We start from the raw sequence: 41,037 nt of genomic DNA, 5'->3' as shown, positions 1-41,037 counted from the left end.
GCCGGTAGATCATCGCGACCGGCACGACGGGCACCCCGGTCTCCAGCGTCATCCGGGCCACGCCGGCCTTGCCGCGGTAGAGCCGGCCGTCGGGCGAGCAGGCGGTCGCGGACGTCGATGAGCAGGGCCAGCAGCTCGTCGCGGGACGTCGTCGGCTCGCGGACCCACTGGTGCACGAGCGTCTCGGTGAACGCGAACCAGGCGCGCACCAGCTGCCGGCGCGAGGCGTCGTCGGGCAGGCCCAGCGCCTCGACCACGACGTCCGCCAGGGCCTCGCGGGTCTCCTCGTAGACCTCCGCGACCCAGGCGTCCCCACCGACGGCCCCGCTGACGAAGGCGATGTGGCTCTCCCGGTAGGTCTCCACCCAGCCGACGTAGCGGTCGAGCATCCCCGCGGCCTGCTCCTCCGGCGTGCTGTCGGCCCGCGGCGCGAGGTGGGCCAGCAGGACGTCGGCCGCGGCGCGGGTGACGGCGGTGTAGTAGTCGCGCTTGCTCGGGAAGTAGTGGAACAGCAGGCTGCGGCTGATCCCGGCGCGGCGGGCCACCTCGTCGATGGTCAGCTCCTGCACCGGCGTGGTGGGCAGCAGCTCCAGCCCGATCGCCACCAGCTGCGCGCGCCGGTCCCCGGCCGAGCGGCGGGTGCGCGGCGAGGCCGGCACGCTCAGGCCGCGGCCCGGTCGCCGGCGGCCGCGGCGACCAGCCGCTCCAGTGCCGCCGTCACCGGCCCGGGCCGCTCCTGGGGCAGCATGTGCCCGGTCCGCGGGACGACGACGAGGGGGGCGTGGGGCAGGGCCTGCGCCAGCTGCCGGCTGTGCCGCACCGGCGTGAGCCGGTCGCTGTCGCCGACGAGCACCTCCACCGGCACCCGGATGAGCGCGGCCAGCTCGCTGCGCTTGTCGTGGTCGCCGAGCGCGGGGAGGAACGCGGTGAAGGCCCGCACGGTGGACGCGTGCATGATCTCCGCCCCGGCGCGGACCATCTCCTCGGTGGCGTCGACGCCGTAGAGCAGGTCGCGCACGACCGCCCGGTGCCGCGGGTGCTCCGGCGGCACCAGCTGCCGCAGGCGCTCGACGACCCGGGCACCGGCCAGCGCGGCGGTGAGCGCCGCCGGGGTGAGCCGCCGGCGGACGCGCTCGGCGCGGGTCCGGGGCGCGCGCTGCAGGTCGCCGGCGGAGGTGGACACCAGGGCCACGCCGCGCACCCGGTCCCCGAAGAGCTCCGGCCGGGCGGCGGCCAGGCACATGATCGTCATGCCACCCATCGAGTGGCCGCCGAGCACGACCGGGCCGCGGGGCGCCAGCGCGTCCAGCACGGCGGCCAGGTCGGTCCCGAGCCGGTCGACGGAGACCGGCTCCGCGCTGCCCCAGCTCGACCGTCCGTGCCCCCGCTGGTCGTAGCGCACCAGCCGCACCTCCCCGGCGGCGACCCGCGGCCGGAGCAGCCGGGCGGGGTCGTCCCACGCGGCCTGGGAGAGCGTCCAGCCGTGGGCGAGGACCACGGTCACCGCGGCGTCGTCCGCACCGTCCACCGTGGCGTGCAGCAGGGCGCCGTCCGGCGTGCGGACGGCGGCGGTGCGGTGGAGCACCAGGTCGGTCATGCCGCCACCTCCTCGCGCGCCTGGCGGCCGGCGGGCGTGCCGACGTAGTTCTCCCGGTCCAGCCGGCGGGTGAGCCGACGGAACCGGAAGGTGAAGTCGGGCCAGAGCGTCGTGTTGTGCCCGCGGGCGTCGAGGTACCAGCTCGAGCAGCCGCCCGACAGCCACACCGTGTCCCGCGACCTCGCGGCGATCAGATCGCGGTAGGCCCGCTGGGCTCCCGCCGTCGTCTCCAGCACCTCCAGGCCCTCCTCGGCCATGGTGCGCAGCGCGTCGTCGACGTAGGCCAGCTGCGACTCGATCATGTAGACCATCGACGTGTGCCCGACGCCGACGTTGGGTCCGACCAGCAGGAACAGGTTCGGGAAGCCGGCCACGGTGGTGCTGCGGTTGCTCACCATCCCGTCGGCCCAGACCTCGGCGAGGGTGCGCCCGTCCCGCCCGGCGATGCGCTCGGCGATCGGGAGGTCGGTGACGTGGAAGCCGGTGGCCAGCACGATCGTGTCGGTGGGCCGCTCGACGCCGTCCCGGGTGACGATCGAGTGCGGCCGGACCTCGGCGATGCCGGCGGTGACCAGCTCGGCGTTGGGGGCGCTGACCGCCGGGTAGTAGTCGTTGCTGATCAGGATGCGCTTGCAGCCGATGGTGTAGTCCGGCGTGAGGGCCGCCCGCAGCCTCGGGTCCCGGACCTGGCAGTGCAGGTGTGCGCGGGCCAGCCGGGCGGCCGGGCGCAGGAAGCGGCGGTCCTTGGCCATCCCGACGACCAGGAGCTCGCGGACGCCGTAGAGCGCGCCCCGGACGGCCTTCTGCAGGGCGGGGACCCGCCGGTAGAGCCGCCGCCGCCAGGCGGGCACCGGCGCGTCGGTGCGCGGCACGATCCACGGCGCGGTGCGCTGGTAGACCGCCACGCCGGCGACCTGCGGCTGGATGGCCGGCACGATCTGGATCGCCGAGGCGCCGGTGCCGATGACCGCGACCTGCTCGCCGGTGAGGTCGTGGCCGGCGTCCCAGCGGGCCGAGTGCACGACGGTGCCGGCGAAGGAGTCCAGGCCGGGGATGTCGGGCAGCCTCGGGTCGGCCAGCGCACCGGCGGCCGAGACCAGCACGCGGGCGCGGTAGTCGCCGGCGGTCGTGCTGACCAGCCAGCGGCGGGCGTCGTCGTCCCACCGGGCGGCGGTGACCTCGGCGCCGAAGACGCAGTGCTCCCGGACGCCGAACCGGTCGGCGACCGACCGCAGGTAGCTCTGGATCTCCGGCTGCTCGGAGTAGGTGCGCGGCCAGTCGGGGTTGGGCGCGAAGGAGAACGAGTAGAGGTTCGACTGCACGTCGCAGGCCGCACCGGGATAGGCGTTGTCCCGCCAGGTGCCGCCGACGTCCCCGGCCCGCTCCAGCAGCACGAAGTCGGTGTCGCCGCGCCGCTTCAGGGTGATCGCCATGCCCAGGCCGGCGAAGCCGGTCCCGATGACGGCCACCCCGACCTCGCGGACGGCGCCGGCCGCGGTCGTGGCCGGGTTCTCGAGCGTGCTGGTCACCGGTCGGCCTCCCGTGTGTTTGCTGAGCGGTGCTCAACACGCTACAACCGCCGTTGAGCACGCTCGACACGACGCCGAGGAGACGCCATGACCCGCCGTTCCCGCACCCCGCTCACCGGACGGTCGGTGCTCGTCACCGGTGCGGCCCGGGGGATCGGCGCCGAGCTGGCCCGCCGCGCCGCGGCCCGGGGCGCCCGCGTGGCCCTCGCCGGCCTGGAACCGCAGCTGCTGGCCCAGGTGGCCGACGGGTTGGGCCCCGAGCACCTGTGGGTCGAGTGCGACGTGACCGACCCGGCGGCGCTGCAGACCGCCGTCCGCCGGACCGTGGAGACCTTCGGCGGCCTGGACGTCGTCGTCGCCAATGCCGGCATCGCGCCGCTGACCACGGTGATGACCAGCTCGGCGCACGCGCTGGCGCGCACCATCGAGGTGAACCTGACCGGGGCGATGCTGACCGTGCACGCGGCGCTGCCGGAGCTCGCGGTGCGGCGCGGGCACGTGCTGCTGGTCAGCTCGGCAGCGGCGTTCACCGTGCTGCCCGGCATGAGCGCCTACTGCGCGGCGAAGGCCGGGCTCGAGCGCTTCGGCGACGCGCTGCGGCTGGAGGTCGCCCACCGCGGGGTCACCGTGGCCAGCGCGCACCCGACGTGGATCGACACCGACCTGGTCCGCGACATCGAGACGGCGCTGCCGACGTTCGCCGCGACCCGGCGGCAGCTGCCCGGTCCGCTGGGCGCCTGGACCTCGGTGGAGGCCTGCGCGGAGGCGCTGGTGGAGAACCTGGAGACCCGGCGCCGCCGGGTCTTCGTGCCCCGCTCGGTGGGCGTGGTGGCGGCGCTGCGGCAGGCCGTCACCGGCGCGCTGGCCGAGCGGGTGGTGATGCGGGTCGCGGCGACGCGGGTGCCGCAGCTCGAGCGCGACATCGCCGCGCTGAAGGGGCAGGAGTTCGGCCGCAACTCACGGGGTCAGGGGCGCCAGTCCTCGCGGTAGTGCGGGTGGTCGGCGTAGGTCTGGCCGATCAGCCGCAGCGCCCGCTCCATGGTGGCGCCGCGCGGCCCTGCCGTTCCAGGTCGCGGGAGTAGCGCACCAGGTCGCGCTTGGCCCGGACGTCGCGCAGCACGTGCGCCACCAGTGAGGCGTTGGAGCGGGAGGCGCTGAGCGCGACGAACTGCGCGGCCTCCTCGTCCTCGTCGAAGCGGGTGAGCAGGAAGTCGACCAGGTCCTCGTTGCGGATGCTGGTCGGCAGGTCCGGGTGCGGCGGGCTCACCGGGGCACGCCAGCCCGGCGTCCCCCGCCCGGCACCGCGATGCGGGAGGTGCCGGCGGCGGCCACCTACCGTGAGGGCGTGCGGCGCTTCTTCTACGACACCGAGTTCATCGAGGACGGCACCACCATCGACCTCGTCTCCATCGGCGTCGTGGACGAGACCGGCCGGGAGTTCTACGCCGTCAGCACCGAGTTCGACGAGCGCCCGGCGATCCCGTGGGTGCGGCGCAACGTGCTCGACCAGCTGCCGCCGCCGGCCGACCGGGCCTGGCGCAGCCGCCAGCGGATCCGCGACGACCTGCTTGCCTTCCTCACCGGCCCGGGCGAGGAGATCGAGCTGTGGGCCTGGTACGCCGCCTACGACCACGTGGCGCTGTGCCAGCTGTGGGGGGCGATGCCGGCGCTGCCACGGCCGATCCCGCGGTTCACCCGCGAGCTGCGCCAGCGCTGGGACGACCTCGGGCAGCCGCCGCTGCCGCCCCGTCCGAGCGGCACCCACGACGCCCTGGTCGACGCCCGCTACAACCTGGCCCGCTGGCAGGCGATGGAGGGCTCCCGCCGCTGAGACGCCGACGGCCCCTGCCGGCGCCCGTGGAGGAGGGCGTCGGCAGGGGCCGTCGACGGTGGTCCCCTGCAGGGTCCCGCCGGCCCCGTCCCGGGTCCCGCCCTGAGCCTGCGGAGGGCGGGGAGGACGGGGTCCTTCTACGAGGGGCAGGGGGTCCTCTTTCAGATGGTGAAGGCCCCCAGCAGGCGGGTCAGCTCGTGCGAGAGCCGGTCGAGCTCCCGGGCCGCGGTGCGCGCGCTGTCCACGTCCTCGGCACTGCGCTCGGCGTCCTCGCTGACCGCGGTGAGCGTGGTGGTGAACGCGGTCGCCCCGTCGGCGGCGGCGCCGACGCTGCGGGTGAGCTCGTTGGTGACCGCCGTCTGCTCCTCGACCGCGCTGGCGATCGTGGTCTGGTGGTCGTTCATGTCGCGCACGACCTCGGCGATCCGTCCGATGGAGCCCACCGCCGCGGACGTGTCGGCCTGGATGCCCTGCACCCGCTGGGCGATCTCCTCGCTGGCCCGCGAGGCCTCCTGCGCCAGCTCCTTGACCTCGTTGGCGACGACGGCGAAGCCCTTGCCCGCCTCGCCGGCCCGCGCGGCCTCGATGGTCGCGTTGAGCGCGAGCAGGTTGGTCTGCTCGGCCACCGCGGCGATCACCTTGACGACGTCACCGATCTCGGCCGAGCTCGCGCCCAGGGTGGCCACCGTGGTCTCGGTCTGCCGGGCGAGGTCGGCGGCGCTGCGGCCCACCCGGGCGGCCTCGGTGGCGCTGCGGGCGATCTCGGCGATGGAGGCGCCCATCTGCTCGGCGCCGGCCGCCGCCGAGGTCACGCCCGCGCTGATCTCGCCGGCGGCCTCATGGGCGGTGCGGGCCTGGTCGCGGCTGCGGGCGGCCCGGTCACCGAGGCCCTCGGCCACCGTGGCGACCGTGCCGGCCGAGGCGGCCAGCGTGCGGGCGCACTCGCCGATGTCGCGGATGGTGCCGGCGACCTTCTCGACGAAGCGGTTGAACGCCCGGGACAGGTCGCCGACCTCGTCGCGGCCGGACTCGTCCATCCGCTGGGTCAGGTCGCCCTCGCCGTCGGCGATCTCCGCCATCCGCGCCCGCAGCCGCTCCAGCGGGGCGGTCAGCCGGCGGCCGACCAGCCAGGCCACGGCACCTCCGGCCGCGGCGACCAGCAGGACGGCGACGACGACGCCGGTGAGCATCGAGGCGCGGCCGGCGTCGAGGCGCTCGACCGGGGTGGCGAAGTCGCTGTCCCGGGCGATCGTCGCGATCACCCAGTTCCACGGCTGGTAGTAGGAGACGCGCACCGTGTGCGATCCGGTCTCGGCGTCGACGTACCGGACGGTGGCCTGCTCACCCGGCTGCAGCTCGACGGCGGCGTCGACCACCTGCTCCACCCACCGGGTGCCCGCGGCGTCCGTGGTGTCCAGCAGCGACTCCCCGTCGCGGACCCCGCCCTGGCTGACCACGACCTGGCCGCGCAGGTCGCCGGTGCCGCCGAAGACCTCGACCCGGCCGTTCTCGCCGACGGTGGTCTCCTCCAGGCTCTCCCGCAGCGCGGGCAGGTTCTGCTGCTTCTGGCCGACGTAGACCATGCCGATCACCTGGCCGGCGCCGTCGAACAGCGGCGCGTAGGCCGAGACGTACCAGGAGTCGACGACGAAGGCGTTGCCGCGGTAGGTCTGACCGGCCAGGACGGCGGCGAGCACCGGGTTGGCCGCGCCGTCGGGGTTGGTCGCCGGGATGTAGGTGCCGATCGCCCGCGCGCCCGTCGTCCCCACGACGTTGGTGGCCACGCGCAGCATGTCGCCGGCGGCGTTCGTCCGCTGGAAGACCGTCGCGGTGCCGCCGACCAGCGCCTGCACCTGGTCGACCACCGGGGTGGGGCTTCCCGGGTCGGTGTTCTGGCCGAACCACGTGCCGCCGGCGGAGGCGCGCGGCAGCTCGACCGGCGTCACCTCGCCGCTGTACTGGTTCTTGGCCTGCCAGGTCACCGTGCCGCGGTCGAGCCGGAAGCCGCCGGCCTGGGCCAGCACGTGCTGGGCGACGGCGAGGTCGGAGTCCACCTTGGCCGCGGTCGACGCGCCCTGGGTGGCCACCACGTCGTAGACGCCGCTGGCGGTCTGCGTGAGGTCCTGGGCGACGAGGGTCTCGACGTCGGCACGGGCGTCGTCGGCGAACGCGCTGCTCTGCCAGGCGCTCACCCCGCCGACCGTGATGCCGGTGGCGGCGACGCACGCGGTCGCCAGCGCCACCACCTTGGTCCTGATGTCCCAGCGCACGGGTCTGCTCCTGTTCGTCCTGACGGCCCGGTCGCAGCCGTTGCGACGCACATCGGCAGGAAACGCCCTGTTGTCAACCGGAACGGGACAATGGCAGTTCCGGACCCCACGGTCCGCGTCGCCGCAGGTCTCCGGGGACTCAGGGACGCAGGTGTGCCCAGTCCTCCGGGTGGCTGCGCAGGTGCTCGGCGACCGTGCGCGCCGGGTGCCCGGTCAGCGTGGGGACGACGTCGGTGACGCGGGCCATCTCGCCCGCCGCGATCGCCCGGTAGCTGGTGACCCAGCCCTCGACCTCCCAGTCCGGGTGCCCGGACGGGCGCCGGGTGGCCCACGCCTCCTCCACCGTCTGGCGGCGGTAGACGGCGGGCCGGCCGGTCACCTCGGCCAGGACGGCGGCCGCGTCGTCCAGCGAGAGCGCCTCGGGGCCGGTCACGTCGAGCACGGCGCCGTCCAGGGCGGGGGAGTCGTCGGCCAGGACGGCGGCGGCGACGTCGGCGAGGTCGTCGCGGGACACGAAGGAGGCCCGCCCGTCGTCGGCGGGCGCCGCGATCACCGCCTGCCCGTCCTCCAGGACGGCGAAGAACGGCACGAAGTCGGCGTACATCGCGTGCCGCAGCACCGTGGTGCGCACGCCGGTCGCGGCGAGGGCCTCCTCGGTGGCCGCGTGCTGGCGGGCGAGGGTGAAGACGGCGTCCGGCGCGGCGCCGAGGAAGGAGGTGTAGACGACGCGCTGCACCCCGGCCGCGGCCGCCGCGGAGACGGCGGTCAGGTGCTGCTGCAGCCGGTCCTCGGCCTCCGCGGCGGACACCAGGTAGAGGGTGCGCACCCCGGCGAGCGCCGAGGTCAGGCCCGACCCGTCGGCGTAGCCCGCCGGGACGGCGGCAACCTCGGCGCCGGGCACCCGCGGGGCGCGGGCGGCGTCGCGCACCACCAGGCGCAGGCCGACGTCCGGCCGCCCGGCGAGCCGCTCGACGACACGTCGGCCCAGCGCGCCCGTCGCCCCTGTGACAGCGATCACGCCGGGCATACGATCCGGCCCCTCACCTGCAGCACCACGACACCGCCAACGACCGTCCGCGCGCGGACCTTCCCGGAGGACGACCCCATGCGCATCGGAATCCTGACCGGCGGCGGCGACTGCCCGGGTCTCAACGCGGTCATCCGCGCCATCGTCCGCAAGAGCGTGCAGTGCGGCGACGAGGTGGTCGGCTTCCGCGACGGCTGGCGCGGTGCCCTCGAGGGCGACACCGTGCCGATGGACCTCGCCGCCGTCCGCGGCATCCTGCCCCGCGGCGGCACCGTCCTGGGCACGTCCCGCACCAACCCCTACGCGCTGGAGGGCGGCGCCGACCGGGTGCTCGCCACGCTCGAGCGGCTCCGCGTCGACGCGCTGATCCCGATCGGCGGCGAGGACACCCTCGGCGTGGCCACCCGGATCGCCGAGGCCGGCGTGCGGGTGGTCGGCGTCCCCAAGACCATCGACAACGACCTCGACGCCACCGACTACACCTTCGGCTTCGACACCGCCCTCGGCGTGGCCACCGAGGCGATCGACCGGCTGCACACCACCGGTGACAGCCACCACCGCACGCTCGTCGTCGAGGTGATGGGCCGGCACGCCGGGTGGATCGCCCTGCACGCGGGGATGGCCGGCGGCGCCACCGTCGTCCTCATCCCCGAGCAGCCCTTCGACGTCGACGCCGTCGTCGCGCACTGCCAGCGCCGCTTCGACTCCGGCTACTCACCGATCGTGGTGGTCTCCGAGGGAGCCAAGCCCCTGGACGGCGACCTGGTGCTGGCGACGGGGGAGCGCGACGCGTTCGGCCACGTCCGCCTCGGCGGCATCGGCACGGCGCTGGCCTCGCTGATCGAGCAGCGCACCGGCCGGGAGGCGCGGGCCGTCGTCCTCGGGCACATCCAGCGCGGCGGCACCCCCTCGCCGTTCGACCGGGTGCTGGCCACCCGCTTCGGGCTGGCCGCCCTCGAGGCGGTGCACGCCGGCGAGACCGGCGTGATGGTGGCGCTGCGCGGCACCGACATCGTGCGCGTGCCGCTGGCCGAGGCCACCGCCCAGTTGAAGCTGGTGCCCGTCGAGCGCTACGCGGAGGTCGAGGTCTTCTTCGGCTGACGGGGCCGGTCCGGGCCGCCGGTACCCTCTGATGGCGTGACCCTCCCCGACCCGGCTGCCCTGCTGCCCGACCTGGACCGGTGGCGGGAGCTGCCCGCCGCCCAGCAGCCGGAGTGGCCCGACCGCGCCGTGCTGGACCGCGTCCTGTCCACCCTCTCCTCCGTGCCGCCGATCGTGGCGCCCAGCGAGGTCGACGAGCTGCGCACGCGGCTGGCGGAGGTGGCGCAGGGCCGGGCGTTCCTGCTCCAGGGCGGCGACTGCGCGGAGACCTTCGACCTCAACACCGACGCGCACCTGCAGAGCACCACGCGCACGCTGCTGCAGATGGCCGTCGTCCTGACCTACGGCGCCAGCGTGCCGGTGGTCAAGGTGGGCCGGGTGGCCGGGCAGTACGCCAAGCCGCGCTCGTCGAACACCGACGCCCTCGGCCTGCCGTCCTACCGCGGCGACATGGTCAACTCCCTCGAGCCGGTGCTCGAGGAGCGCATCCCCGACCCGAACCGGCTGGTGCGCGCCTACGCCAACTCGGCGGCCGCGATGAACATGATCCGCGCCTACGCCCACGGCGGCCTGGCCGACCTGCACGCCGTCCACGACTGGAACAAGGACTTCGTGGCCAGCTCCCCGGCGGGCGTGCGCTACGAGGTGATCGCCCGCGAGATCGACCGGGCGCTGGCGTTCATGAAGGCCTGCGGGGTCGACGACGCCGCGCTGCGCGGCGTGGAGCTCTACAACAGCCACGAGGCGCTGATCCTGGACTACGAGCGGGCGCTGCTGCGGGTGCACGAGGGCCGGCCCTACGCCGCCTCGGCGCACTTCGTCTGGATCGGCGAGCGCACCCGCCAGCTCGACGGCGCGCACGTGGAGTTCATGTCCCGGATCGCCAACCCGATCGGCGTCAAGATCGGCCCGACGACCACGCCCGAGCAGGCCGTCGAGCTCGTCGAGCGGCTCGACCCCGAGGGCGTGCCCGGCCGGCTCACCCTGATCAGCCGGATGGGCAACGGGAAGATCCGCGACGTCCTGCCGCCGATCGTCGAGAAGGTCACCGCCAGCGGCCACCAGGTGGTGTGGCAGTGCGACCCGATGCACGGCAACACCCACGAGTCCTCCACCGGCTACAAGACCCGGCACTTCGACCGGGTCGTCGACGAGGTGCTCGGCTTCTTCGACGTCCACCGGGCCCTGGGCACCTGGCCCGGCGGCATCCACGTCGAGCTCACCGGTGAGGACGTCACCGAGTGCCTCGGCGGGGCCATGGAGATCAGCGACGAGGACCTCAACAGCCGCTACGAGACCGCCTGCGACCCGCGGCTGAACACCGGGCAGTCGCTGGAGCTGGCCTTCCTCGTCGCGGAGATGCTGCGCGGCTGATGGGCACCGCCGAGCTGGTCGACCTGCGGTCGGACACGGTCACGAAGCCCTCGCCCGGCATGCGCCAGGCGATGGCCGAGGCCGAGGTGGGGGACGACGTCTACGGCGAGGACCCGACCGTCAACGCGCTCGAGGAGCGGGTCGCGGGCCTCTTCGGCCACGAGGCGGGGCTGTTCGTACCCTCCGGGACGATGGGCAACCAGATCGGCCTGCGGCTGGTCTGCGAGCCGGGCCAGGAGGTGCTCTGCGACTCCGAGGCGCACATCGTCACCTACGAGATGGGTGCGGCCGCGGTGCTGTTCGGCATCTCCACCCGCACCGTGGTCTCGGACGGCGGCCGGCTCGACGCGGCGCAGCTGGTCGACCAGGTGCGCCCGCACGGCAACTGGCACCTCACCGCGACCGCCGCCGTCGCCGTGGAGAACACGCACAACCGCGGCGGTGGGCTGGTGCAGCCGCTGAACCAGCTGCAGGCGCTGTGGGACTGGTCGCGGCAGGCCGGCGTCAACGTGCACCTCGACGGCGCGCGGATCTGGAACGCCTCCGTGGCCACCGGCGTGGACCTGGCCACCTACGGCGGGCTGGCCGACACCGCCTCGGTCTGCCTGTCCAAGGGGCTGGGCGCGCCGGTCGGCTCGGTGCTCGTCGCCTCCGCCGAGCGGATCGCCGCCGCCCGGCTGTGGCGCAAGCGGCTCGGCGGCGGGATGCGGCAGGCCGGGGTGCTGGCCGCGGCCGGGCGGTACGCGCTCGACACCCAGCTCGACCGGCTGGCCGAGGACCACGAGCACGCGCAGCTGCTGGCCAAGCGGCTCGGGGTCGACCCGGCCACGGTGCAGACCAACATCGTGCGGCTGGACGACGTCCCCGCGCCGGTCGTGGCCGAGGCCGCCAAGGCGCAGGGCGTCCTCGTCTCCCAGGTCAGTGACCGCCGGCTGCGGCTGGTGACCAACCTCGGCGTCGACCGCGCCGGCGTCGAGCGCGCCGCCGACGTCCTGGCGGAGCTGCTCGACCGTTGACGAAGGACCTCCCTGCCCCCGCCACTCGCGAGCTCGCGGCGGGACCCTGCAGGGAGGCCGACGGTGTGCGCTGATGCGCAGTTCTCGGTCCGCGGCCTGCGCATCCGTGCACAGCGTCGGCGGCTGTCCACACGTCTCGCGAACCGCGGTCGTGGAGGTTCGACCTCGGCGAGGCTGAGGCGGTGGCGCGAGACCCCAGGCAACTCGTGGGCGAGGCCGGTTGGGTCCCTGCTCCCGAGCTCCTCAGGGAGGTCAGCCGGAGCACCCTCCGCAGTTGGGTGGCGGCGGGCAGACTGGTCCGGCTCGAGCCCGGGGTCCTCGCCCTGCCGGTCGCCGCGGGGGACTGGCGCGTCAGGGTGGCGGCGGCACTACACGGGAGGGAGGCCGTCGCGAGTCACGCAACCGCCCTCGCCCTGTGGGAGCTGACCGACCACCCGCCTGGTCCGGTGCACGTCACGGTCGACCTCGGCAAGAGCGGTCGCGGCTCGCCGGGGGTGGTGGTGCACCGGGCGGCGGACGCCTACGCCGACCGGCGCCGGGTCGACGGGCTGGCGATCAGCGCCGTGGAGCGTGCCGTCGTCGACACCTGGGGCCGTCCGGCTCTCCTCCCGCGGGTGCAGGTCAGGGCTGCGGCGATCACCGCCGTTCGTCAACGGCTGTGTTCGCCCCGCGAGCTGCGGTACGAGCTCGCGCGCAACACGCGGCTGCCCGGCCGCGCGGAGCTGGCAGAGCTGGTCGGCCTGCTCGCCGACGGCTGCCGGAGCGAGCTGGAGATCTGGGGGTGCCTGCAGGTGCTGCGGGCACCGGACATGCCCGCCTTCGTCCAGCAGCGGCCGGTGACGGTGGGTGGCGAGACCTTCCTGCTCGATGCCGCTTGCGAGGAGTCGATGCTCGCCGTCGAGATGGACGGTGCGGCCTGGCACGGGTCGCGGGCCCAGCGCGAGTCCGACATCCGGCGCGACGCCCTGGTCGCGACGGTCGGCTGGCAGACCCTGCGGTTCAGCTACCGCCGCATGACCGGCTCGCCCGAGGCCTGCCGGCAGGACGTCCGCGCCGTGCACGCCGGCCGGTTGCGGCTGCTGCGCGGCGACGGTGTGCGCTGATGCGTGGCTCCCGCGGGGAGAACTGCGCGCCGGCGCACACCGTCGCCGGCCGGGGTCAGAAGGAGCTGAACAGCAGCCGGTTCGGGGTGCCGGCCCGGGTGGCCGTCCTCGACAGCGTGACCCTGCCCGTCGAAGCGGCGGCGGTGACCGTCGAGGCGACCGTGGCCGGCGAGGCGGACGGCGTGGTCGACAGCACGAGCGCGGCGACGCCCGCGACGTGCGGCGTGGCCATCGACGTCCCGCTGATCGTGGTGGTCGCGGTGCTGGCCGTGTGCCAGGCGCTGGTGATCCCGACGCCCGGGGCGAGCAGGTCGACGCAGGAGCCGTAGTTGCTGAACGACGCCGCCGTGTCGGTGCGGTCGGTCGCGCCCACGGTGAGCGCGCCGGTGACGCGCGCGGGGGAGGAGGCGCAGGCGTCCTGGGCGACACCGGAGGAGTTGCCGTTGCCCGCCGCCACCGCGTAGCTGACGCCGTCGACGATGGAGTTGCGCACCGCGGTGTCGATCGCCGTGCTGGCCCCGCCCCCGAGGCTCATGTTGGCCACCGCAGGCTCGCCGGGCTGGTGGTCCGCGGTCACCCAGTCGATGCCGGCGATGACGCCGGAGGTGGTGCCGCTGCCGTCGCAGCCGAGCACGCGGACGCCGACCAGCCGCACGCCCTTCGCGATGCCGTACGTCGTCCCGCCGAGGGTGCCGGCGACGTGGGTGCCGTGGCCGTTGCAGTCGTCGGGCGCACCGCCGTCGACCGCGTCGAAGCCGGCGTCCACGCGGCCGCTGAACTCGGTGTGGCCGGCGGCGATGCCGGTGTCGACCACGTACGCGGTGACCCCTGCCCCGGTCGTCTTCCAGCTGTAGGACCCGTTGAGCGGCCGGTCGCGCTGGTCGGTGCGGTCCAGGCCCCACGTCGCGCCGGGCTGGGAGTCGTCGGTGGCGACCACCTGGTCGCGCTCGACGGCGACGACGCCGGGGATGGCCGACAGCCGGCTCGCGGCGGCCTCGGGCAGCGTGACGGCGAACCCGGTCAGCGCCGCGGTGTAGACGTGGTCGACCCGGCCACCGAGGCCGCGGGCGCGCTCGGCCGCCTGCGCGGGGAACGTCGAACGGTCGAGGGTGACGACGTAGGTGGCGCGCGGACCGTCGGACGGCGCGGCTGCGGCCGGGGCGGCGGTGGCGCCGAGGCCGGCGGCGGTGAGGGCGGCGACGACGCCGACGGCCAGGGTGCGACGAGTGGGCAAAGGACGGCTCCTCGGACGGGCTCCCCGCGGCCCGGCGACCGCGGTGCCTGCAGCCAACGTCCTGACGGGGCTCACCGCAAGTGAGCACGCGAGTCCACAGCGTCATATCCGCGTGTCACGCCGACACGCCGAGGGTTGGACGGCGGATCAGGCGGCGGTGGCCTCGGCGTCCGTCGTGCCGTCGCGCAGCGAGCACAGCAGCGCGATGTCCTTGGCGTGCCCGTCGTCCTTGCTGGGGGTCTCCACGACGACCGGGACGCCGGCCATCGACGGGTGGGCCAGCAGCTCGGCGAACGGCGCCACCCCGATCGAGCCGGCGCCGATGGTGGTGTGCCGGTCGCGCTTGGAGCCGCACCCGTCGAGCGAGTCGTTGGCGTGCACCAGGCCCAGCCGGCCGGGGCCGACGGTGGCCTCCAGCACGTCCAGGGTCGCGGCCATGCCGCCGGGCGCGGTGAGCTCGTGGCCGGCCGCCCAGGCGTGGCAGGTGTCGAAGCAGACGCCGAGCAGCGGGTGGTGCTCGAGCGCGGCGAAGTACGGGCCGAGGTCCTCGACGGTGGCGGCGAGGGACTTCCCGCCACCGGCCGTCGGCTCGACCAGCAGCCGCGGGCCGTCGTCCGGTGCCGCCTCGAGCACAGGCAGCAGCCGCTCGTGCAGCTGGCGCAGCGCGTCCTCGTAGCGGTCCTCGCCGACGGCGGACCCGGCGTGCACGACGACGCCCTGGCAGCCCAGCTGGGCACCGCGGGCCAGGTTGTGCGCGATGGTCGCGATCGACTGCTCGACGGTGGCCTCGGTGGGGGAGCCGACGTTGACCAGGAACGGCGTGTGGATGAACGAGGGCACCCCGCGCTCGGCGCAGCCCGCGGTGAACCGCGCGTCCTGCCTCGGGTCGCCGGCGGTCAGCCGCCAGCCGCGGGGGTTGCCGACGAAGACCTGCACGGCCCGCGCGGCGACGGCGTCGGTGTAGGCCAGACCGCCCGTGGCCAGCCCGCCCTTGATCTGGATGTGCGCCCCGATCGGCGGCACGCCTGCAGCAGTACGCAGTGTCCTCAGTCCTGTCCGAACGTCACCAGGATCGTCACCGGGGTGCCGATGTCGACCGTCTGCCCGGCGGCCGGGCTCTGCCGGAACACCCGGTCGCCGAAGAACTGGCTCACCTGCACCTTCAGCCCGGCCTGCTCGAGCAGCGCGGTCGCCTCCGGCTGGCTGCGGCCGACCACGTCGGGCACCTGCACCTGCGGCAGCCCCACAGACACCTGCAGGGTCACCGTGCTCTGGTACGGCGCCTGCGCGCCGGTGGCCGGGGTGACCGCCATGACCTCGCCGGGGTCGACGTCGGCGGTGCGGCCCTCGGTGCGCTCCACGGTGAAGCCCAGCGCCGACAGGTTGGCCGTCGCCTCCTCCGGCGAGAGCCCGACGACGGCCGGCACGGTCACCGGCTCGTGCCCGCGGCTGACGTAGATCACCAGCTCCTGGCCGCGCTTGAGCTCGGTGCCGGCCTTCGGCTCGAAGCCGGTCACGTGGCCGACCGGCACGTCGTTGTCGTAGTCCTGCACCTCGCGGGTGACCACCGGGACGTCCTGCAGCTCGGTGCGGACCTCCTCCAGCGGGAGGCCGACCAGGGTCGGCTCGGCCTCGAAGCGCTCCGGGCCCTTGGAGACCACCAGCCGGACGTCGGAGCCGCGGATGGCCTCACCGCCGTCGGGCTCCGCGGCGATGACCACGCCCTCGGGGACGTCCTCGCTGAACTGCTCCTCGCAGCAGTCGGGGGTCAGCCCGGCCTCCTGCAGCAGGTCGATCGCGGCTGCCTGCTCCGTGCCGGCCAGCTGCGGCACCGTCGTCCACCGCCCGGACCCCAGCCACCAGCCCACCGCGCCGATGGTGATCGCGGTGAGCAGCACGAGGGCGACGGCGAGCCGGGCGCGACGGCGGCGGATGCGCGCCGGCACGCCGGGGCGGATGCGCTCCGGCACGGGCCGCCGGGCACCCGGGTCGGTGCCGGACACGGTGCCGGGCAGCATCGAGGTGCGGCTGCTGCCGCGGCCGGGCCGGGTGCCGCCGGGGCCGAGCACCTCCGTGCGCGGGGCGGCCGGGTCGCCGGTGTGCCGGGTCGGGCGGCTGGGCCGGTTGGTCGGCCGCAGCGTCTCGGCGGTGGCCGTGCTGCGGCCGGTGGGCACCGGCACGCGCTCGATGCCCACGTCGTTGCGCACGTCCTCGAGGTCGGCGAGGAACGCGCCGGCGTCCAGCGGGCGGACGGCGGGCTCGCGGCGGGTGGTGCGCGCGACCAGCTCGTCGACCTCCCACGGCAGGCCGGCCACCTCCTCCGACGGCCGCGGCATGTCGTGGTGCACGTGCTGGTAGGCCACGGCCAGCGGGGTGTCCCCGCCGTAGGGCGGGTGGCCGGTGAGCATCTCGTAGAGCACGACCCCGGCGGCGTAGACGTCGCTGCGGGCGTCGGCCTTGCCGCGCTCGAGCTGCTCGGGGGAGAGGTAGGCGACCGTGCCGATGAGCACCCCGCCGGTGTGGCTGGTCTGGCCGGTGCCGGTCAGCGCGCGGGCCAGGCCGAAGTCGGCGACCTTCACCACGCCGTCGGCGCCGATGAGCACGTTCTCGGGCTTGATGTCGCGGTGCACGATCCCGGCGCGGTGCGCGGCGGTCAGCCCGGAGAGCACCGGCTCCAGGACGGCGAAGGCCTCGGCGACGGTGAGCCGGCCGCGGGCCTGCAGCAGGTCGCGCAGCGTGCGGCCGCGGACCAGCTCCATCACCAGGAACACCAGGCCCTGGTCGCTGCCCTGGTCGCTGACCGAGACGACGTTGGGGTGGCTGAGCATGGCCGCGGCCCGCGCCTCGCGGGTGAACCGGTCGACGAACGTCGGGTCGTGCGCCAGGTGCTCGGCCATCACCTTGACCGCGACGGTGCGGTGCAGCCGCAGGTCGGTGGCGGCGTAGACGGTGGACATCCCACCCCGGGCGAGGCGCTCCTCGAGCAGGTATCGCCCCTCGAGGACGAGGCCGACCACGGGGTCGGTCACTGCGGTGTCCACCCGGCCGAGTGTAGGAGCGGGTCCGTGCTGCGCCGTCCGTACACGCGGAGCGCCGGCCGGTGTGACGGGTTCACCCGTCACACCGGCCACGCGGTGCAGCTCCTCACACGAGATCGGCGATCTCGTGGCCATCAGCGGTTGATCGCCACGAGACCGCCGATCTCCCGTGAGGACGGGGGCTCAGGAGAGTTCGAGGCCCGGGTAGAGGGGGTGGCGGTCCAGCAGCTCGGCCGCCGCGGCGCGGGTCCGGTCGGCCAGGCCGTCGGCGGTGGCGTACCTCGCCTTGGACGGCGACCCGTCGCGGGTGGCGGTCGGGGTGGTGTTCGACAGCACGTCGACGATCAGCTCGGCGGTGCGGTCGAACTCGTCCGCCCCGAACCCCCGGGTGGTCAGCGCGGGGGTGCCCAGCCGGACGCCCGAGGTGTACCAGGCGCCGTTCGGGTCGGCCGGGACGGCGTTGCGGTTGGTCACGATGCCGGCATCCAGCAGCGCGGACTCCGCCTGCCGGCCGGTCAGCCCGAAGCCGGAGACGTCGACGAGCACCAGGTGGTTGTCGGTGCCGCCGGTGACCAGCGTCGCGCCTCGACGGGTGAGCCCGTCGGCGAGGGCGACGGCGTTGTCCACGACGCGCTGCGCGTACCCGGCGAAGGCCGGCTGACGGGCCTCGGCGAAGGCGACGGCCTTGGCGGCCATGACCTGCGGCAGCGGGCCACCGAGCACCATCGGGCAGCCGCGGTCGACGGCGTCGGCGTACTCCGGCTGGGCCAGCACCATGCCGCCGCGCGGGCCGCGCAGCGACTTGTGCGTGGTCGTGGTGACGACGTGCGCATGCGGCACCGGGTCGAAGTCGCCGGTGAACACCTTCCCTGCGACCAGGCCGGCGAAGTGGGCCATGTCGACCACCAGCGTGGCGCCGACCTCGTCGGCGATCTCCCGCATCCGGGCGAAGTCGACCCGCCGCGGGTAGGCGGAGTAGCCGGCCATGAGGATCAGCGGGCGGAACTCGCGGGCCCGCGCGCGGACGGCGTCGTAGTCCAGCAGCCCGGTAGCCGGGTCGGTGCCGTAGGAGGACTGCTCGAACATCTTGCCGCTGATGTTCGGGCGGAAGCCGTGGGTGAGGTGGCCGCCGGCGTCCAGGGACATGCCGAGCATCCGCTGGTCGCCGAGCTGGCGCCGCAGCGCCGACCAGTCGCCGTCGGTGAGCTCGTTGACGTGCCGGACGCCGGCCTTCTCCAGCGCGGGGGCCTCGACGCGGGAGGCGAGCACCGCCCAGAACGCGACCAGGTTGGCGTCGATGCCCGAGTGTGGCTGCACGTAGGCGTGCGAGGCGCCGAAGAGCTCGCGGGCGTGCTCGGCGGCCAGCGCCTCGACGGTGTCGACGTTCTGGCAGCCGGCGTAGAAGCGGTGCCCGACGGTGCCCTCGGCGTACTTGTCCGACAGCCAGTTGCCCATGGTGAGCAGCACGGCGGGGCTGGCGTAGTTCTCGCTGGCGATCAGCTTCAGCGAGGCCCGCTGGTCGGCGAGCTCGGCGCCGATCGCCTCGGCCACCCGGGGTTCGACCGCCCCGATGACCTGCAGCGCGCTGCGGTAGGCGGCGGAGGCGACGTCGGCGTGGGGCATGGCCGCGTCGGAGGAGGCGGTGGCGTCGGTCGTGGCAGCGTCGGTCATGGTGGGGGCTCCAGCGCGAGGGGACGACGGGTGGGTGCCCAGGCGCCCGGCGGGGTGGTGCGGGCCGCTCCCCGGTGGTGGTCCACCTCAGCAGCGCCAGTCACGGCCCCGGCCCATCGTATCGGGGCAGCTGGGCGACGGGTCGGCGTCCCGGGCACGGCCGACCGCGGGGGTCATAGGCTCGGACGTCATGGAGACGCTCACCCCCGCGGAGGTCGCCGGCGTACTGGGGGTCTCGCCGAACCGGGTCCGCCAGCTGCTGCGCGAGCACAAGCTCATGGCCGTCCCCGGCAGCGGCAACAGCCGGATCCCGGCCGACTTCCTCCAGGACGGCGCCGTCCTCAAGCACCTGCCCGGCCTGATCACCGTCCTCAAGGACGGCGGGTACAGCGACGAGGAGGTGTTCGAGTGGCTGTTCCGTGTCGACGAGACGCTGCCGGGCACCCCGGTCGAGGCCCTGCGCGGGGACCGGCACACCGAGGTCACCCGGCGCGCCCAGGCCCTGGCGTTCTGAGCCCGGGCGGGTGGAGGGAGCGGGTGGCGTGGGGCAGCTGACCTACCTCGCGCTGCTGGCCGGCTGCCTGGTCGTCACCGCGCCGCTCGAGCTCCTGCTGCGGGTGCGGGTGTACCCCCGCTGGCGGCGGCTGCTCATCGCGGTCGCACCGGAGTTCGCCGTCTTCCTGGTCTGGGTGCTGTACGCGATCGCGCAGGGCCACTGGGACTACTCCGGCGAGCTCACCCTCGGCGTCCGGCTGCCCGGGGGCATCCCGGTCGAGGAGGTGCTGTTCTTCCTCGTCGTCCCGCTGTGCTCGGTGCTGGCCCTGGAGGCGGTGCGCAAGGTCACGGGGTGGGACGCCGGCTACCCCGTCGAGGAAGCCCTGCCGGCGAGAGAGCGGGCCGGCCGGTGAGCTACAGCGCCCTCGCGGTCACCGCCGTCGTCGCCGTCCTCGTGCTGGACCTGGCCGTCTACCGCACCCGGATGGTCACCCGCCCGGTGTTCTGGGTGGCCTACGCGATCATCGTGACGTTCCAGCTGCTGATGAACGGCGTGCTGACCGGGCTGGCGGTCGTCACCTACGACCCGGACACGATCTGGGGCCCGCGGATCGCCTACGCGCCGGTCGAGGACCTGCTGTTCGGCTTCGCCATGGTCACCCTGACCCTGGCCAGCTGGGCGGCGGTCAACCGGCGGGCGAACACCGCCAGGCGCCGCGGCCTGGCCACCCGCACGCGGCGGTCGAGCACCCGGTAGTCCGCCCGCTCGATCTCGGTGAGGATGCCGCCGTAGAGATCGGTGGCCGCGCGCACGCAGTTGCGGGACTCCGGCGCGAGCATCGGCGTCCCCGGGGCGGCGTCGTCGTAGCGGCGGCGGACGATGGCCACCATCTCGCGCATCAGCGCGGCGAACCGGGAGTCGTGCCGCTTCTCGGCCAGCTGCTCGCGGGTGACGCCGTGGGCGGCCATGAGGTCGGCGGGCAGGTAGACCCGGCCGCGGTCGACGTCCTCGGCGACGTCGCGCAGGAAGTTGGTCAGCTGGAAGGCCTCGCCCAGCGCGATGGCGTGCGGGGCGGCCTCCTCGCGGGCCACGCCGGGCGCGGTGCCGAGAACGGGGAGCACCTGCAGGCCGATCACCGACGCCGAGCCCCACATGTAGCGGTCGAGGGCGTCCATGTCGGCGTACCCGGTGACGTCGAGGTCGCTGGTCATCGCGGCGAGGAAGTCGACCAGGTGCTCGACGGCGATGCCGTGGCGGCGGTAGGTGTGCACCAGGGCCAGCCGCACCGGGTCGTCGGACCAGCCCGCCTCCAGCTCGGCGAGCACCGCGCGGGACCACTCGGCGAGGTCGCCGGCCGGGTCGGCGCCGGGGTGGTCGACGAGGTCGTCGGCGGTGCGGGCGGCGGCGTAGAGCGCGTGGACCGCCGGGCGCCGGTCGGGGGTCAGCAGCCGGGTGGCCAGGTGGTAGCTCTTGCCGTGCTCGGCGTTGATCGCCGCGCAGTGCCGGTAGGCGGCGTCCAGCAGGGCCTGCCGCTCGGCCTGCGTGCGGAGTGGCTCCACGAGGGTCATCGGGTCACCGTCCCGGGGTGGTCCGGCGTTTTCCGCGGAAATCGCCGGTGATCCGCTCGGCGGCGAGCCGGCCGCTGATGACGACCATCGGCACACCGACGCCGGGCTGCACCGAGGAGCCGGCGAGCACGACGTTCTCCGGGCCGCGCCGGGGCAGTGTCGGCGTCCGGAACGGGCCGGTCTGGCCGAAGGTGTGCGCCAGCGCGAACGGCGTCCCGGCGGCCATGCCCTGCGCCGCCCAGGTCAGCGGCGTGTCGACGTGCTCGACCTCGATCGCGCCGGTGAGCCCGGTCCAGCCGCGCTCCTCGAGCACGGTGAGCACCTCGTCGCGGTAGCGGGGGCCCAGCGTCGTCCAGTCCAGGTCGGGGTTGCCGCCGCTGTGCGGGTCCAGGTTCGGGGTGGGCGCCACGATGCTCAACACCTGGCCGCCCTCGGGGGCGAGGCTGCGGTCGGTGACCGACGGCATGCTCACCAGCAGGCTCGGATCGGCCATCGGGGAGCCGTCGCGGGTGAGCTCGGCGAACACCTCCCGCCAGGCGGCGCCGAAGCTGATCGTGTGGTGCGCCTGCCCGGGCACCTCGCTGCGGACGCCGACGTGCACCGCCACGCAGGACGGCGAGTACACCGGCCGCCGCACCCGCCGGAACCCGGGCACCAGCGTCTCCGGCCGGTCGACGGTGACGACGACGGCGTCGGCGGGCAGCCGCTCGCCGTCGTCCAGCAGCACGCCGGTGACCCGCGACCCGCCGACCTCCAGCTCCCGCACACCGGCGTCGAAGCGGAACCCGACCCCGGCGTCCGCGGCCGCGGCGGCCAGCGCCCGGGGGACGGCGGCGATCCCGCCCACCGGGTGCCAGACACCGGCGCCGATGTCGAGCTGGGCGATGACGGCGTAGGCGGCGATCGCCCGGTACGGCGAGACCCCGGCGTAGAGCGCCTGGAAGCTGAACAGTCGGCGCAGCCGGTCGTCGGTGAAGAACCGGGCGACGTGGTTCGACAGCCGGCCGAACCCGCCGCGCCGGACCAGCTGCACCAGCTCGGGGCCCAGCAGGTCCAGCGGGGTGTCGAGGTTGCGGTCGATGAAGGTCGACAGCTGCAGCCGGTAGAGCTCGGCCAGGTCGGCCAGGTACCGCCGCAGCGCCGCGGCCTCGGCCGGCCCGCACAGCGCCTCCACCTCGGCGGCGAACGCGCCGACGTCGGCGTGCACGTCCAGGTGCGAGCCGTCGGCGAACTGCGCGCGGTACGTGGTCTCCAGGGGGACCAGCTGCAGCCGGTCCTCCAGCTCCTCGCCGACCGCGGCGAGGGTGTCGGCGACCAGCTCCGGCGCGGTGAACACCGACGGGCCGGTGTCGAGGGCGTAGTCGCGCTCCTCGATCCGCCCGGCGCGCCCACCCGGGCCGGGGCCGCGCTCGACGACGGTGACCTCGCGGCCGGCGCCGCGCAGCCGCAGGGCCGCCGAGAGCCCGGCGAGGCCGGCGCCCACGACGACGACGCGGTCGGTGCGCCCGGGAACGGTGCGGACCATCAGGCGGCGCGGGTGGTCGCGGCGACGGCGAGCGCGTCGAGGGCGGCCCGGGCGTCGTCGGCCAGCGGGGCCTCGGCGATGGCCGTCCGGGCCAGCGCCGTGCGCTCGGCGATCCGCTGCTCGACCTGCACGCGGGCGCCGGTGGACTCCAGCAGCGCCCGCAGCGCCTGGAACTCGTCCGGCCCGGCCCCGGGGTTGCCGAGCGACTCGGTGAGCAGCCGCCGTCCGTCGTCGTCCGCGGCCTCCTCGGCCAGCGCCACCAGCAGGGTCTGCTTGCCCTCGCGCAGGTCGTCGTCGGCGGACTTGCCGGTGACCGACGGGTCGCCGAACACCCCGAGGACGTCGTCGCGCAGCTGGAACGCCTCGCCCAGCGGCAGGCCGATCGCGGTGTAGACCTCCGCGGCGCGCTCGCCCGCGCCGGCGATGGCGGCGCCCAGCTGCAGCGGCCGCTGCACGGTGTAGCCGGCGCTCTTGTAGCGGGCCACGGTGAGGGCCCCCTGCGCGCCGGGCAGGCCGCCCGCGGCGCGCAGCAGGTCCAGGTACTGCCCGGCGGTCACCTCGGTGCGCATGGTGTCCCACACCGTGCGGGCCCGGGAGAGCGCGGCGGGGGAGATGCCCGAGCAGCGCAGCAGCTCGTCGGACCACACCAGCGCGAGGTCGCCGACGAGGATCGCCGCGCCCACGCCGAAGGCGTCGCCGTCCCCGGCCAGTGCGCCGTCCCCGTGCCGGGAGGCGAACCCGACGTGGGTGGCCGGGCGGCCGCGGCGGGTCAGCGCGCCGTCCATGACGTCGTCGTGGACCAGCGCGCTGGCGTGCACGAGCTCCAACGCGGCGACCGCCCGCAGCACCGCCGCGTCGGACTCGCCGGGGCCCTCGCCGCGCACGCCGCGCCAGCCCCAGTAGGCGAACAGCGGCCGCAGCCGCTTGCCACCGTCGGCCAGGGCGCAGACCTCGTCGACCACCGGCAGCAGCGACTCGTCCATGGCCGCGAGGGTCTCCCGCTGCGCCTCGAGGAAGTCCGAGAGGGCGGTCGAGACGGCCGCGCGTACGCGGTCGATCTCGGCGGCGGCCGGCGGGGGAGCCGGGGGGAGGACGGGTGTCTCGCGCTGCTGCGCCCCGGCGGTCACGGGTCGAGTATCGCGCGCGACTCGATCAGGCGCGGCCGGGATCCGGGCGGGGTCGGTCAGGGCCAACGGGCGGCCCTCCTGGGGCCTGGGGTGCGGCGGTGCCGGAGGACCTTCGCCGGGGCGGTGCCGCACGGATGCAGCGCGGCCGGACGGCGGCGGGTCCGTATCCTCGACGTCCATGACCCCGACCGTGCGCGAGCTGCTCGCCGAGGGCCGGCCGACGTGGTCCTTCGAGTTCTTCCCGCCCAAGAGCCCCGAGGGCGCCACCCAGCTGTGGACGGCGCTGCGCCAGCTCGAGCGGCTGCAGCCCTCGTTCGTGTCGGTCACCTACGGCGCCGGCGGGTCGACCCGCGAGGGCACCGTGTCGGTCACCGAGCGCATCGCCACCGAGACGACGATGACCCCGCTGGCGCACCTGACCGCCGTCGACCACAGCGTCGCGGAGCTGCGGCACGTGGTCAGCCGGCTGGCGGCCGCTGGGGTGCGCAACCTGCTGGCGCTGCGCGGCGACCCGCCCGGCGCGGACCCGCAGGCGGAGTGGGTGGCCCACCCCGAGGGGCTGAGCTACGCCGCCGAGCTGGTCGAGCTGATCCGCTCGATGGGCGACTTCTCCGTCGGCGTGGCCGCGTTCCCGGAGCGGCACCCGCGCTCGCCGGACTTCGACACCGACGTCGAGATGTTCGTGCGCAAGTGCCGGGCCGGCGCCGACTTCGCCATCACGCAGATGTTCTTCCGCGCCGAGGACTACCTGCGGATGCGCGACCGGGTGGCCGCCACCGGCTGCGCGGTGCCGATCATCGCCGGGGTCATGCCGGTGACCAACGCCCGGCAGATCACCCGGATCGTGCAGCTGTCGGGGCAGGCCTTCCCCGAGCACCTGGCCGCCCGCTTCGCCGAACTGGACGGCGACACCCCCGAGGCGCGGGCGGCGGTGCGGGCCTACGGCGTCGAGGTGGCCACCGAGCTGTGCCGGACGCTGCTCGACGAGGGCGTCCCGGGCATCCACTTCATCACCATGAACCGGTCGACGGCGACCCGTGAGGTCCACGCCAACCTCGCGGCGGTCCCCACGGCTCACTGAGCCGGGTCGGCCGTGGGGGTCCGGGCGGCGCGGCCGGCCAGCAGCGCCGCCGTCTCGGCCGCCGCGCGGCGCAGCCCCTCCCGCTCGGCCGCGTAGCCGCCGAGCGTGCCCACCACCGGCAGGTTGGACAGGGCGCGGTGCCGCAGCCTGCCCTTGGGCCGGGCGTCGAGGGTGTCGTCGATGCGGCCGAGCAGCCGGGCGACCCGCCACACGGTGCGGCCGACGCCTCGGTCCTCCTCGTCGCCGAGGACCTCGTCGGCGTAGGCGCCGGGGGCGCGCTGCAGCAGCGGCCGCACCCGCTCGGCGGGCAGGTCACGGTCGAGCAGCACCTGCGCCAGCAGCGACACCCGCTCGGCCTCGTCCTCGACGCCGTGCTCGGAGGCCACCCCGCCGACCACCACGGCCTGCACCGCCGACCCGACCGTGTTCTGCAGCGGCAGCAGGTCGGCGAGCTTGCCGGCGAAGCGGGGGACGGCGCTGACGCCGGCGGCGACCCGGCTGACCCGGTCGGCCCACCACTGCTCCCGCTCGGCCTGCGGCAGCTCCGGGGGGCGGCCGAGCCGGCGGACCAGCGGGGCGGTCAGCCGGTCGACCCGGCGGAGGACGTCGACGACGACCGCGTCACTGAGAGGAGGCGCCATGGAGTCGCTCTACCCGGCCGGGTGCGCGTCTCATGCGCCGGTGCCGGGTCCGCCGGCCACGAGCGGATCCATGATCGCGACCCTGACCGTGTCGTTGCCGACCTCGTGCTCGACCGGGAGGGCGGCAAGCACGACGCCGAGGACGATGGCCCGTGGTCAGCGCGGGCTGGGGGGCGGGCCTACAGACACGCCCTGCGACATTCCGATCCGGGTGGACTGGTGGACGGGAGGTGTAGACTTCCACCATGAGTCTGAACATCAAGAACGATGAGACGGAACGCCTTGCTCGAGAGCTCGCCGTACTGACCGGCGAATCCCTCACGACAGCGGTGACTGTTGCCGTGCGGGAGCGACTCGACCGGCTCGGAACCGATCGGCCAGCCCCAGAAGAACGGGCGGCGCGGCTCATGGCCTTGGCTCGGGACATCGCGCCCAGGCTGAAGGGAGAGTTCGCCGTTCGGGACCACGGGGACCTGCTGTACGACGACGCCGGCCTCCCGGCGTGATCGTCGATTCATCGGCACTCGTCGCGATCCTCCGACTGGAGCCCGACGCCGGCCGGTACAACGACGCGATCGCCGGCACCGAGCGGCCGAAGATCTCGGCGGTGAACTACGTCGAAGCGGCGATCGTGGTCGAGAGCGCCCGTGACCCGGTCGCGACACGGCGATTCGACCAGTTCGTGACCGAGAGCGGACTGTCCATCGTGCCGGTGACCGCGTCGCATGCCCTGGCCGCGCGTGCGGCCTACCGGGACTTCGGGAAAGGGAGTGGCCATCCGGCTCGGCTGAACTTCGGAGACTGCTTCGCCTATGCCTTGGCCGCCGAGAGTGGGGAGCCACTGCTGTTCAAGGGTGACGACTTCGGCCACACGGACGTGACGCCGGCCTTGCCACCCGCCGGGTGACGACCGTTCGACCGGCGCCGGTGCTTCAGCTGGCCTCGTAGCTCAGATCGATCAACGACTGGGCCCTGGAAAGTGCCTCCAGGCTGCCGATGGTGATCTCCAGGTCGCCGGTCCCGAAATGCCCCAGCTTTCGCACGTCACGGGTGAAGTCGTCGTCCAGGGAGACCTCATCCGGGTTCACCTTGACGTAGACCAGCAGCTTCTTCGTCCGGGGATGGACCTCCACGCAGGCGAAGTTCTTCAGCCGCCGGAAAGCAATGTAGTTTCGGTTGACGATCTTCGTGACGTCGTCACCGAGGCTGACGAGGTACTGCTCGAGGGCGTCGTACAGGTCCTTCACTTGCTGGTCCGCGTCGTCGTAGTACTGGGTCACCGTCTTCGACGTTCCGCCACCGGAGGTGCCGTTCCCAGAGGCCGCGCCGCTCGGCTGGCCGGCCGCCGTCGCATTCGCAGTCGTCGACGCGACGAGTTCGAGAGCGAGGAGCTGTCCGCCGTAGTAGCGGTACCGGACCAGCTCGATGCTGCGGTTCATCTGGGCCACGGCGTACTGGTCGTATCTCGTGAAGTCGCCGGCCACGCAGACCAGGCGCGGGTTGGACCAGTCGACGACCACGTTCGCCCCGAGTCGCTCTTGCACGAGCAACTTGAAGTCGCCGCGGTGGTCCATGAGCCAGTCCAGGTAGAACAAACCCTGCGTGATCACGTTCTCGTTGACCGCGCGCTTGTGCTCGAAGATGACGGGGTTGCCGTTCTCGTCGATGCCGAGCGAGTCCATCCGGCCGCCGTGCCTGGTGCCGGTGGAGTACTCGCTGGCGACGAAGCGGACACCGAAGAGCGTCTCCATGTTGTGCTCGATGAGCGTCTGAAGGGACTTCTCCAGTGCCATCGCCGTACTTGTGACGCAGGAGAGTCGATGGGCGTTCCCGCGGGAACGTCGGCTGTCGAGGACCGTCGTACCCGTACGGCCCGTTTCGTGCGGCGGAGTGGATCCCTGGGGTACAGCGCTCTCAGTCCGGCGGCACGGCCAGCGGCGCGCGGGTGCGGGTCATGAGCTCGACCAGCTCGCTCACCGCGCTGCGCACGGCGGCGATCTCGTCGGCCACCGCGCGCAGGTCGCCGTCCCCACGGCCGGGCAGCGCCGACGTCGCGGCGGTGATCCCGTCGACCTCCGCGGCGCTGCGCTCGAGCCGCTCGAGGTCGGCCAGCTGGCGCAGCTCGGCCGAGAGCAGCGCGGCCTGGTCGCGGTAGCGGATCAGCGCGTCGGCGCGGTGCCCGAGCCGCAGCGCGGCGGCCTCCAGCGCGGCGGACTGGCGGTCCCAGTACTCCGCCGCCGTCCCGACCGGGCGCACGCCGAGGGAGACGCGGGCGGAGCGGATGCGCAGTGCGAGGTCGACGATGCGGTCGACCTCGGCCCGGCCGTCGAAGCGGCTGGCCGCCAGCAGCGGTGAGGACCAGGACGGCTCGCGCACCGTCTCCGCCCACGCCCGTCCGGCTGCCGCGGCGACCCGTGCCTCGGTGGTGTCCCAGGCCGCGAAGGACGCGTCCGGGGAAGGCGGCGGCGCCTCCGGAGGGGGAGACGGCAGTCCCAGTCGGGCGCGGGCGGCCCGGTCCAGCCGGACGGCGGCCGCGCGCAGCCGCGCCCACCGCGACACGGGCCCGGGCCGCGGCGACCGGACGACGACCAGCCGGCCCTCGGTCAGGTACCGGCCGGGCCACAGCGCCGCGCCCTCGTCGTCCGCCGTCCGCATGGTCCTGCCCTCCTGCCGCCCCCGGTGGGCAGCCGTCGCCCCAGGGTGCCGGTCGCGGCCACCGGAGGACGTCCCCTCCGAACGGTGCGTTCGGCGTGTCCCCGGCCGGGTAGTCCTGCCCGGAATGCCGAACGGGAGTCGCCCGGTGCGGCCGGACGGACCACGATCACCGAGACTGCACACGAGTGCTGACCAACTGGGAGGACGTCACGTGGCCGGTGGACTCGTAGCCCTGCTCGACGACGTGGCGACGCTGGCGCGCGCCGCCGCCGCGTCCGTCGACGACATCGGGCTCGCTGCTGGACGGGCCAGCGCGAAGGCCGCCGGCGTCGTCGTCGACGACACCGCCGTCACGCCGCAGTACGTGCACGGCCTGGCCGCCGAGCGCGAGATTCCGATCATCAAGCGCATCGCCAAGGGCTCGCTGCGCAACAAGCTGCTCATCCTGCTGCCCGCGGTGCTGCTGCTCAGCCAGTTCCTGCCGTGGCTGCTCACCCCGATCCTCATGATCGGCGGTGCCTACCTCTGCTACGAGGGCGCCGAGAAGGTGTGGCACAAGCTCCGCGGCGGCCACGACGACCACGCCGCGGGCGAGGAGACGCTGCCGGACGAGGACACCATCGTGTCCGGGGCCGTGCGCACCGACTTCATCCTGTCCGCCGAGATCATGGTGATCTCGCTGAACGAGGTGGTCGACGAGGGCTTCTGGTCCCGGGCGGTGATCCTCGCCGTCGTCGCGGTCGGCATCACGATCCTCGTCTACGGCGTCGTCGGCCTCATCGTGAAGATGGACGACGTCGGACTCCGCCTGTCCGAGCGGCCCGGGAAGGTCGTGGCCCGGCTCGGCCACGGGATGGTGAAGGCGATGCCGCGGCTGCTCGCGATCATCACCGTGATCGGGACCGCCGCGATGCTCTGGGTCGGTGGGCACATCCTGCTGGTGGGCTCCGACGAGCTGGGCCTGCACGTCGTGTACGGCGCCGTGCACCAGCTGGAGGAGGCGGCGCACGAGGCCACCGGGGCCCTCGGCGGGGTCGTGAGGTGGCTCGTCAACACCCTGGCCAGCGCGCTGGTCGGGCTCGTCGTCGGGGCGCTGATCGTGCTCGTCATGAACCTCACGGTGCACCGGCGCAAGGCCTCCGCGTCCCACTGAGGCCCGGCGGTTCGCCCTCCGCTCGTACCGTGGGGCGCATGGCGGCACGGGGGCGGGGCGCGCTGGCCCGGTGGGCGGCGGTCGGCCTGCTCGTCGCGGCGCTGGTGGCGCTGCCCTCGGTGGTGGCCGCCCTGCCCGCGGACGACGCGGACGTGCCCGCGGCCGGGCTCCGGGACGCGGTGCTGGCCAGTGCGGACGTCGGCTTCTCCGGCTACGCGGTCTCTGCCGGCGGGCTGGCGCTGCCGGTGTCCGACCGGCTCACCGACGTCGCCGACCTGTTCAGCGACCGGACCCTGATGCGGGTGTGGTGGCGTGGACCGGAGGACTCCCGGGTCGACGTGGTGACCGCGGCGGGGGAGACCGGCGTGCACCGCGACCCCGGCGGCACCTGGACCTGGGACTTCGAGGCCGCCACCGCCACCCGCGGCGCTCCGGCGGCCCTCGCGCTGCCCACCCCGCCGGACCTGCTGCCCGCCGCGCTCGGCCGGCGGCTGCTGTCCGAGGCCACCGACGACGAGCTCGCCCGCGCCGGCGCCCGCCGGGTCGCCGGCCGGGATGCGCTCGGACTGCGGCTCACGCCGGCGGACGCCGCCTCGTCCGTCGGCCGGGTCGACGTCTGGGTCGACCCCGCCAGCGGGCTGCCGCTGCAGGTCGAGGTCTTCGCCGAGGCCGCCGACCGCCCGGCGCTGGACACCCGGTTCCTCGACCTGGACCTCGCCGTCCCCCCGGCCGACGTCGTCGCGTTCACCCCGCCGCCGGACGCCACCGTGCTCCCCGCCCCCGACACCGAGGAGCTGATCGCGCAGGCCGAGGAGCGGGCGCCGGACGTGCGGCTGCCCGGGGAGCTGGCCGGCCTGCCGCGGCGGACCTTCGAGGGGGTGCCCGACGCGGTCGGCATGTACGGCCGCGGCGTCACCCTGTTGGCGGCCGCGCCGGTGCCGGGCCGGCTGGCCGGGGGACTGCGTGAGGCGCTGACCGCCAGCCCGGACGCGGTGACCGACGAGCTGGGCACCCGGGTCGCGGCGGGCCCGCTCGGGCTGATGCTGGTGACCCCGCCCGACGGCCCGGCTTACGTGCTCACCGGCACCGTCACCCTCGACGCGCTCGCCGACGCGGCCCGCCGGCTGCCCGGAGCCGTCTCGTGAACGCGGTCATCCGTACCCGGGGGCTGGTCAAGCGCTACGGCCGGCTGCGCGCGGTCGACGGCATCGACCTCGACGTCCGCGCCGGCGACGTCTACGGCTTCCTCGGCGCCAACGGCTCGGGCAAGACGACCACGGTGCGGATGCTGCTGGGCCTGGTGCTGCCCACCGCCGGCGAGGTCGAGCTGCTGGGCGAGCGGATGCCCCGCGCCGGCCGCCGGGTGCTGCCCCGGGTCGGCGCGCTGGTCGAGGGCCCGGCGCACCACGGGCACCTGTCCGGCCGAGCCAACCTGTCGCTGATCGACGCGGCCGGGCCGGGCGGCGCCCGACGCAGCCGCCGTGCCCGCATCGAGGAGGTGCTCGAGCAGGTGGGCCTCGGCGGCATCGACCGCCGGCCGGTGCGCGCCTACTCCCTCGGCATGCGGCAGCGGCTCGGGCTGGCCGCCGCGCTGCTGCGCCGTCCCGAGCTGCTGGTGCTCGACGAGCCGACCAACGGGCTGGACCCGCAGGGCATCACCGAGATCCGGGAGCTGCTGCTCGAGCTCAACCGCGGCGGGACGACGGTGTTCCTCTCCAGCCACCTGCTGGCCGAGGTCGAGCAGCTGTGCACCCGCGTCGGCGTGCTGGACCGGGGCCGCCTGGTGCTGCAGGACGAGCTGGCCCGGCTGACCGCGCCCACCGGCGCGACCGTGGTCGACACCCCCGCCGCCGACCGGGTGCGGGCCGTGCTCGACGGCCGGGTGCTGGCCGCCGAGGGCAGGCGGGTGGTGGTGCGCGGCGACGACCCGGCCGAGGTCAACGCACTGCTCGTGGGCGCGGGTGTGCCGGTGACGGGGCTGGCGCTGCAGCGGCCCACCCTCGAGGAGGTCGTGCTCGCCGCGGCCGGCACCAGCGCCGACCGGGTGGAGGTGGCCCGGTGATCGGCGTCGAACTGCGCAAGCTGTTCGGCCGCCCGCGGACCTGGGTGACGATCGCCGTCCTCAACGCGCTGCCGGTGCTGGTCGCCGTCCTGCTGCAGCTGACCGACCTGGCGCCGCGGCCGGGGGAGGGCCCGCCGTTCCTGTCCGCCGTCCTCACCAACGGCGCGCTGTTCCCGCTGGCGGCGCTGGCGATCGTGCTGCCGCTGTTCCTGCCGATCGCGGTCGCCGTCGTCGCCGGGGACGCCGTCGCCGGGGAGGCCCAGGCCGGCACGCTGCGCTACCTGCTGGCCCGCCCGGCCGGGCGCACCCGGCTGCTGGTGGCCAAGCTGGTCGCCGTCATCGCGTTCGTGCTGGTCACCGTGCTGGTGGTCGCGGGTGTGGGCTACGTCGTCGGGACGACGCTGTTCGACGCCCAGCCCGTCGGCGGCGGGACGTCGGTGTCGGGCACCTCGCTCAGCCAGCAGGAGCTGGCCGGCCGCAGCCTGATGGCCATCGGCTACGTGACCGTCTCCATGCTCGGCGTCGCCGCCTTCGGGCTGTTCTTCTCCACGCTCACCGACTCACCGCTGGCCGCCGCGCTCGGCGCGCTGGCCGTGCTGGTGACCTCCTCGCTGCTGTTCACCCTGGACGCCGCCTCGCCGATCGCGCCCTACCTGCCGACGCGGTACTGGCTGGCGTTCGTCGACCTGTTCCGCGACCCGATCCTGTGGCGGGACGTCGTCCGCGGGCTGGCGCTGCAGGGCGTCTACGTCGGCGTGCTGCTGGCGGCGGCCTGGGCCAACTTCACCACCAAGGACGTCACCAGCTAGCGGCGCACCAGGCGGATGTGCGCCACGGCCGGCGACGCGACGACCTCGGCGCACTCCAGCGGCGGTGCTCCCTGCAGGTCGTCGAGGAGCCGCTCGCCCCCGCCGAGCAGCACCGGCACGACGGCGACGTGCAGCTCGTCGACCAGGCCCGCGCGCAGGTACTGCTGCACGGTGGCCGGTCCGCCGCCCAACCGGACGTCCAGGCCACCGGCCGCAGCGAACGCCTGCTCCAGCGCGGACTCGATGCCGTCGGTGACGAAGTGAACGTCGTCCCGCCGGCCATCTCCACCGGGTCGCGCGCGTGGTGGGTCAGGACGAAGACGGGGTGGTGGTAGGGCGGCTCCGGGCCCCACCAGCCGGTCCAGTCGTCGCCGTCCCACGGGCCGCGGACCGGGCCGAACATGTTGCGGCCCATGATCGTCGCGCCGATGCCCTCCTCGCCGCGGCGCAGCATCTCGTCGTCCACGCCCGTGGTGCCACCGGCCCGGCCCAGCATCCGGTGGAACGTCGCCGTGGCGAACGCCCAGGTGTGCAGTGCCTCGCCGCCGACCCCCAGCGGGTGGTCGGGGCCCTGGTCCGGGCCGGCGGCACAGCCGTCGAGGGACACGGACATCGCGTGTACGCGCAGCTTCGGCACGGGTGGCCTCCTCGGGTCTCGGGGTGCAGACCGGCGCGGGCACGCGGACTCATCGGCGCAGGCATCAGCTCCCGCGGTGGGGACCCGCCGCGGGGCGACGGCCGAGGAAGGCGACCAGGCGGTCCTCCGGGCCCGCGTCCGGCGGCGGGGCCACGGGCGCGGCGAACAGCCCCGGCCGGGCGCCGTCCTCGACCAGCGACGTCGCCGCCTGCAGCAGCGCGGTGGCGAGCCGGGGTGCCATGACGTGTCCCGAGCCGCAGGCCGTGGCGACGTCCCAGCCGTGGACGGCGAGTTCGATCGCGCCGCCGCGGGCGGCCGCCTGGGCGAGCGCGGCGTGGTCCGTGGTGCCCCGTCCGTCGTCCGCGGCGGCCGACGTCAGGACGTCGAGCAGGCGCAGCAGGCGGTCCCGGGCGACGGCGGCGGGGTCGGCGTCCCCCGTGCGCGGTGGGGACGGCAGGGCGAGCTCGCCGGTGCGGGCCAGGCCGGAGAGGCCGTCGGCCGCGTCGGCCAGGTGCAGCAGCAGGGTCCGCACGGGCCAGTCGGCGCACGGGGTCGGCCGGTCGAGGTCGGCGTCGGTGACCTCCGCCAGGCTCTCCAGCGCGTAGCCGGCGGCGCGCGCGAAGAGAGCGACCTGCGCGGGGAGCTCGGGGGAGACCGTGCCCGTCACGACGACCGCCCGACGGGCGCCATCTCCCACGGGGCCTCGGGCAGCACCTCGCCGGTCTCCAGCAGCGACTTGAGGTTGGCCAGCACCGCGGGCCAGCCGTGCGAGATCTCCCCGAGCGCGGTCTCGTCGGCCAGGTTCTCGTGGGTGACGGTGAGCCGCACGATGTCGCCGTTGGGCTCGACCCGGAACGTCACCACCGAGTCGCCGTCCGGCGGCTGCTCGCCGCCGGGGGAGCCGAAGGTGATGACCAGGCGCCGTGGCGGGTCGGCCTCGATGACGCGGCCGGCCACGTCGACGGTGCCGGAGCCGTCGGCGCGCCGGTGCTCCCAGCGCGAGCCCGGCTGCCAGTCCGAGACGTTGGCGTGGCCCCAGTAGCGGGCGGTGAGGTCGGCGTCGGTGAGCGTGCGCCACACCTGCTCGGCGCTGGCACGGATGTAGGTGACGTACACGTACGTCGGGACGGACTCGGACACGGCGAGCTCCTCTGCTCGGGACCGGATGGCGGAGAGCGCCGCCAGGCGGGGTCGGTCGAACGACGAGATCCAGCGCTCCCCGATGTCGTGCAGGGGCGCGGGGTTGAGGAAGTGCAGCCGCTCCCGGCCGCGGCGGACGACGGTGACCAGGCCCGCGCGGACGAGGACGTCGAGGTGCTGTGTGGCCGACTGGCGGGTCATGCCGAGCCGGGCGCAGAGCTCACCCAGCGTCTGCCCGTCCTGCTCGCGCAGCCGGTCGAGGAACAGCCGCCGCGTGCCGTCGGCCAGGGCCTTGAAGACCTGGTCGACATCGCGGATGTCCCTGCCCACGACCAGCAGCATGCAGGTATCCACCTGCATGTGTCAACGGCCCCGTCCCGGGCCCCGCCCCGAGCCTGCGAGGGGTGGGGAGGACGGGGTCCTCTTTCAGCCGCCGAGGCGGGCGCAATCCTCGGGGCCCAGCGCGGCCGGCGGCGCGGCACCCAGCTGCTCGAGCACCATCGCCTGCACCAGCGGGTCGCGCGGCAGCTCGCCGTGGGTCACGCGCGCGTCGGCGCAGACCGACTGCACCGGCAGCTCCAGCGCACCCTCCAGCCGGGCGGACTCCGGCGGGGTCACCGTCTGGTCCTGCGTCGTCCAGATCGAGATCCAGGCCGGACCCTCCGGCGTCTCGTCGTCCGCGTTCAGCCCGGCGAGCAGCGGGCTGCCGGTGGCCAGCTGCCGGCAGGCCTCGGGGCACTGCTCCAGCGCCAGCTGCCCGGCCAGGTCGGCCAGGGACGTGCCGTGGTGCGGAGAGCCGAGGGTGACGACCCGCCGGGTGACGGCCGCGCCGCCGTCCGCGGCCCACAGCCGGGCCACCACGCCGCCCGCGGAGTAGCCGACGACGTCCACGCTCTCCGCGCCGGTGCGCGCCAGGGCCGCGTCGGCGGCCTCGGCCAGCGTGGCGGCGGCGGCGGTCAGGTCACCGGTGCCGTCGCCGGGGACGTCGACCAGCGTGGTGTCGCGCCCCTCGGCGGCGAGCCGGTCGGCCAGCGACCGCAGCGCTCCGGTCGAGCCGCCGTAGCCAGGCACGAGCAGCACCGGGCCGGGGGTCTCCTGGGACACCGGCTCGCGGCCAGCGGCGCCCGACGGCCGGCCCAGCAGCAGCGTCGCGCCGGTGACCAGGACGGCGACGACCACGAGGGCCAGGACGGTGAGGACGAGGCGGCGGCGGGCGGGGGAGAGACCGGCGAGCACCCCTCCACTGTCCCCGTCGTGCGGAGCCTGGTGGACTGCGGACGTGGAGCAGGCGCCGTGCTGAGCCGCGAGGAGTACCTCGCCGCCTGGTCGACCTGGCACGGCGGCGCGGACCCCGCGGCCAGCCGGATGGTGCACGGCTGGCTGTCCGGGGTCTACGCCCTGGCCCGCCGGGTCTCCGGGCTGCCGCCGGTCGCGGTGACCGCCGCAGGGCTGCTCGTCGCGGCGGCCGCCGTCGTCCCGGCCGCGGTCGGCGGTGCGTGGCTCGTGCTCGCCGGGGTGCTGGTCGGGCTCTCCGCGGTCCTCGACGGGCTCGACGGCGCGCTGGCGATCGCCACCGGGCGGGCCTCGCGCCGCGGCTTCGTCCTCGACTCGACCGTCGACCGGCTCAGCGAGGGCGCCTTCGCCGCCGCGCTCTGGGTCGCCGGCGCCCCCGGCTGGCTGGCCGCGGCGTTCGGTGCGCTGTGCTGGCTGCCGGACTACCTGCGCGCCCGCGCCGGGCAGGCCGGCGTCGCCGAGACCGGGCAGCTGTCGGTCTGGGAGCGCCCCACCCGGGTCGCCATGACCGGCTGCACCCTCGGCGGGGCGGGGGTCGTGGCCGGCCTCGGCTGGGACGCGGCGGTGGTCACCTGCGGGACGGCGGTGGGCTGCCTGCTCGGCGTCGTCGGCGTCGCCCAGCTGGGGACGTCGCTGCGGCGGGCGCTGGCCGAGTAAGGACCCCCTGCCCCCACCGCTCGCGAGCTCGCGGCGGGACCCTGCAGGGGGCGCCGTCCTGCCCACCCCTCGCGAGCTCGGGGGCGGGATCCGGGACGGGCCGGCGGGACCCCGGAGCCTGGCGCGGCGGGGTGCCCGGGCGGCTCCTATGGTGTTGGGGTCGTCCACCGACGTCCACCGGGCGTCCCGCCGCACGCCGTCCCCAGGGAGCGTCCCCGTGCCCGTCGCCGTCACCGGCTCCATCGCCACCGACCACCTGATGACCTTCCCGGGGAAGTTCACCGAGCAGTTCGTCGAGGGGCAGATGGAGAACGTGTCGCTGTCGTTCCTGGTCGACGACCTGGTGCAGCACCGCGGCGGCGCCGGCGCCAACATGGCCTACGGGCTGGGGCTGCTCGGCCTCGGGCCGGTGCTCGTCGGGGCCGTCGGCAGCGACTTCGCCGACTACGACGCCTGGCTCACCCGGCACGGCGTGGACACCGCGAGCGTGCACTGGTCGGAGCTCAAGCACACCGCCCGGTTCGTCTGCACCACCGATGCGGTGAACAACCAGATCGCCTCGTTCTACTCGGGCGCGATGTCGGAGGCGTCGTCCATCGAGCTGGCCCCGGTCGCCGGCCGCGTGGGCACCCTGGACCTGGTCGTCGTCGGCCCCAACGACCCGACGGCCATGGTGCGGCACACCCGGGAGTGCCGGGACCGCGGCTACGCCTTCGCCGCCGACCCCAGCCAGCAGCTGGCCTGGGCCGACGGCGAGATGATCCGCGACCTCGTCGACGGCGCCGACCTGCTGTTCACCAACGAGTACGAGGCCGCGCTGCTGCTGCAGAAGACCGGCTGGAGCGAGGCCGAGGTGCTCGACCGGGTGGACACCTGGGTCACCACGCGCGCGGCCGACGGCGTGCTCGTGCGGCAGGCCGGCGCCGAGCCGATCGAGGTCATCGCCGTCCCGGAGACCAAGCCGGTCGAGCCCACCGGCGGTGGCGACGCGCTGCGCGCCGGGTTCATCGCCGGCCGGATGTGGGGGCTGGGCCTGGAGCGGGCCACCCAGCTGGGGTCGGCGGTCGCCACCGAGGCCGTCGAGGTCATCGGCACCCAGGAGTACGAGTTGCAGCGCGAGCCGTTCCTCGAGCGCTTCGCCGACGCCTTCGGCACCGACGCCGCCGACGAGATCGCCGCCCACCTGCCGTGACATGGTCGGCCTACCGGCCGACACCGCGGCCAACGGCCGTCCCCGGCTCCAGCTGCTCCGCTCGCAACTCCGGGGAACATGCGCCCTGATCTCCGATCTGGGCAGCACGTTCCCGGGAGTCGCTACTGCCGACGCAGGTTCTCGCCGATGGTCGGGTCCTCGGCCCAGCGGCGGTAGGAGATCCGCTTGATCTCGCGGACCTCGCCGAGCGCCGTCCACTCGTTGCCGCCCAGTCGGGCCAGCGGCCGCAGGCGCTCGATGCGCGGCCGCCCGTCCTCGACCGCGCTCTCCCACACGCTGATCAGCTCCACCCGGCCGAACACCACCGTGCTGTCACCCAGCCGCACCGTCGAGTGCAGCGTGCACTCCACCGCGACCGGTGACTCCGCCACCCGGGGGACCCCCACCCGCTCGCTCGGCTCCAGCGCGACGCCGACCTGCTCGGCCTCGCTGACGCCGTGCGGGAAGTCGGTGCCCGTGGCGTTCACCTGCTCGAACAGCCACTCCGGGGTCAGGCTGACGGTGAACTCACCGGTCGCCTCGACGTTGTCCAGGGTGTCCTTGCGGCCGACCGAGGTGAACTGCACGACCGGCGGGGACACGCACGCCACCGTGTAGAAGGAGTGCGGCGCCAGGTTCACCACGCCCTCGGCCGAGCGGGTGGCCACCCAGGCGATCGGCCGGGGCACCACGACCGAGTTGAGCACCCGGTAGAAGGCGCCGCCGTCCATGGCCGCCGGGTCGAAGTGCACGCGCGCGTTCGGGCTGGTCACCCGGCCATCGTCTCCCGGACCGCCGGCGCCCCGCCGACCGGGCGGCCGCGCCACGACAGCGTGCCCCGCCGCCGCCCGGCCACCGACCCGGCCAGCAGGACGTCGAACAGCAGCATCGACACCGGGTGCGCCAGCGAGTCCGGCCACACCCGACTGCCCGTCGCCGCGGCCGACACCGCCCGCCCGGCCACGCCCGCCGCATAGCCGACCAGCCCGGCCCGCGACCCGCGCAGCGCGGCCAGCGCGGGGAGCACCCATACGGCGGTCAGCCCGGCCGCCACCGCGACGCTCGCCCCCGGTGACCCGCCGACCGAGGCCCACAGCGACTTGGCGTAGCCGGCCCGCAGCGCCGGCCAGCCGTCGTACATCCGGCAGGCGGCCAGCCGCGACCCGTCGACCGGGACCGCCCGGCCGCCGGCCCGCTTGACCGCCCGGGCCAGCGCGACGTCCTCGATCACCTCGCCGCGCACCGCGGCGTGCCCGCCGGCCCGCGCGTACGCCGGCCGCCGGACGACGAGGAACTGCCCGTTGGCCGCGGTCAGCGACGGCTCCCGGGACCGTTCGGCCAGCCGCACCGGCAGCGTGGTGATCCACAGCCACGGGCCCAGCGGCTGCACGAGGCGCTCGGCCGCGGTGGCGGTGACCGGCCGCGGCCACGGCGAGACCAGGTCCAGGCCGTGCTCCTCGAGGACGGCGACCGCGCCGGCCACCGCGTCGGGGAAGAGCCGGACGTCGGCGTCGAGGAACACCAGCACGCCGTCGTCGCCGGGATCGCCCGCGTCCGCCCCGGTGGCGCAGGCGTGCGGCTTGCCCAGCCAGCCCGGCGGCGGGTCGGCGGCGGTCACCAGGTGCACCCGGGGGTCGGCGACCGCGCGTACGACGTCGGCGGTGCCGTCGGTCGAGCCGTCGTCCACCACCACCACCCGGAGGTCCGGCACGCCCGCCTGCGCCAGCACCGCGGCCAGGCAGCTCCCGACCTGCGCCTCCTCGTCGCGCACCGGCAGGACGACGGTCACCGGCCGGCGTACCGGCGACGGTCCTGCCGGTGGACGGCGCAGCAGCGCCACGTTGACCGCCGCGTGCAGCGCCCCGGCGACCGCGGTGCCGGACAGCACCCGCAGCAGCCGGCCGCTCACGGGTCCTCCTCGCGGTACTCGTCGGCCGCATCCGCGGAGTCCGCCCTGCCCGTGGGCGAGCTCGCTCACCTCCGTGCCTGGATCGCCAGCGCCACCAGCACCGGGACGGCGAGCAGCACGCCCCACACCGCGGACCCGGGCAGCCCCAGCCAGCCGGCGTGCGCCAGCGCGCCGCCGAGGGTCATCCAGCCCAGCACCAGCAGGGCAGCGCCGTCGCCGGTGCGCGGCGGCTCGGTCGCGGTGCGGGCCACCAGCAGGTCGAGCAGCGTCATGAGCACGAGCCCGGCGAGCAGCCAGCCGGCCAGGTTGGTCAGCGGCACGGTGTCGATGCCCGGCAGCGAGGGCCGCGGGTGCGCCCACGTCCAGTAGCCGGCCTGCACCATCTGCGGGTCGAGGACGACGTCCCACGCGGCGAACACCGCAGCGGCCACGACCACGCGGGCCGCGCGTCGCCCGCCCCGGGTGAGCCGGTGGGCCAGCAGCCAGCTCGGCCAGGCCATCATCAGCCAGGCCAGCGGCACGAGGAACGGGACGCCGAGCAGCGTGGGGCCGAGGTCGTCGCTGTAGGTGTACTCGCCGTACGGGAACCCGGTGGCCAGCCCGACCGCCTCGAACACCACCGCGGTGGCCGCGGTGACCAGCAGGACGCCGGCTCCGGTCCGGACTCCCCGGCTCACCCCCGCGTGCACCACCGACACCGTCGAGCCGAGCAGCACGATCGCCCAGCTCACCGCGTCGCGGGCGGCGCCCGGGTCGAGCAGCGGATAGGCGATGGCGGTGAGCACGAGCGGCGCCGCCGGCACCCACGGCAGCGCGGCCGGCCGGCTGTCCGGCCGCGCGACGACCAGACCGCTCACCGGCGGACCCGGGCCAGCCCGCGCCGGAGGGCCTCGCGGGCGCGGGCGGGCACGCCGCGGTCGCCGAGCACGACGCGGGCCGCCGTCCGCCCGGAGTTGCCCGACACCCCGCCGCCGGGGTGGGTGGAGGCGCCGGCGAGGTAGAGCCCGGCCAGGCCGGGCACCCGGTAGCCCGACAGCGCCGGCGTCGGCCGGAAGGCGAACATGCTGGCCAGCCCCATCTCCACGTGCATGACGTTGCCACGCAGCAGCGACAGTTCCCGTTCCAGCAGCAGCGGGGTCTGCACGTACGTCCGCTGCACCGAGGCGGCGAAGCCGGGTGCGAAGCGGTCGACGGCGCCGATCAGCCGGTCGGCCTCGGCCTCGGCGAGCGCGTCCCAGTCCCCGCCGTCGGCGAGTGCGTAGGGGTACCACTGGCCCCACACGGTGACCACGTGCTGTCCGGGTGGGGCGAGGGTGTCGTCGGTGGCCGAGAAGCACATCGCCAGGGGCACCGGCTCCCGGGGCAGCCGGCCGGCCAGCCAGTCGCCGTGCGCGGCGGCCAGCTGCGCACGGTCGGTGCACAGCAGCTGCAGCCCGCCCAGCGCCGCAGCCGGGTCCACCCCGGGGTAGGACGGCGGGGCGTCGGTCAGCGCCCGGACCACCAGGCCGAAGCCGTTGCCCACCGGCGGGGCGGCGTCGGCCAGCGACGGCGGGGCGTGCTCCCCGGCCAGGTCGCGGGTGGCCAGCACGTGGCAGGCGGCGACGACGACCGGGGCCGCGACGCGTCGTCCCGACGCCGTCTCGACGCCGGTCACCCGGCCGTCCTCGACCAGCAGCCGGGCCGCGGCGTCCCCGAGGGCCACGTGCCCGCCGTCGGCCTCGAGCCGGCGGCGCAGCGCCTGGGTGAGCCCGCCCGAGCCGCCCACCGGGTGGCCGGGCGGGACGTCGTGCAGCAGCGTGGCCCAGGCGACCATCGCCGCGGTGCCCGGCTCGGACATGGGCGGGCCGGACTGCGCACCGAACCAGGCCAGCGCCGCCTTGAGCCGCTCGCTGGTGAACCAGCGGTCCAGCAGCGCGTCACCGGAGCCGAGGAAGTCGACGGCGAGGTCGCCGCCGGGGGTCCGCGGCCGGCCGTCGGCCGGGGCGCCGAGCGGCCAGAACGAGCGGGCCAGCCCGCCCACCGTCGGCCGCCGCGCGAAGGAGTCGACGACGGCGCGGCTGCGCGGGGCCCACACCCCGACGAAGCGGCGGTAGGCGGCGGCGTCCTCCGGCCCGCAGGCGGCGGCGATGGAGGCACAGGTGGCGTCGAGGTCGACGGCGGTCTCTTATACACATATGACGCCGCCGACGACACTCTACCTGTGGATTTCGGTGTTCGTCAGGTCAGTAAAAAAATAAAAACAGTATCTATCCAAGATCCACACTTTCGCACACACGTTCCCTACACTGAACTCAACCTATT

General features: G+C 75.1%; 41 protein-coding genes, 1 pseudogene and 1 riboswitch. Of the genes and pseudogenes, 18 read left to right on the top strand and 24 right to left on the bottom strand.

Translation table 11 applies throughout. The annotated features are described in order from the left end of the window. The 3 genes from CNO22_RS28900 to CNO22_RS06095 form a co-directional block, all read right to left on the bottom strand. Positions 1–659 (bottom strand): TetR/AcrR family transcriptional regulator (locus CNO22_RS28900; RefSeq protein WP_100498449.1); only part of this gene is annotated, 659 nt, incomplete at its 3' end. Positions 660–661: 2 nt separating this feature from the next. After that, entirely contained in the window at positions 662–1,597 is a 936-nt protein-coding gene (locus CNO22_RS06100) for an alpha/beta fold hydrolase (protein ID WP_100498448.1), read from the bottom strand. Further along, positions 1,594–3,126 (bottom strand): flavin-containing monooxygenase, encoded by a 1,533-nt coding sequence (locus tag CNO22_RS06095; protein ID WP_100498446.1) that lies wholly within the window; start codon positions 3,124–3,126, stop codon positions 1,594–1,596. Before CNO22_RS06095 ends, CNO22_RS06100 begins: the two co-directional genes overlap by 4 nt. Positions 3,127–3,213: 87 nt before the next feature. Between CNO22_RS06095 and CNO22_RS06090 the strand changes: the two genes are divergently transcribed. After that, on the top strand, positions 3,214–4,116 hold the full coding sequence (locus CNO22_RS06090; RefSeq protein ID WP_100498444.1) for a short-chain dehydrogenase/reductase: 903 nt from the start codon (positions 3,214–3,216) through the stop codon (positions 4,114–4,116). A gap of 28 nt (positions 4,117–4,144) precedes the next feature. Here CNO22_RS06090 and CNO22_RS06085 read toward each other — a convergent pair whose 3' ends face one another. Next, on the bottom strand, positions 4,145–4,393 hold the full coding sequence (locus CNO22_RS06085) for a DUF6221 family protein (protein ID WP_100498443.1): 249 nt from the start codon (positions 4,391–4,393) through the stop codon (positions 4,145–4,147). 78 nt (positions 4,394–4,471) lie between these two features. Between CNO22_RS06085 and CNO22_RS06080 the strand changes: the two genes are divergently transcribed. Further along, positions 4,472–4,957 (top strand): polyadenylate-specific 3'-exoribonuclease AS, encoded by a 486-nt coding sequence (locus CNO22_RS06080; protein ID WP_232806835.1) that lies wholly within the window; start codon positions 4,472–4,474, stop codon positions 4,955–4,957. Positions 4,958–5,118: 161 nt separating this feature from the next. On the opposite strand, the gene CNO22_RS06075 is transcribed toward CNO22_RS06080, so the two are convergent. Both CNO22_RS06075 and CNO22_RS06070 read right to left on the bottom strand, forming a co-directional pair. After that, the gene (locus CNO22_RS06075) at positions 5,119–7,227 is read right to left on the bottom strand and encodes a methyl-accepting chemotaxis protein (protein WP_100498441.1); all 2,109 of its coding nucleotides are present in this window, start codon (positions 7,225–7,227) and stop codon (positions 5,119–5,121) included. 139 nt (positions 7,228–7,366) lie between these two features. Continuing rightward, on the bottom strand, positions 7,367–8,254 hold the full coding sequence (locus CNO22_RS06070; protein ID WP_100498440.1) for an NmrA family NAD(P)-binding protein: 888 nt from the start codon (positions 8,252–8,254) through the stop codon (positions 7,367–7,369). Positions 8,255–8,332: 78 nt separating this feature from the next. On the opposite strand from CNO22_RS06070, the gene CNO22_RS06065 reads away from it, so the two are divergent. From CNO22_RS06065 to CNO22_RS06050, 4 genes are all read left to right on the top strand, one after another. Beyond that, positions 8,333–9,355, top strand: a complete 1,023-nt coding sequence (locus CNO22_RS06065) for a 6-phosphofructokinase (RefSeq protein ID WP_100498439.1) — start codon at positions 8,333–8,335, stop codon at positions 9,353–9,355. Positions 9,356–9,391: 36 nt separating this feature from the next. After that, positions 9,392–10,729 (top strand): class II 3-deoxy-7-phosphoheptulonate synthase, encoded by a 1,338-nt coding sequence (locus CNO22_RS06060; protein ID WP_100498438.1) that lies wholly within the window; start codon positions 9,392–9,394, stop codon positions 10,727–10,729. Next, the gene (locus CNO22_RS06055) at positions 10,729–11,745 is read left to right on the top strand and encodes a threonine aldolase family protein (RefSeq protein ID WP_100498437.1); all 1,017 of its coding nucleotides are present in this window, start codon (positions 10,729–10,731) and stop codon (positions 11,743–11,745) included. Before CNO22_RS06060 ends, CNO22_RS06055 begins: the two co-directional genes overlap by 1 nt. A 278-nt stretch (positions 11,746–12,023) precedes the next feature. Then, entirely contained in the window at positions 12,024–12,848 is an 825-nt protein-coding gene (locus CNO22_RS06050; protein ID WP_232806833.1) for a DUF559 domain-containing protein, read from the top strand. A gap of 55 nt (positions 12,849–12,903) precedes the next feature. Here the strand turns inward: CNO22_RS06050 and CNO22_RS06045 are convergent, their stop codons facing one another. The 4 genes from CNO22_RS06045 to CNO22_RS06030 form a co-directional block, all read right to left on the bottom strand. Then, the gene (locus CNO22_RS06045; protein WP_198588134.1) at positions 12,904–14,082 is read right to left on the bottom strand and encodes a S8 family peptidase; all 1,179 of its coding nucleotides are present in this window, start codon (positions 14,080–14,082) and stop codon (positions 12,904–12,906) included. Positions 14,083–14,229: 147 nt separating this feature from the next. Continuing rightward, positions 14,230–15,105 carry a deoxyribonuclease IV gene (locus CNO22_RS06040; protein WP_100498432.1) on the bottom strand — a complete coding sequence of 292 codons (876 nt, stop codon included), beginning with the start codon at positions 15,103–15,105 and terminating at the stop codon, positions 14,230–14,232. A gap of 23 nt (positions 15,106–15,128) precedes the next feature. Continuing rightward, complete coding sequence (gene pknB / locus CNO22_RS06035) at positions 15,129–17,123, bottom strand: Stk1 family PASTA domain-containing Ser/Thr kinase (RefSeq protein WP_198588133.1); 1,995 nt, start codon at positions 17,121–17,123, stop codon at positions 15,129–15,131. A gap of 180 nt (positions 17,124–17,303) precedes the next feature. Further along, positions 17,304–18,791, bottom strand: coding sequence for a glycine hydroxymethyltransferase (locus CNO22_RS06030; RefSeq protein WP_100498430.1), 1,488 nt, complete (start codon positions 18,789–18,791; stop codon positions 17,304–17,306). Positions 18,792–18,820: 29 nt separating this feature from the next. Further along, a riboswitch (ZMP/ZTP riboswitch) is annotated at positions 18,821–18,905 on the bottom strand. Between the two features lie 76 nt (positions 18,906–18,981). Between CNO22_RS06030 and CNO22_RS06025 the strand changes: the two genes are divergently transcribed. From CNO22_RS06025 to CNO22_RS29935, 3 genes and pseudogenes are all read left to right on the top strand, one after another. After that, positions 18,982–19,305, top strand: coding sequence for an Rv2175c family DNA-binding protein (locus tag CNO22_RS06025; protein ID WP_100498429.1), 324 nt, complete (start codon positions 18,982–18,984; stop codon positions 19,303–19,305). A gap of 28 nt (positions 19,306–19,333) precedes the next feature. Next, complete coding sequence (locus tag CNO22_RS06020; RefSeq protein ID WP_100498428.1) at positions 19,334–19,699, top strand: lycopene cyclase domain-containing protein; 366 nt, start codon at positions 19,334–19,336, stop codon at positions 19,697–19,699. Then, positions 19,597–19,905 (top strand): annotated as a pseudogene (locus CNO22_RS29935) (hypothetical protein); the annotation flags it as partial. The gene CNO22_RS06020 and the pseudogene CNO22_RS29935, both read left to right, overlap by 103 nt. Here the strand turns inward: CNO22_RS29935 and CNO22_RS06010 are convergent. Genes CNO22_RS06010 through CNO22_RS06000 form a run of 3 tightly spaced genes read right to left on the bottom strand, consistent with a single transcriptional unit; the run spans position 19,902 to position 23,507 of the window. After that, positions 19,902–20,855 carry a phytoene/squalene synthase family protein gene (locus CNO22_RS06010; RefSeq protein WP_198588132.1) on the bottom strand — a complete coding sequence of 318 codons (954 nt, stop codon included), beginning with the start codon at positions 20,853–20,855 and terminating at the stop codon, positions 19,902–19,904. The pseudogene CNO22_RS29935 and the gene CNO22_RS06010 sit on opposite strands and share 4 nt — an antisense overlap. Positions 20,856–20,859: 4 nt before the next feature. Beyond that, complete coding sequence (crtI, locus tag CNO22_RS06005; protein ID WP_100498425.1) at positions 20,860–22,380, bottom strand: phytoene desaturase family protein; 1,521 nt, start codon at positions 22,378–22,380, stop codon at positions 20,860–20,862. Next, entirely contained in the window at positions 22,380–23,507 is a 1,128-nt protein-coding gene (locus tag CNO22_RS06000) for a polyprenyl synthetase family protein (protein WP_100498424.1), read from the bottom strand. The genes crtI and CNO22_RS06000 overlap by 1 nt, the downstream gene beginning before the upstream one ends. Positions 23,508–23,685: 178 nt before the next feature. On the opposite strand from CNO22_RS06000, the gene metF reads away from it, so the two are divergent. Further along, positions 23,686–24,588, top strand: coding sequence for a methylenetetrahydrofolate reductase [NAD(P)H] (gene metF, locus CNO22_RS05995; protein WP_100498423.1), 903 nt, complete (start codon positions 23,686–23,688; stop codon positions 24,586–24,588). Here the strand turns inward: metF and CNO22_RS05990 are convergent. Beyond that, positions 24,582–25,229: a hypothetical protein gene (locus CNO22_RS05990; protein ID WP_100498422.1), complete on the bottom strand. Its 648-nt coding sequence runs from the start codon at positions 25,227–25,229 to the stop codon at positions 24,582–24,584. The genes metF and CNO22_RS05990 overlap by 7 nt on opposite strands. Before the next feature lie 245 nt (positions 25,230–25,474). Here CNO22_RS05990 and CNO22_RS05985 point away from each other — a divergent pair, with 245 nt between their 5' ends. Beyond that, complete coding sequence (locus CNO22_RS05985; RefSeq protein WP_100498420.1) at positions 25,475–25,735, top strand: type II toxin-antitoxin system VapB family antitoxin; 261 nt, start codon at positions 25,475–25,477, stop codon at positions 25,733–25,735. After that, positions 25,732–26,136 carry a type II toxin-antitoxin system VapC family toxin gene (locus tag CNO22_RS05980; protein ID WP_100498418.1) on the top strand — a complete coding sequence of 135 codons (405 nt, stop codon included), beginning with the start codon at positions 25,732–25,734 and terminating at the stop codon, positions 26,134–26,136. The genes CNO22_RS05985 and CNO22_RS05980 overlap by 4 nt, the downstream gene beginning before the upstream one ends. Positions 26,137–26,161: 25 nt before the next feature. Here the strand turns inward: CNO22_RS05980 and CNO22_RS05975 are convergent, their stop codons facing one another. Both CNO22_RS05975 and CNO22_RS05970 read right to left on the bottom strand, forming a co-directional pair. Beyond that, positions 26,162–27,022, bottom strand: coding sequence for a DUF5655 domain-containing protein (locus CNO22_RS05975; RefSeq protein WP_198588131.1), 861 nt, complete (start codon positions 27,020–27,022; stop codon positions 26,162–26,164). A 121-nt stretch (positions 27,023–27,143) separates the two neighbouring features. Continuing rightward, positions 27,144–27,884 carry a hypothetical protein gene (locus CNO22_RS05970; RefSeq protein ID WP_100498417.1) on the bottom strand — a complete coding sequence of 247 codons (741 nt, stop codon included), beginning with the start codon at positions 27,882–27,884 and terminating at the stop codon, positions 27,144–27,146. A gap of 211 nt (positions 27,885–28,095) precedes the next feature. Between CNO22_RS05970 and CNO22_RS05965 the strand changes: the two genes are divergently transcribed. The 4 genes from CNO22_RS05965 to CNO22_RS05950 are packed head-to-tail and all read left to right on the top strand — an operon-like array spanning position 28,096 to position 31,908. Continuing rightward, positions 28,096–29,037 carry a DUF808 domain-containing protein gene (locus CNO22_RS05965; RefSeq protein ID WP_100498416.1) on the top strand — a complete coding sequence of 314 codons (942 nt, stop codon included), beginning with the start codon at positions 28,096–28,098 and terminating at the stop codon, positions 29,035–29,037. A 38-nt stretch (positions 29,038–29,075) separates the two neighbouring features. After that, positions 29,076–30,182: a LolA family protein gene (locus CNO22_RS05960; RefSeq protein WP_100498415.1), complete on the top strand. Its 1,107-nt coding sequence runs from the start codon at positions 29,076–29,078 to the stop codon at positions 30,180–30,182. Further along, positions 30,179–31,099 carry an ABC transporter ATP-binding protein gene (locus tag CNO22_RS05955; RefSeq protein WP_100498414.1) on the top strand — a complete coding sequence of 307 codons (921 nt, stop codon included), beginning with the start codon at positions 30,179–30,181 and terminating at the stop codon, positions 31,097–31,099. The genes CNO22_RS05960 and CNO22_RS05955 overlap by 4 nt, the downstream gene beginning before the upstream one ends. Next, positions 31,096–31,908 (top strand): ABC transporter permease subunit, encoded by an 813-nt coding sequence (locus tag CNO22_RS05950; protein WP_100498412.1) that lies wholly within the window; start codon positions 31,096–31,098, stop codon positions 31,906–31,908. Before CNO22_RS05955 ends, CNO22_RS05950 begins: the two co-directional genes overlap by 4 nt. On the opposite strand, the gene CNO22_RS28885 is transcribed toward CNO22_RS05950, so the two are convergent. From CNO22_RS28885 to CNO22_RS05930, 4 genes are all read right to left on the bottom strand, one after another. Further along, a complete protein-coding gene (locus CNO22_RS28885; protein WP_232806832.1) occupies positions 31,905–32,099 on the bottom strand; it encodes a dihydrofolate reductase family protein in 195 nt (64 codons plus the stop codon). The two genes, CNO22_RS05950 and CNO22_RS28885, sit on opposite strands and share 4 nt — an antisense overlap. Positions 32,100–32,609: 510 nt before the next feature. Next, on the bottom strand, positions 32,610–33,212 hold the full coding sequence (locus CNO22_RS05940) for a TIGR03086 family metal-binding protein (protein WP_157936822.1): 603 nt from the start codon (positions 33,210–33,212) through the stop codon (positions 32,610–32,612). Next, the gene (locus tag CNO22_RS05935) at positions 33,209–34,027 is read right to left on the bottom strand and encodes an ArsR/SmtB family transcription factor (protein ID WP_100498411.1); all 819 of its coding nucleotides are present in this window, start codon (positions 34,025–34,027) and stop codon (positions 33,209–33,211) included. Before CNO22_RS05935 ends, CNO22_RS05940 begins: the two co-directional genes overlap by 4 nt. Before the next feature lie 84 nt (positions 34,028–34,111). Beyond that, the gene (locus tag CNO22_RS05930) at positions 34,112–34,921 is read right to left on the bottom strand and encodes a lipase family alpha/beta hydrolase (protein ID WP_100498410.1); all 810 of its coding nucleotides are present in this window, start codon (positions 34,919–34,921) and stop codon (positions 34,112–34,114) included. Between the two features lie 57 nt (positions 34,922–34,978). On the opposite strand from CNO22_RS05930, the gene CNO22_RS05925 reads away from it, so the two are divergent. Together CNO22_RS05925 and CNO22_RS05920 are read left to right on the top strand one after the other, a co-directional pair. Next, complete coding sequence (locus tag CNO22_RS05925; RefSeq protein WP_100498409.1) at positions 34,979–35,635, top strand: CDP-alcohol phosphatidyltransferase family protein; 657 nt, start codon at positions 34,979–34,981, stop codon at positions 35,633–35,635. A gap of 217 nt (positions 35,636–35,852) precedes the next feature. After that, positions 35,853–36,827 carry a carbohydrate kinase family protein gene (locus tag CNO22_RS05920; protein WP_100498408.1) on the top strand — a complete coding sequence of 325 codons (975 nt, stop codon included), beginning with the start codon at positions 35,853–35,855 and terminating at the stop codon, positions 36,825–36,827. 122 nt (positions 36,828–36,949) lie between these two features. On the opposite strand, the gene CNO22_RS05915 is transcribed toward CNO22_RS05920, so the two are convergent. From CNO22_RS05915 to CNO22_RS05900, 4 genes are all read right to left on the bottom strand, one after another. Beyond that, positions 36,950–37,600: a flavin reductase family protein gene (locus CNO22_RS05915; protein ID WP_232806831.1), complete on the bottom strand. Its 651-nt coding sequence runs from the start codon at positions 37,598–37,600 to the stop codon at positions 36,950–36,952. After that, the gene (locus CNO22_RS05910; protein WP_198588130.1) at positions 37,597–38,736 is read right to left on the bottom strand and encodes a glycosyltransferase; all 1,140 of its coding nucleotides are present in this window, start codon (positions 38,734–38,736) and stop codon (positions 37,597–37,599) included. The genes CNO22_RS05915 and CNO22_RS05910 overlap by 4 nt, the downstream gene beginning before the upstream one ends. A 65-nt stretch (positions 38,737–38,801) precedes the next feature. After that, positions 38,802–39,593 (bottom strand): carotenoid biosynthesis protein, encoded by a 792-nt coding sequence (locus CNO22_RS05905; RefSeq protein WP_100498407.1) that lies wholly within the window; start codon positions 39,591–39,593, stop codon positions 38,802–38,804. Continuing rightward, entirely contained in the window at positions 39,590–40,810 is a 1,221-nt protein-coding gene (locus CNO22_RS05900; RefSeq protein WP_232806830.1) for a phytoene desaturase family protein, read from the bottom strand. The genes CNO22_RS05905 and CNO22_RS05900 overlap by 4 nt, the downstream gene beginning before the upstream one ends. Between the last annotated feature and the right edge of the window lie 227 nt (positions 40,811–41,037).

This window comes from Geodermatophilus chilensis (genome assembly GCF_002802985.1).
GTDB lineage: Bacteria > Actinomycetota > Actinomycetes > Mycobacteriales > Geodermatophilaceae > Geodermatophilus > Geodermatophilus chilensis.
The sequence above is the reverse complement of the archived record's forward strand: the minus strand, read 5'-3'. Positions and strand labels throughout refer to the sequence as shown.

Bases quoted from the DNA above. Each gene is read 5' to 3' on its own strand.
- CNO22_RS06100 (WP_100498448.1), bottom strand. From the start codon at position 1,597: ATGACCGACCTGGTGCTCCACCGCACCGCCGCCGTCCGCACGCCGGAC.
- CNO22_RS06090 (WP_100498444.1), top strand. From the start codon at position 3,214: ATGACCCGCCGTTCCCGCACCCCGCTCACCGGACGGTCGGTGCTCGTC.
- CNO22_RS06070 (WP_100498440.1), bottom strand. From the start codon at position 8,254: ATGCCCGGCGTGATCGCTGTCACAGGGGCGACGGGCGCGCTGGGCCGA.
- CNO22_RS06065 (WP_100498439.1), top strand. From the start codon at position 8,333: ATGCGCATCGGAATCCTGACCGGCGGCGGCGACTGCCCGGGTCTCAAC.
- CNO22_RS06055 (WP_100498437.1), top strand. From the start codon at position 10,729: ATGGGCACCGCCGAGCTGGTCGACCTGCGGTCGGACACGGTCACGAAG.
- CNO22_RS06030 (WP_100498430.1), bottom strand. From the start codon at position 18,791: ATGACCGACGCTGCCACGACCGACGCCACCGCCTCCTCCGACGCGGCC.
- CNO22_RS06025 (WP_100498429.1), top strand. From the start codon at position 18,982: ATGGAGACGCTCACCCCCGCGGAGGTCGCCGGCGTACTGGGGGTCTCG.
- CNO22_RS06010 (WP_198588132.1), bottom strand. From the start codon at position 20,855: ATGACCCTCGTGGAGCCACTCCGCACGCAGGCCGAGCGGCAGGCCCTG.
- crtI (WP_100498425.1), bottom strand. From the start codon at position 22,380: ATGGTCCGCACCGTTCCCGGGCGCACCGACCGCGTCGTCGTCGTGGGC.
- metF (WP_100498423.1), top strand. From the start codon at position 23,686: ATGACCCCGACCGTGCGCGAGCTGCTCGCCGAGGGCCGGCCGACGTGG.
- CNO22_RS05990 (WP_100498422.1), bottom strand. From the start codon at position 25,229: ATGGCGCCTCCTCTCAGTGACGCGGTCGTCGTCGACGTCCTCCGCCGG.
- CNO22_RS05985 (WP_100498420.1), top strand. From the start codon at position 25,475: ATGAGTCTGAACATCAAGAACGATGAGACGGAACGCCTTGCTCGAGAG.
- CNO22_RS05975 (WP_198588131.1), bottom strand. From the start codon at position 27,022: ATGGCACTGGAGAAGTCCCTTCAGACGCTCATCGAGCACAACATGGAG.
- CNO22_RS05970 (WP_100498417.1), bottom strand. From the start codon at position 27,884: ATGCGGACGGCGGACGACGAGGGCGCGGCGCTGTGGCCCGGCCGGTAC.
- CNO22_RS05960 (WP_100498415.1), top strand. From the start codon at position 29,076: ATGGCGGCACGGGGGCGGGGCGCGCTGGCCCGGTGGGCGGCGGTCGGC.
- CNO22_RS05935 (WP_100498411.1), bottom strand. From the start codon at position 34,027: ATGCTGCTGGTCGTGGGCAGGGACATCCGCGATGTCGACCAGGTCTTC.